The sequence below is a fragment of the Pseudomonas sp. W2Jun17 genome (genome assembly GCF_023127795.1).
Lineage (GTDB): Bacteria > Pseudomonadota > Gammaproteobacteria > Pseudomonadales > Pseudomonadaceae > Aquipseudomonas > Aquipseudomonas synxantha_A.
On the sequence record NZ_SPKO01000011.1, the window covers coordinates 181,199 to 238,424 of the forward strand.

Annotated in this window: 51 protein-coding genes, 1 other RNA gene and 1 riboswitch (2 of these 53 cut by a window edge); of the genes, 31 read left to right on the forward strand and 21 right to left on the reverse strand. The window is 60.8% G+C overall.

Annotation, left to right across the window (positions count from 1 at the left end; all coding sequences use genetic code 11):
* Together mqo and E4O98_RS09815 are read right to left on the reverse strand one after the other, a co-directional pair.
* Positions 1–1,129, reverse strand: the 5' portion of a protein-coding gene (mqo, locus tag E4O98_RS09810) for a malate dehydrogenase (quinone) (protein ID WP_005784875.1). It extends 380 nt beyond the left edge of the window; the window shows 1,129 of its 1,509 coding nt (coding positions 1–1,129); the start codon lies at positions 1,127–1,129; the stop codon falls past the left edge of the window.
* 726 nt (positions 1,130–1,855) lie between these two features.
* Positions 1,856–2,089, reverse strand: coding sequence for a hypothetical protein (locus E4O98_RS09815; RefSeq protein ID WP_032877761.1), 234 nt, complete (start codon positions 2,087–2,089; stop codon positions 1,856–1,858).
* A 182-nt stretch (positions 2,090–2,271) separates the two neighbouring features.
* Here E4O98_RS09815 and E4O98_RS09820 point away from each other — a divergent pair, with 182 nt between their 5' ends.
* Positions 2,272–2,856, forward strand: a complete 585-nt coding sequence (locus tag E4O98_RS09820) for a YajG family lipoprotein (RefSeq protein ID WP_032877759.1) — start codon at positions 2,272–2,274, stop codon at positions 2,854–2,856.
* A gap of 59 nt (positions 2,857–2,915) precedes the next feature.
* Here the strand turns inward: E4O98_RS09820 and E4O98_RS09825 are convergent, their stop codons facing one another.
* Complete coding sequence (locus E4O98_RS09825; RefSeq protein WP_005784881.1) at positions 2,916–3,125, reverse strand: hypothetical protein; 210 nt, start codon at positions 3,123–3,125, stop codon at positions 2,916–2,918.
* A gap of 182 nt (positions 3,126–3,307) precedes the next feature.
* On the opposite strand from E4O98_RS09825, the gene E4O98_RS09830 reads away from it, so the two are divergent.
* Complete coding sequence (locus tag E4O98_RS09830; RefSeq protein WP_032877757.1) at positions 3,308–3,556, forward strand: hypothetical protein; 249 nt, start codon at positions 3,308–3,310, stop codon at positions 3,554–3,556.
* Positions 3,557–3,722: 166 nt separating this feature from the next.
* On the opposite strand, the gene E4O98_RS09835 is transcribed toward E4O98_RS09830, so the two are convergent.
* Complete coding sequence (locus tag E4O98_RS09835; protein ID WP_177464492.1) at positions 3,723–4,886, reverse strand: 1-acyl-sn-glycerol-3-phosphate acyltransferase; 1,164 nt, start codon at positions 4,884–4,886, stop codon at positions 3,723–3,725.
* Positions 4,887–5,018: 132 nt separating this feature from the next.
* On the opposite strand from E4O98_RS09835, the gene E4O98_RS09840 reads away from it, so the two are divergent.
* The 4 genes from E4O98_RS09840 to E4O98_RS09855 all read left to right on the forward strand — a co-directional run bounded on the left by E4O98_RS09840 (position 5,019) and on the right by E4O98_RS09855 (position 7,079).
* The gene (locus tag E4O98_RS09840) at positions 5,019–5,201 is read left to right on the forward strand and encodes a CPXCG motif-containing cysteine-rich protein (RefSeq protein ID WP_032877753.1); all 183 of its coding nucleotides are present in this window, start codon (positions 5,019–5,021) and stop codon (positions 5,199–5,201) included.
* A 31-nt stretch (positions 5,202–5,232) separates the two neighbouring features.
* Positions 5,233–5,493, forward strand: coding sequence for a DUF2007 domain-containing protein (locus tag E4O98_RS09845; RefSeq protein WP_032877751.1), 261 nt, complete (start codon positions 5,233–5,235; stop codon positions 5,491–5,493).
* Positions 5,494–5,530: 37 nt separating this feature from the next.
* The gene (locus E4O98_RS09850) at positions 5,531–6,151 is read left to right on the forward strand and encodes an SOS response-associated peptidase (protein WP_005784892.1); all 621 of its coding nucleotides are present in this window, start codon (positions 5,531–5,533) and stop codon (positions 6,149–6,151) included.
* 109 nt (positions 6,152–6,260) lie between these two features.
* Entirely contained in the window at positions 6,261–7,079 is an 819-nt protein-coding gene (locus tag E4O98_RS09855; RefSeq protein ID WP_248134856.1) for a M48 family metallopeptidase, read from the forward strand.
* Between the two features lie 66 nt (positions 7,080–7,145).
* On the opposite strand, the gene E4O98_RS09860 is transcribed toward E4O98_RS09855, so the two are convergent.
* The 3 genes from E4O98_RS09860 to E4O98_RS09870 form a co-directional block, all read right to left on the reverse strand.
* On the reverse strand, positions 7,146–7,730 hold the full coding sequence (locus E4O98_RS09860; RefSeq protein ID WP_248134858.1) for a TMEM165/GDT1 family protein: 585 nt from the start codon (positions 7,728–7,730) through the stop codon (positions 7,146–7,148).
* A gap of 88 nt (positions 7,731–7,818) precedes the next feature.
* Positions 7,819–7,938, reverse strand: a riboswitch (yybP-ykoY riboswitch).
* Positions 7,939–7,989: 51 nt separating this feature from the next.
* Positions 7,990–8,988, reverse strand: a complete 999-nt coding sequence (locus E4O98_RS09865; protein WP_248134860.1) for a class I SAM-dependent methyltransferase — start codon at positions 8,986–8,988, stop codon at positions 7,990–7,992.
* Positions 8,989–9,018: 30 nt separating this feature from the next.
* Positions 9,019–9,984 (reverse strand): 2-hydroxyacid dehydrogenase, encoded by a 966-nt coding sequence (locus E4O98_RS09870; protein ID WP_248134882.1) that lies wholly within the window; start codon positions 9,982–9,984, stop codon positions 9,019–9,021.
* Positions 9,985–10,068: 84 nt separating this feature from the next.
* Here E4O98_RS09870 and E4O98_RS09875 point away from each other — a divergent pair, with 84 nt between their 5' ends.
* From E4O98_RS09875 to E4O98_RS09895, 5 genes are all read left to right on the forward strand, one after another.
* Positions 10,069–10,701, forward strand: coding sequence for a LysE family transporter (locus E4O98_RS09875; protein ID WP_032877746.1), 633 nt, complete (start codon positions 10,069–10,071; stop codon positions 10,699–10,701).
* Positions 10,702–10,966: 265 nt separating this feature from the next.
* A complete protein-coding gene (locus tag E4O98_RS09880) occupies positions 10,967–12,649 on the forward strand; it encodes a fatty acid--CoA ligase (protein WP_005784903.1) in 1,683 nt (560 codons plus the stop codon).
* 332 nt (positions 12,650–12,981) lie between these two features.
* The gene (locus E4O98_RS09885; RefSeq protein ID WP_032877744.1) at positions 12,982–14,841 is read left to right on the forward strand and encodes a DUF1302 domain-containing protein; all 1,860 of its coding nucleotides are present in this window, start codon (positions 12,982–12,984) and stop codon (positions 14,839–14,841) included.
* 42 nt (positions 14,842–14,883) lie between these two features.
* The gene (locus tag E4O98_RS09890; protein WP_032877742.1) at positions 14,884–16,248 is read left to right on the forward strand and encodes a DUF1329 domain-containing protein; all 1,365 of its coding nucleotides are present in this window, start codon (positions 14,884–14,886) and stop codon (positions 16,246–16,248) included.
* Positions 16,249–16,498: 250 nt separating this feature from the next.
* Positions 16,499–19,231, forward strand: coding sequence for a LuxR C-terminal-related transcriptional regulator (locus E4O98_RS09895; protein WP_032877740.1), 2,733 nt, complete (start codon positions 16,499–16,501; stop codon positions 19,229–19,231).
* Between the two features lie 12 nt (positions 19,232–19,243).
* Here E4O98_RS09895 and E4O98_RS09900 read toward each other — a convergent pair whose 3' ends face one another.
* From E4O98_RS09900 to E4O98_RS09915, 4 genes are read right to left on the reverse strand one after another with little or no spacing between them, the layout of a single operon-like run.
* The gene (locus E4O98_RS09900; RefSeq protein ID WP_032877738.1) at positions 19,244–19,801 is read right to left on the reverse strand and encodes a PqiC family protein; all 558 of its coding nucleotides are present in this window, start codon (positions 19,799–19,801) and stop codon (positions 19,244–19,246) included.
* A 14-nt stretch (positions 19,802–19,815) separates the two neighbouring features.
* Positions 19,816–21,465 (reverse strand): MlaD family protein, encoded by a 1,650-nt coding sequence (locus E4O98_RS09905; protein ID WP_032877736.1) that lies wholly within the window; start codon positions 21,463–21,465, stop codon positions 19,816–19,818.
* A complete protein-coding gene (locus tag E4O98_RS09910; protein ID WP_248134862.1) occupies positions 21,446–22,090 on the reverse strand; it encodes a paraquat-inducible protein A in 645 nt (214 codons plus the stop codon). Before E4O98_RS09910 ends, E4O98_RS09905 begins: the two co-directional genes overlap by 20 nt.
* Entirely contained in the window at positions 22,087–22,677 is a 591-nt protein-coding gene (locus E4O98_RS09915; RefSeq protein WP_005784917.1) for a paraquat-inducible protein A, read from the reverse strand. Before E4O98_RS09915 ends, E4O98_RS09910 begins: the two co-directional genes overlap by 4 nt.
* Before the next feature lie 149 nt (positions 22,678–22,826).
* Between E4O98_RS09915 and E4O98_RS09920 the strand changes: the two genes are divergently transcribed.
* Positions 22,827–23,471: an MBL fold metallo-hydrolase gene (locus E4O98_RS09920; RefSeq protein WP_032877732.1), complete on the forward strand. Its 645-nt coding sequence runs from the start codon at positions 22,827–22,829 to the stop codon at positions 23,469–23,471.
* Between the two features lie 177 nt (positions 23,472–23,648).
* Positions 23,649–24,422, forward strand: coding sequence for an OmpA family lipoprotein (locus E4O98_RS09925; RefSeq protein WP_032877730.1), 774 nt, complete (start codon positions 23,649–23,651; stop codon positions 24,420–24,422).
* 69 nt (positions 24,423–24,491) lie between these two features.
* On the opposite strand, the gene E4O98_RS09930 is transcribed toward E4O98_RS09925, so the two are convergent.
* The 4 genes from E4O98_RS09930 to E4O98_RS09945 all read right to left on the reverse strand — a co-directional run bounded on the left by E4O98_RS09930 (position 24,492) and on the right by E4O98_RS09945 (position 27,939).
* Complete coding sequence (locus tag E4O98_RS09930) at positions 24,492–25,073, reverse strand: BON domain-containing protein (RefSeq protein WP_005784922.1); 582 nt, start codon at positions 25,071–25,073, stop codon at positions 24,492–24,494.
* Positions 25,070–25,663, reverse strand: coding sequence for a phosphoheptose isomerase (locus E4O98_RS09935; RefSeq protein ID WP_007904374.1), 594 nt, complete (start codon positions 25,661–25,663; stop codon positions 25,070–25,072). Before E4O98_RS09935 ends, E4O98_RS09930 begins: the two co-directional genes overlap by 4 nt.
* Positions 25,664–25,756: 93 nt before the next feature.
* A complete protein-coding gene (locus E4O98_RS09940; RefSeq protein WP_005784926.1) occupies positions 25,757–26,128 on the reverse strand; it encodes a YraN family protein in 372 nt (123 codons plus the stop codon).
* Positions 26,128–27,939, reverse strand: coding sequence for a penicillin-binding protein activator (locus E4O98_RS09945; RefSeq protein WP_148853469.1), 1,812 nt, complete (start codon positions 27,937–27,939; stop codon positions 26,128–26,130). Before E4O98_RS09945 ends, E4O98_RS09940 begins: the two co-directional genes overlap by 1 nt.
* A 176-nt stretch (positions 27,940–28,115) precedes the next feature.
* On the opposite strand from E4O98_RS09945, the gene rsmI reads away from it, so the two are divergent.
* From rsmI to lpxC, 18 genes are all read left to right on the forward strand, one after another.
* The gene (gene rsmI / locus E4O98_RS09950; RefSeq protein WP_164699512.1) at positions 28,116–29,021 is read left to right on the forward strand and encodes a 16S rRNA (cytidine(1402)-2'-O)-methyltransferase; all 906 of its coding nucleotides are present in this window, start codon (positions 28,116–28,118) and stop codon (positions 29,019–29,021) included.
* 95 nt (positions 29,022–29,116) lie between these two features.
* Positions 29,117–29,470, forward strand: an RNA gene (rnpB, locus tag E4O98_RS09955) — RNase P RNA component class A.
* A gap of 355 nt (positions 29,471–29,825) precedes the next feature.
* A complete protein-coding gene (mraZ, locus tag E4O98_RS09960) occupies positions 29,826–30,281 on the forward strand; it encodes a division/cell wall cluster transcriptional repressor MraZ (protein ID WP_003171868.1) in 456 nt (151 codons plus the stop codon).
* A 2-nt stretch (positions 30,282–30,283) separates the two neighbouring features.
* Positions 30,284–31,225: a 16S rRNA (cytosine(1402)-N(4))-methyltransferase RsmH gene (gene rsmH / locus E4O98_RS09965; RefSeq protein WP_087945273.1), complete on the forward strand. Its 942-nt coding sequence runs from the start codon at positions 30,284–30,286 to the stop codon at positions 31,223–31,225.
* Positions 31,222–31,515, forward strand: coding sequence for a cell division protein FtsL (gene ftsL / locus E4O98_RS09970; protein ID WP_003188663.1), 294 nt, complete (start codon positions 31,222–31,224; stop codon positions 31,513–31,515). Before rsmH ends, ftsL begins: the two co-directional genes overlap by 4 nt.
* Entirely contained in the window at positions 31,515–33,257 is a 1,743-nt protein-coding gene (locus tag E4O98_RS09975) for a penicillin-binding protein 2 (RefSeq protein WP_164699553.1), read from the forward strand. Before ftsL ends, E4O98_RS09975 begins: the two co-directional genes overlap by 1 nt.
* Positions 33,257–34,720, forward strand: coding sequence for a UDP-N-acetylmuramoyl-L-alanyl-D-glutamate--2,6-diaminopimelate ligase (locus E4O98_RS09980; RefSeq protein WP_005784935.1), 1,464 nt, complete (start codon positions 33,257–33,259; stop codon positions 34,718–34,720). The genes E4O98_RS09975 and E4O98_RS09980 overlap by 1 nt, the downstream gene beginning before the upstream one ends.
* Positions 34,713–36,083, forward strand: coding sequence for a UDP-N-acetylmuramoyl-tripeptide--D-alanyl-D-alanine ligase (murF, locus tag E4O98_RS09985; protein ID WP_248128059.1), 1,371 nt, complete (start codon positions 34,713–34,715; stop codon positions 36,081–36,083). The genes E4O98_RS09980 and murF overlap by 8 nt, the downstream gene beginning before the upstream one ends.
* The gene (gene mraY / locus E4O98_RS09990) at positions 36,083–37,165 is read left to right on the forward strand and encodes a phospho-N-acetylmuramoyl-pentapeptide-transferase (protein WP_005784939.1); all 1,083 of its coding nucleotides are present in this window, start codon (positions 36,083–36,085) and stop codon (positions 37,163–37,165) included. The genes murF and mraY overlap by 1 nt, the downstream gene beginning before the upstream one ends.
* 6 nt (positions 37,166–37,171) lie before the next feature.
* Complete coding sequence (gene murD / locus E4O98_RS09995) at positions 37,172–38,518, forward strand: UDP-N-acetylmuramoyl-L-alanine--D-glutamate ligase (protein ID WP_248134864.1); 1,347 nt, start codon at positions 37,172–37,174, stop codon at positions 38,516–38,518.
* Between the two features lie 8 nt (positions 38,519–38,526).
* Positions 38,527–39,738, forward strand: a complete 1,212-nt coding sequence (gene ftsW, locus E4O98_RS10000; protein WP_164365925.1) for a putative lipid II flippase FtsW — start codon at positions 38,527–38,529, stop codon at positions 39,736–39,738.
* Positions 39,728–40,798, forward strand: a complete 1,071-nt coding sequence (gene murG, locus E4O98_RS10005) for an undecaprenyldiphospho-muramoylpentapeptide beta-N-acetylglucosaminyltransferase (RefSeq protein WP_248134866.1) — start codon at positions 39,728–39,730, stop codon at positions 40,796–40,798. The genes ftsW and murG overlap by 11 nt, the downstream gene beginning before the upstream one ends.
* A complete protein-coding gene (murC, locus tag E4O98_RS10010) occupies positions 40,791–42,239 on the forward strand; it encodes a UDP-N-acetylmuramate--L-alanine ligase (protein WP_005784945.1) in 1,449 nt (482 codons plus the stop codon). The genes murG and murC overlap by 8 nt, the downstream gene beginning before the upstream one ends.
* Complete coding sequence (locus E4O98_RS10015) at positions 42,236–43,192, forward strand: D-alanine--D-alanine ligase (protein ID WP_032877721.1); 957 nt, start codon at positions 42,236–42,238, stop codon at positions 43,190–43,192. The genes murC and E4O98_RS10015 overlap by 4 nt, the downstream gene beginning before the upstream one ends.
* 3 nt (positions 43,193–43,195) lie before the next feature.
* Positions 43,196–44,065 (forward strand): cell division protein FtsQ/DivIB, encoded by an 870-nt coding sequence (locus E4O98_RS10020; protein WP_032803262.1) that lies wholly within the window; start codon positions 43,196–43,198, stop codon positions 44,063–44,065.
* 15 nt (positions 44,066–44,080) lie between these two features.
* On the forward strand, positions 44,081–45,343 hold the full coding sequence (gene ftsA, locus E4O98_RS10025; RefSeq protein ID WP_003188682.1) for a cell division protein FtsA: 1,263 nt from the start codon (positions 44,081–44,083) through the stop codon (positions 45,341–45,343).
* A gap of 75 nt (positions 45,344–45,418) precedes the next feature.
* Positions 45,419–46,624: a cell division protein FtsZ gene (gene ftsZ / locus E4O98_RS10030; protein WP_005784951.1), complete on the forward strand. Its 1,206-nt coding sequence runs from the start codon at positions 45,419–45,421 to the stop codon at positions 46,622–46,624.
* A gap of 112 nt (positions 46,625–46,736) precedes the next feature.
* Positions 46,737–47,648 (forward strand): UDP-3-O-acyl-N-acetylglucosamine deacetylase, encoded by a 912-nt coding sequence (gene lpxC / locus E4O98_RS10035; protein WP_003171886.1) that lies wholly within the window; start codon positions 46,737–46,739, stop codon positions 47,646–47,648.
* Positions 47,649–47,715: 67 nt separating this feature from the next.
* Here lpxC and E4O98_RS10040 read toward each other — a convergent pair whose 3' ends face one another.
* The 6 genes from E4O98_RS10040 to E4O98_RS10065 form a co-directional block, all read right to left on the reverse strand.
* Complete coding sequence (locus tag E4O98_RS10040; protein WP_032877720.1) at positions 47,716–49,200, reverse strand: diguanylate cyclase; 1,485 nt, start codon at positions 49,198–49,200, stop codon at positions 47,716–47,718.
* A 105-nt stretch (positions 49,201–49,305) separates the two neighbouring features.
* A complete protein-coding gene (locus E4O98_RS10045) occupies positions 49,306–50,628 on the reverse strand; it encodes an OprD family porin (RefSeq protein WP_248134868.1) in 1,323 nt (440 codons plus the stop codon).
* Between the two features lie 382 nt (positions 50,629–51,010).
* On the reverse strand, positions 51,011–52,375 hold the full coding sequence (locus E4O98_RS10050; RefSeq protein ID WP_148853472.1) for a heavy metal sensor histidine kinase: 1,365 nt from the start codon (positions 52,373–52,375) through the stop codon (positions 51,011–51,013).
* Entirely contained in the window at positions 52,365–53,042 is a 678-nt protein-coding gene (locus E4O98_RS10055) for a heavy metal response regulator transcription factor (protein WP_005784958.1), read from the reverse strand. The genes E4O98_RS10050 and E4O98_RS10055 overlap by 11 nt, the downstream gene beginning before the upstream one ends.
* Positions 53,043–53,049: 7 nt before the next feature.
* A complete protein-coding gene (locus tag E4O98_RS10060) occupies positions 53,050–56,145 on the reverse strand; it encodes a multidrug efflux RND transporter permease subunit (protein WP_248128061.1) in 3,096 nt (1,031 codons plus the stop codon).
* Positions 56,142–57,226: the 3' portion of an efflux RND transporter periplasmic adaptor subunit gene (locus tag E4O98_RS10065; RefSeq protein ID WP_103734613.1), read on the reverse strand. Its footprint extends 82 nt past the window's final position; the window shows 1,085 of its 1,167 coding nt (coding positions 83–1,167); its start codon lies beyond the right edge, outside the window; the stop codon is at positions 56,142–56,144. Before E4O98_RS10065 ends, E4O98_RS10060 begins: the two co-directional genes overlap by 4 nt.

The window sequence follows — 57,226 nt, forward strand, 5'->3', positions numbered from 1 at the left end:
GACGCAGGGATTCCAGGCGCTGCTCCATGGATTGGCGCACTTCGCTGACCAGGTACTTGGTCAGGTCCATGTTGTCGCGGGCCACGGCCAGCATCGGGCCAATATTGCCAGCGCGAATCGACATCGGCAGGTCAAGGAACGAGCCGTGCTTGAGGAACTTGGTGGTAAAGCCTGCGTATGGCCCGAACAACAGGGACTTCTTGCCATCCACCACGCGGGTGTCCAAGTGCGGCACGGACATGGGCGGTGAACCCACGGCAGCCTGGCTGTAGACCTTGGCCTGGTGCTGTTTGACCACTTCCGGGTTGTCGCAACGCAGCCACTGGCCACTGACCGGGAAACCGCCGAAGCCTTTGCTTTCTTCGATGCCCGAGGCTTGCAGCAGCGGCAGGGCCGCACCACCGGCGCCGAGGAACACGAACTTGGCGTCCACTTCGCGGCTGTTGCCGCTGTTGACGTCCTTGATGCTCACGGTCCAGCCGGCGCCGTTACGCTTGAGGCCGGTGACGCGCTTGCAGTATTTGACCTGGGCATCCGGCGAACTGGTCAGGTGGCTGAGCAACTGATTGGTCAGGGCGCCGAAGTTGACGTCGGTGCCGTTCATCACGCGGGTCGCGGCGATTTTTTCGTCAAGCGGGCGGCCCGGCATCATCAGCGGCATCCACTCGGCCATTTCGCTGCGGTCTTCGGTGTAGTGCATGTCCGAAAACGCGTGATGCTGGCTGAGGGTCTCAAAACGCTTCTTGAGGAAGGACACGCCTTTGTCGCCCTGCACGAAGCTCAGGTGCGGGACCGGGCTGATGAACGACTTGGACGAGCCGAAGGTGCCCTTCTTGGTCAGGTACGCCCAGAACTGTTTCGACACCTCGAACTGGGTGTTGATGTGCACGGCTTTCTTGATGTCGATGGAGCCATCGGCGGCCTGTGGCGTGTAGTTCAGCTCACACAGCCCGGCGTGGCCGGTACCGGCGTTGTTCCACGGGTTGGAACTCTCCGCGGCACCCGAATCCATCAGCTCAACGACTTCCAGCTTGAGGCCGGGGTCGAGCTCTTTGAGCAGTACGGCCAGGGTGGCACTCATGATGCCGGCCCCTACCAGAACTACGTCGACTGCTTCGTTATGCGCCATTTAACGCGTCTCCAAAATCTGCAGCACCAAATTGACGGCATGGCTGCCAGGAGTGACGGGGCGGTTCACGTGTTGCCCCAGGTTACCCATGGCCAGGATCGCCATGTCCGTTTCGCAATTCTTTGCAACTTCAGCACACGCTTCCTGCCGGGCTAATCTGCCTATGAACGCATTCATGGGCGCCTGTGGCAATTCGACTTATGGTCAAAGCGTGCGATTCGTGCAACCAATCCGTAGCGGACAGGCTCAAGCTCCGGTTTTTGAGAAAGGCTCGATCCTGTGTAATTGGGCTGCCCCAGACGCTGGTGGTGTTTGTACAAACGCCAAACTATTCATTTGCTCGCCACACTCTTGTGAAGTTGTGAAAACCCGTTTTTTCACGCTCTTTTGAAGACGTGAACCTCAAAAAAGGGCTGCCCCAGCCTGGCACCTGGCCCGTAAACCTCTGCCGACATGCGGCAAAACGGGCAAACAACACAAGTGGCCGAGCGCAATGGCAGCTCTGGCAGATCCGATAAAGGCGGGGTGGTTTGCAAAGGAAACAGCAAGCACGCCAGCTTCACTTGATCTGTGTGGGCGGCTCTCTGTGGGCGATTTTGGGGCTAATGCCTGGGCATTAACGATGCTGCGGGGCCCGATCAGGAGACGTCCTTATAATCGGGGGGAGATTGTAGCGAAGAACGCCAGGGAAATGGGCGTGTTTTATGACTTTTATTCGGGTCCCGGTCAGGAGGCCAACGCTTGCCGGTGTTGTGCGCGAAAAACCTGCGGCTTGACCCTGGCGCTGGCCGGCAGAGGGCGGTGCATCCAGCCCAGATGAGTCTCGGTCACTTCTACCCAACCTTCACCGACGGGCGGCAGGCTGCATTGCTTGAATGCCTGGCAATGGCCCTGGGCGTCGAGCAGGGCGAAGTGGCGGTGACGGGCGTGTGACATGAACAGTGTCTTGAGAAGGCGCATGGCTGTGTACCTGGTGTGTTACATGCTTGAAGATTGCCAGTGTGGCATGACACTGCGGTGACCAATTTATGCGAATTTGTAATTTGCCCGTGGCTTCAGCCACTGTTCAGGATTGCTGGTGAGTGGCGTGCGTGCACCGTTATACTGGCGACCTGTCTGCACCTAGTCCTGGAGAAATGAGTATGTTGCAACGCCTGTTGTTCGGTTTGATCACTGTGACCAGTTTGACCCTGGTTGGCTGCGCCAACAGCCCGCAACAACTCAGCCCGCAACCTAAAGTCACCGCGCCGTTGGCTGCGGTAGGTCATGGCCAGCCGGTGTCGGTACGTGTGGTCGACGGTCGTCCGTCGCCAACCCTGGGCTCGCGTGGCGGCCTGTATCCGGAGACTGCGCTGATTTCGGTGACCGGCCAGGATGTGCTGCCCAAGCTGCAGGCCCAGGCTGAAGCCGCTGTGCGCTTGCTGGGCTTTACACCGACCAACTCGCCAGGTGTGCCGCAACTGACCGTGACCCTGGCCGAGCTGAAGTACCAGTCGCCCAAAGAGGGGCTGTATGTGACCGAAGCCTCCATCGGTGCGACCTTCAAGTCTGACGTCAGCGCCGGTACCCGTCGCTACAGTGGCCGCTACGCCGCATCGCTGAATCAGCGCTTCGGCATGTCGCCCAACCAGGAAACCAACACCAAGCTGGTCAGCGATGTGCTCAGCGATGCCCTGACCCGCCTGTTCAAGGACCCAAGCATCAGCCAGTTGCTCAGTTCGCAATAAACCGTGCACAAAAAACCGGGCTCAGTGATGAGCCCGGTTTTTTTACGCCCGTGGTTTGGTCATGCCGCCGTATCGACATAGAAGTCCAGCACGCTCACGCCGGTGAGCAAATCCAGTTCCGGCAAGTCCGCATGTTGGTGGCCGCCGAGGGCGCAATACACCAGCCAGTGGCGATCCTGGACGTTGAACGCAAGGCTGCCGACCAGCGCCTCTTGCTCATCGTTTGGGGCGATCAGATACAGCCGATCCTGGTTTTGCGCGTGCAACATGACTAGCTCCTCAAGCGTCGAAGGGCAACAGAGTGGCTTGTTAAGGTGACGTTCAGGTGACGCTGTAAATTACTGGATACATTAGCCGTCAACGGAGAAGGAGCATTAAAGGCGCAGGAGGCGACTATCGTTCAGGTTGGTATCTGGGCTGATATCCGAATACTGATTCGCCGAGGTTTGCGATGGCGCTGCTCATCAATGCTGTTGCCCTGTTGGTTGCCTGCTCGGGCGCCTTGGTGCTGTTTATCACCCGCCTGCATGCGCAACGTGCGATGGCTGAACTCGCTATGCGTAGTGAAGAGCGTGCTATCGACCAGCCGATGCTTTTTCTGGATACGCACACCGAACGGGCGCATCGTCAGGCTTACCGTGTGGGGTTCGGCTGCCTTGGCTTGGCCCTGGCCGCCTCCTGGCTCAGCACCCATTTCTAATTCCACTGCAAAACCAAATGTGGGAGCGGGCTTGCCCGCGAAGGCGGTGTATCAGCCACTGAATCTTTAACTGAACCACCGCTATCGCAGGCGAGCCAGCTCCCACACTGGCCATGTACTGCCCGTAGAATCAGCGCCTGCCACATATCCCCTGTAGGGTCACATATTACAGGGGGATCCCGGCCTTGACTCGGTATTGATTGCGTACCGGCGTCGCATACTGCACCACCAGATAAGGCCGGTGTTCGGCCGGGCATTCGTTCAAGCGTCGCTCCCATTCTGCCTTGGCCTTGGCCAGCTCATCGGCGGGGAATACATCCGCCGCTTTAGGCACTTGCAACTGCGGATCGGCATCATCCCACTGTGCGTACGCCAGGTAATGCACCGGAAACAAGCGGTAGCCACCGAGGATCTGCCGGTCCATTTCCACTGCCAGCAGCTTGGTATCTTCGAAACGCTCGGTAATCGGCGGCGCAAAGTTCACATGTACGCGGCCCTTGTAGCCGGTGATACCCAGGGCGATGCTCACGTCGTCCTCGCCCGGTGCCTTGGTGTAGGTGCCGGTGGTGGCGCGGATATACAACTCGCGGGCCTTGGCGGCATCGCAAGGGTCGTACTCGTAGCTGATGGATACCGGCGTCAGGTTCAACGACTGGATGACCTCGGCAAACGGCTCGTCCTTGCGGCTGACGTGGAACATCTTGAGAATCGCCGATTCGGTACGGTCATCGCCATCCTTGGCCCGGCCTTCAGCCTGGGCGATCCAGATCGACTGGCAGTCGTTGCGGATCGAATGGTTGATATAGGCCGACAGCAGGTTGTAGGCCGCCATCTTCTCCTTTCGCCCGGTGATCGAACGGTGCACGATGAAGCTCTTGTTCAGGCGCATCAGGTCGCTGACAAACGGCTTTTGCAGCAGGTTGTCACCAATGGCGATGCGTGGCGTCGGCAGGCCGGCGTGATACACGGCATAGTTGACGAAGGCCGGGTCCATCACGATGTCGCGGTGGTTGGCCAGAAACAGGTAGGCGGTGCCGGATTTGAGCTGCTCGACGCCGGTGTAGGTTACGCCGTCGGTCGCCCGGTCAATCGTGTGGTCAACGTAGTATTCGACTTTGTCTTGCAGCGTCGCCACGGTGGTGACGCCGGCAAACTCACGGCGCAATTTGCGCGCGATCATCGGCTTGAGCAACCAGCCCAGGGCGCCGGCAAAGCGCGGGAAGCGAAAGTGGGTCAGGATGTCCAGAAAGGCCTTGTCACTGAACAGACGCGCCAGCACTGCCGGGACTTCGCTGTCGTTGTAAGGTCGGATGGTATCGAATTCGCCCATCATGCTCTCTTGTTAGAAACGGCTAGGGTAAGTAAAGGAAATAGCAGGGGCGGCGTGAGTAAACTGGCTCTGCCGGAAATAGCCCTGTAAATAGACCGGCGATTATACGCACAAGTCACCTTGGAGACTGCGATGCTGGAAACTGCGATGTACGATTGTCCTTATTGTGGCGAAGTGGTCGAGACAACAGTGGATTTGTCTGGCGGGGACCAGACCTATATAGAAGACTGCCAGGTGTGTTGCCGGCCGATCACGTTCAACCTGCAAGTGCATGGTGACGAGTGGATGCTCGAAACCCGCAGCGAAAATGAATGATGCGTAGCGAAAACGAATAACAGGTACGCCCATGCAGCGAATCTACGAGCCGGAAAACCTGATGGAAGGCGAGCTGTTGCAACAGATGCTGGCCAGTGAGGGCATCGAAGCGCACTTGATGGGCCGCCACTTGCTCGGTGGTACCGGCGAGTTGCCGATCTTCGGTTTGCTGGGGCTGGAGGTCGATAATGATCAGGCGGCGTACGCCCGCGAGCTGATCACGGCCTATATCGGCGCGCAACCCTTGCCCGGCGACGAACCCGACAGCTTCCCCGACGTATTGGTCTGTTAGGCTGTCGGTCGGTTTACCCCAAGAGTCGTGTTGCCCCATGTGTGGACGTTATGCCCTGTTTCGCTGGAACCCTGCCTTTGCTGCCTTGCCCGGCTTCCCCGCCGACCAGCAGGCCCAGTGGAACATTTCCCCCAATGATTCGGTGCTGATCCAGCGCCTGAGCGAAGGCCAGCTCACCCTGGCGCGTGCCCGTTGGGGGCTGACGCCGCCTTGGTTGACGGATCTTTCCCGTACTCCGGCCCATGCCCGCGCCGAAACGCTCGCCGAGCAACCGATGTTCCGCGAGGCATTCCGCCAGCGCCGCTGCCTGTTGCCAGCCAACGGTTTCTACGAATGGCGCGGTACCCAGCGCAAGCGCCCGTATTGGTTGACGCCGGGGGAGGGCTCCACCCTGTTTTTTGCTGCGATCTGGGAAGCGTATCCCGTGCAGGAGCAGGTGTGGCTGAGCACCGCCGTGGTCACCCAGGCAGCGCAAAGCCAACGTCGGCCGTTGATTCTTGATGCGGCGGGGCAAGCCGCCTGGCTCGACCCCGAGACGCCGCTGCACGTGTTGCAAGGGTTGCTGGCCGGTGAGCCCAGCGCTTTACGTGAGCGCGTGCTGGCCAATATGGTCAATGATCCCAAGCTCAATGGGCCGGAGTGCCTGACCCCGGCTTGAGCCTGCACTGTGGGATGTGTCCGAAATTCAGCGGTTAAATGTCTGATGTATCTGGCGCCAATACAAACGACCGCCTACGATACGCGCCATGTTTTCAGGGAGCGTGTTCATGAAGAAGTCATTGGCGGTAAGTGGTTTGGTTGCAGCGATGTTGCTGGCGGGTTGCCAGTCGGTCAATACGACCAGCGGCGGTGCTGTTGGGGTTGAGCGCAAGCAATACATGTTCAGCATGTTGTCGAGCCAGGAAGTCGACCAGATGTACGCCCAGTCTTACCAGCAGACCCTGGGTGAAGCCAGTGGCAAAGGCTTTCTGGACAAAACCAGCGCCAACGCCAAGCGTGTGCAGGCCATCGCCAAGCGCCTGATCGCCCAGGCGCCGACCTTTCGCGCAGATGCCGCCCAGTGGAACTGGGAAGTGAACCTGATCAAAAGCGACGAGATGAACGCCAACTGCGGGCCTGGCGGCAAGATCCTGGTGTACAGCGCGCTGATCGACAACCTCAAGCTCACCGATGACGAGTTGGCTGCGGTGATGGGCCATGAAATCGCCCACGCCCTGCGTGAGCACGGTCGTGAAGCGATGTCCAAGGCGTACGGTATTGAAATGGCCAAGCAGGGCGCTGGTGCAATATTCGGTCTCGGCCAGGACAGCCTGGCACTGGCCGATACCGTGGCCAACTATGGCATGACCTTGCCCAACAGCCGCAGCAACGAAAACGAAGCCGACCTGATCGGCCTGGAGCTTTCGGCGCGTGCCGGCTACAACCCGAACGCCGCGATCACCTTGTGGAACAAAATGGCCAAGGCTTCCGAAGGCGCGCCGCCGGAATTCATGAGTACTCACCCGGCTTCCGACAGCCGGATTGCTTCGTTGCAGGCAGCGATTCCGAAGGTAATGCCGCTGTACCAGCAGGCCAAGAAATCCTGAGGCTTGATGACGATCCAAATGTGGGAGGGGCGCACCGCCCCTCCCACAATAGATCGGGTTGCAGTCTTAGATCCAGCCGCTGCTTTGCATGGCTTTGTAGACCGCCACAATCGCCAGTACAAAGAACGCTGTGGCCGCCAATCGACGAATCAAGGTCAGCGGCAGTTTCTCCGCCGCGAAATTCCCCGCCAGAACCACCGGTACGTTGGCAATCAACATGCCCAGCGTGGTGCCGATAATCACCAGCCACAACTCCGGATACTGCGCTGCCAGCATCACCGTGGCGATCTGGGTCTTGTCACCGATTTCCGCAAGGAAGAACGCAATCAGCGTGGTCAGAAATGGCCCGAACTTGCGGGTGGTACTGGCTTCGTCATCATCGAGTTTGTCTGGCACCAGGGTCCAGAGTGCCGTGGCACAGAAGCTCGCCGCGAGGATCCAGTGCAGCACCGCATCCGAGAAGAAACTCCCGAACCAGGCGCCCACGGCACCGGCGGCCGCATGGTTGGCCAGGGTTGCGGCGACAATGCCGGCAATGATCGGCCAGGGTTTGCGAAAGCGGGCAGCAAGAATGAGCGCGAGTAACTGAGTCTTGTCGCCGATTTCGGCCAAGGCAACGACTGCGGTAGGAACGAGTAGTGAATCCAGCATCAGGTAGTTTCCAGGGGCGGGTCGACACGGCTATGACACGTACAGCCTTCCCGCCCCGGGTAAGGTGTGCGTGTCATAGGTCTTGTCAAACCCCGGTCCGTCTGTGCGGACTCCTGGGTCGCATACGCCATGATCTGCTGACCAAGTATGTTGACGTATGCCGGACGAGCGTGTGGCTCGTGGGAGACTACTCCCCTAGGACGCTGCGGATTCTGCCTAGGCAAAACCCATTCGGCAAGCCTTCTTTTTCAAACGGCCGTCAGGGGCGCTTGGCGCGGTAGATGCGAAAACCATTGCCTTCAGCCTTGATTGCGCAGATACCCAGATGCTCTTCGATCAGCGGCTGATACTTCAGGAAGCTGTTGGCAACCAAACGCAGTTCGCCACCTTTTGCCAGATGTTTGGCTGCTTTTCGCAGCAGGTTTTCAGTGGCGAAGTAATCGGTATGCACCCCGACATGGAACGGCGGGTTGCTCAAAATCGCGTTTAGCCCCATTGGCGCGGCATCGATTCCATCCCCGGTCAGTACCTCGGCTTCCAGGCCGTTCGCCGCCAACGTCAGCCGACTGCTGGCAGCTGCGAAGGCATCCACATCCAGCATTGTCACGGTGTTATGCGGGTAGCGACGCTTGACCGCAGCCCCCAGTACCCCGGCGCCGCAACCGAAATCGAGCAGATGCCCGCTGGGCAGCTTGTCCAGGTGCTCCAGCAGCAACTCGGTGCCGCGGTCCAGGCGGCCATGGCTGAACACTCCCGGCAAGCTCACCACCTTCAGCGGGCCTTCGGCCAGTGGTACATCGAAGACTTGTGCCAGGCTCTCCAGTTCGACCGCTTTCGGGGCGTTGGCGACGGTGACTTGCCATAGCTGGCAATGCCGCGCGTTATCCAGCTTGCGCGGCTTGCCGAAGGGGGTCATCTGCTTGGCAGCGCTTTCGATACCGCCTTTTTTCTCACCCACCAGAAACAGCTCGGCGCCAGGCAGGCGAGCGGCCACGGCGTTGAGCAGGTAGTCGGTGAGGTCCTTGGACTTGGGCAGGAAGATCACCGCGGCATCGAAGGCACGCTCGGGCACATTCACCCCGAACTGGCTGTGCTCGGGAAACCGTGCATCAAGCGCGGCCTGGTCGCCGGCGTGCCAGCACCAGCCATGGGCGTTGGGCAAGCGCCCAAGCAAATCGTCGGCAGGCAAACCTACCAGCAGCAGGTTGCCTTGAAAAAGTTCGGCCTGACGAAGCAGTACTTCACTGCGCGGATCCATGGTCTGCTCCTTGAAAAGGGGCGCAGTTTATCAACTGACGACGCGCAGCGGGGCACCGCTGAAAAAGCCTCGGGCGTTTTCCGTCAATTGGCCGACGATGCGTTGCCGCGCTTCGCGACTGCCCCAGGCATTGTGGGGCGTGACAATCAACCGAGGAATATCGCCGGCCAGCAGCGGGTTGCCATTGATCGGCGGCTCCACACTCAACACGTCGGTCGCCGCGCCGCCCAGATGACCACTGCGCAACGCGTCCGCCAAGGCCTGTTCGTTGATCAAGCCACCACGGGCGGTGTTGACGATAAACGCGCCGGGCTTGAGCAGCGCCAGTTCACGGGCGCCGATAAAGTCGCGGGTGTGTTCATTGAGCGGACAATGCAAGGTCAGCGCATCGACCTGGGCCAGCAGTTGATCCAGTGGCACGCGGTCGGAGCGGGCAGGGCGCCCGGGAATCGCGCCGAGTACCACGCGCATGCCGAAGGCTTCGGCCAGGCGCGCCACCGCGCTGCCCAGTTCGCCATGGCCAAGCAGGCCGAGGGTTTTGCCTTCCAGTTCGACAATTGGATGGTCCAGCAGACAGAACTGCCTGGCCTGCTGCCATTTGCCGGCGGCCACATCCTGTTGGTAGTCCTTCAAGCGCGTGGCGAGGTTGAGCAGCAGCATGATCGTGTGCTGGGCCACCGACGGCGTGCCGTAACCCTGGCAGTTGCTCACGGTGATGCCGTGGGCGCGGGCGGCTTCAAGGTCGATATTGTTGGTGCCGGTGGCTGAAACCAGGATCAGCTTGAGCTCGGGGCACGCCGCCAGGGTTTGCGCGGTGAGCGGTATTTTGTTGCTGATCGCGACTTGAGCGCCCTGCAAGCGTTCCAGCACATTCTGTGGCGTAGTCTGCTCAAACAGCTGCAACTGGCTGAAGCAGTCGCGCAAACCGCTGAGGTCGAGGTCGCCCAAGTCCAGCGAAGGGTGGTCGAGGAAGACGGCGCGGCGATTGTTCATGATCAACTGTACCTTTTGCGACGAGGTTCGAAGGCGTAATCTTCCGAGCCTATCAGATGAAATAATCAGTTACTTAATGGAGTGAGCATGTACGTCGCCGAGTTTTTGACCGTAGCCTTGATTCACTTGTTGGCGGTGGCCAGCCCCGGCCCGGATTTCGCCGTGGTGGTCCGTGAGAGCGTGACCCACGGTCGCCGCGCCGGCACCTGGACGGCCCTGGGCGTTGGCACGGCGATTTTTGTGCATGTGGGTTACTCGTTGCTGGGGATCGGTTTGATCGTGTCCCAGTCCATCGTGTTGTTCAATGCGCTCAAATGGGCCGCAGCGGCGTACCTGCTGTATATCGGCTTCAAGGCCCTGCGCGCCCAGCCGGCCAAGCCTGCTGCCGAAGGCGAGTTGCACCTCGAAGCGGGCGAGCGCACCCCACGCGGTGCATTTACCGCAGGCTTTGTGACCAACGGCCTGAACCCCAAGGCGACGCTGTTCTTCCTCTCGCTGTTCACCGTGGTGATCAACCCGCATACGCCACTTGCGGTACAAGCGGGTTATGGCGTGTACCTGGCGGTGGCGACGGCGGTGTGGTTCTGCCTGGTGGCCATGTTGTTCAGCCAGCAGCGTGTACGCGCCGGCTTTGCGCGCATGGGGCATTGGTTTGATCGGACCATGGGCGCGGTGTTGATCGCCATTGGGGTGAAGTTGGCGTTTACCAGCATGAAGTAATCAATTTTCTCAAGGGTACACAGCTCAAATGTGGGAGGGGGCTTGCTCCCGATAGCGGTGTGTCAGCCCTACATAAGCTGACTGACACCCCGCTATCGGGAGCAAGCCCCCTCCCACATTGGTCTTCCATAAGCTGCAGATACTGGCGCAAAGCTAGCATTTACTGAGTTCCGCAAATCATTCCTTTGGCTGATTTGGTTGAAACATAAGCCCTCTACAGTGCAGGTCTTCAAGTCAAGACCGTGCAGTCATTAAAGGGATTCGTATGTTGCAGACCCGTGTTATCCCGCCCGCCGAAGGTGCGTACCAATACCCGCTGCTGATCAAGCGCCTGTTGATGTCCGGGACTCGCTACGAGAAGACCCGGGAAATCATCTACCGCGACAAGCTGCGCTACACCTACCCGACGCTGATCGAGCGCGTTGCGCGCCTGGCCAATGTGCTGACCGAGGCCGGGGTCAAGGCCGGTGACACCGTGGCCGTAATGGACTGGGACAGCCACCGTTACCTGGAGTGCATGTTTGCTATCCCTATGATCGGCGCGGTGATCCACACCATCAATGTGCGCCTGTCACCGGAACAGATTCTCTACACCATGAACCACGCCGAAGACCGCTTCGTGCTGGTCAACAGTGAGTTCGTGGGGCTCTATCAGGCGATTGCCGGGCAGCTCACCACCGTCGACAAGACCCTGTTGATTACCGATGGTGACACCCACACCGCCGAACTACCCAACCTGGTCGGTGAGTACGAAACCCTGCTGGCCGCCGCCAGCCCCCAGTACGACTTCCAGGACTTCGACGAAAACTCCGTCGCCACCACCTTCTACACCACCGGCACCACCGGTAACCCCAAAGGGGTGTATTTCACCCATCGCCAATTGGTGCTGCACACCATTGGCGTGGCGACCATCATGGGCAGCGTCGACAGCGTGCGTCTGTTGGGCACCAACGATGTGTACATGCCGATTACACCGATGTTCCACGTACACGCCTGGGGCCTGCCCTATGTGGCGACCATGCTCGGCTTGAAGCAGGTCTACCCCGGGCGCTACGACCCCGAATACCTGGTGCAGCTGTGGCGCAAGGAGAAGGTCACGTTCTCCCATTGCGTGCCGACCATCCTGCAAATGGTGCTCAACGCCAAGGCTGCCCAGGGCGTGGATTTTGGTGGGTGGAAAATCGTCATTGGTGGCAGCGCGCTCAACCGCTCGCTGTACGAAGCCGCCAAGGCCCGCGGCATTCAATTGACCGCCGCGTATGGCATGTCCGAGACCGGGCCGCTGGTGTCGTGCGCACACCTCAATGAAGAGCTGATGGCCGGCAGCGAAGACGAACGCACCACCTATCGCATCAAGGCCGGTGTGCCTGGGCCGTTGGTGGAGGCTGCAATCATGGACACCGACGGCAACTTTCTTCCCGCCGACGGCGAAACCCAGGGCGAACTGGTGTTGCGCGCGCCCTGGCTGACCGAGGGTTATTACAACGAACCGCAAAAGGGCGCCGAGCTGTGGGCCGGCGGCTGGATGCACACCGGCGACGTTGCCACACTGGACGCGTTTGGTGTGATCGATATCCGTGATCGTATCAAGGATGTGATCAAGACCGGTGGGGAATGGATCTCGTCCCTGGCCCTCGAAGACCTGGTCAGCCGCCACCCGGCGGTACGCGAGGTAGCGGTGGTGGGCATCGCCGATCCGCAATGGGGCGAGCGCCCCTTTGCCTTGCTGGTGGTGCATGAGGGCCAAGTGATTGGGGCGCGGGAGCTCAAGGAGCACCTCAAGCCTTACGTTGAACTGGGGCATTTGAGTAAGTGGGCGATTCCGAGCCAGATCGCCGTTGTTACTGAAATTCCCAAGACCAGCGTAGGTAAGCTCGACAAAAAACGTATCCGTATCGACATCATCGAATGGCAGGCCAACAACAGCACCTTCCTGTCTACGCTTTGACGCCCCTCGCCGCGCCCTTTCGGGCGCGGCGCTGCTCTATCTCAAGCCTCTACTTGTGATTTGCCAAATTTCAGCCATCCTTCCCGCGTCGACCTTCGTCGGCGTGGCGAAAGGGTTGTGGCAGACAGGTTGGTGATGCAAATCACACTTTAGAGGGATCAAGCACTACCCCCCTCTGGCTATAGTCCCTTTCAGAGTTTTTCGCGGATGTTGCGCGTCGAGCCAGGGAGGCTCGGTTGCGGTTCGGCATTGGAATCGTTGTATCCCGGCCGTTACATCTGAAGAAAGGGCTCACTGCCATAACAATAAAATATGCACATGGAGTAGCGTCGATGACCCAAGTAAACCAGTTCTGGCGCCGGGCAAGACTGCCCCTGGCCGTCAGTCTCGCTTCTACGCTCGCCGGGCCTGCATTCGGCGTCAGTTTCAACATCGGTGAAATCGAAGGGAGCTTTGACTCCTCGCTTTCGGTGGGTGCGAGCTGGTCTACGGCCAAGCCCAATCGTGATCTGATCGGCGCCAACAATGGCGGCAAGGGCCTGTCCCAGACTTCCGATGACGGTCACCTGAACTTCAAGCGCGGCGAGACGTTCTCGAAGATCTTCAAGGGTATTCATGACCTGGAACTGAAGTACGGCGACACCGGCGTGTTTGTGCGCGGCAAGTACTGGTACGACTTTGAACTCAAGGACGAGAGCCGTCAGTTCAAGGACATCAGCGACAACAACCGCAAGGAAGGCGCCAAGTCTTCTGGAGGTCAGATTCTCGATGCGTTCGTCTACCACAACTACTCGATTGCCGATGCGCCGGGTTCCGTGCGTTTTGGTAAGCAGGTCGTGAGCTGGGGCGAAAGTACCTTCATCGGCGGCGGCATCAACTCCATCAACCCGATCGACGTGTCGGCGTTTCGTCGCCCGGGGGCCGAGATCAAGGAAGGCCTGATTCCGGTCAACATGTTCTACGTGTCCCAGACGCTCACCGACAACCTGTCGGCCGAAGCGTTCTATCAACTGGAATGGGACCAGACTGTCACTGATAACTGCGGCACTTTCTTCTCCCAGCCAGACGTGATCTCCGATGGTTGCAGCAATAACCTGCGGGTGTTGAACAAGCGCTCGACCATTCCCGCTGCGGCACTGCCGACCCTGGGTGCCCTGGGCGTGGACGTGAACAGCGAAGGCGTGCTGGTGCGCCGTGGGCCGGACCGTGATGCGCGTGACAGCGGCCAGTTCGGTGTGGCCATGCATTACAACTTCGAACCGCTGGACACCGAGTTCGGCGCCTACTTCATGAACTACCACAGCCGTGCGCCGATCTTTAGTGCGCAGGGTGCGCCGTCCGCGGCCTACACCCGTCCATTGGGCCCGCTGGGGGCACTGCGTCCACTGATCGTGGCGGGCAGTTCGAACTACTTCGTCGAGTACCCGGAGGATATTCGTCTCTACGGCTTGAGCTTCTCCACCACGCTGCCTACCGGCACCGCCTGGAGTGGTGAATTGAGCTATCGGCCGAATGCGCCGGTGCAGTTGAGTACCACCGACATTCTGTTTGCCGGTGTCACGCCGATCCCTGGCTTTGGCAATGCTTCGGTGCTCAAGGGCTCGCCGGGCCAAGACCTGCATGGCTACAACCGCAAGGAAGTCACCCAGTTCCAGACCACCTTTACACACTTCTTCGACCAGGTGATGGGCGCCAGTCGCCTGACCACGGTCGGTGAAATCGGTGTGACCCATGTGGGTGGCCTGGAAAGCAAGTCCCAGGCTCGCTATGGTCGCGATCCGGTGTTCGGCCCAGGCACGCTGCCGGGTGGGTTCTGCAACGCGCTGAACAACTCCACCGCCAACGGCGCCGGGCTGCCCAACGCTGCCGGCCTGAACACCAACTGCAACAACGACGGCTACACCACTGCAACGTCCTGGGGCTACCGTGCCCGTGCCATCTGGGAATACCCGGACGTGTTCGCTGGCGTGAACCTCAAGCCCAACGTGGCCTGGTCCCATGACGTCAAAGGTTACTCGCCAGGTCCCGGCGGCAACTTTGAAGAGGGTCGCAAGGCGGTCAGCCTTGGCCTGGATGCCGAATACCAGAACACCTACACCGCGAGCCTGGCGTACACCAACTTCTTTGGTGGCAAGTTCAGCACCGTGGATGATCGCGACTTTGTCGCCTTGAGCTTCGGCGCCAACTTCTAAGCACACTCTTTTCAAGTGGCATGTATTCAGGAAGACCAGAGTATGAAAATAACTAAAAGTCTGTTGCACGTCGGTGTGCTTGGGCTGTCGATCCTGGCGAGCAACGTCATGGCGGCAGTCTCGGCGGATGAAGCTGCCAAGCTCGGTACTACCCTGACCCCGATGGGCGCCGAGATGGCGGGCAACGCGGCCGGCACCATCCCCAAATGGTCACCCTTGCCAACCAACGCCGGCGCCGTGGATTCCCGTGGCTTCCTGGCCAACCCATATGCCAGCGAACAACCGCAATTCACCATCACCGCGCAGAACGTCGAGCAGTACAAAGACAAACTGGCTCCAGGGCAGTACGCGATGTTCAAGCGTTACCCGGACAGCTTCAAGATGCCGGTCTACCCGACTCATCGCGGTGCCACGGTGCCGGCTGACGTGTTCGCTGCCATCAAGAAAAACGCCACCACTACCAACCTGGTGTCCGGCGGCAACGGTCTGGAAAACTTCGAGACCGCCGTGCCGTTCCCGATTCCCAAAACCGGCGTTGAAGTCATCTGGAACCACATCACCCGTTATCGCGGCGGCAGCGTAACCCGTCTGGTCACCCAGGCCACGCCGCAAACCAACGGTTCCTACAGCCTGGTGTACTTCCGCGATCAGTTTGTGTTCCGCGACAAGATGAAGGACTTCGATCCGAAAAACCCGGGCAACATCCTGTTCTACTTCAAGCAGCAAGTCACCGCGCCAGCGCGTCTGGCCGGTGGTGTACTGCTGGTGCACGAAACCCTGGACCAGGTCAAGGAACCGCGTTCGGCGTGGGTCTACAACGCCGGCCAGCGCCGTGTGCGCCGGGCCCCGCAAGTGTCCTATGACGGGCCGGGTACTGCTGCCGATGGCCTGCGCACCTCCGACAACCTCGACATGTACAACGGTGCGCCGGATCGCTACGACTGGAAGCTGGAAGGCAAGAAAGAAATCTACATCGCCTCCAACAGCTACAAGATCGACGATCCGAAGCTCAAGTACGCCGACATCATCAAGGCCGGCCACATCAACCAGGACCTGGCGCGCTACGAGCTGCGCCGCGTCTGGCACGTGGTCGCCACCTTGAAGGAAGGCCAGCGCCACATCTACGCCAAGCGTGACTTCTTCATCGACGAAGACACCTGGCAAGCGGCGGTGATCGACCACTACGACGGCCGTGGCCAACTGTGGCGCGTTGCCGAAGCCCATGCCGAGAACTACTACGACAAGCAAGTGCCGTGGTACGCCCTGGAAACCCTGTACGACCTGCAGTCCGGCCGCTACCTCGCCCTGGGCATGAAGAACGAAGAGAAACAGGCTTATGACTTCGGCTTCACCGCCACCACCAGCGACTTCACCCCAGCGGCCCTGCGCCAGGACGGTGTTCGCTAACCCACACTAATGCACCCCTGTGGGAGGGGGCTTGCCCCGATGGCGGTCTGACAGTCGATTAAAATTCTGACTGATCCACTGCCATCGGGAGCAAGCCCCCTCCCACTTTTTGTGTGTGCTGTTTGTAGGGATATTTCTTGTCGCAGTTCTTTTTCAGCCAATTGTTGCAAAGATCTACAATCCCGACGCTTTTACCGCTAGTCTGCGGACATCTGCAATGCCGACAACAGCCTTCTACAAGAGCCCGGCGATGACTGATCTGTCCCGAATCCAAGGGCCTGCCAGTGTGGTGATGCCAACCCTGGAAGGCCGCTTCTACAGGCCCCCATTGCCTGACGGCTACGTGCTGCGCCCGCGCCTGTGCCAACGGTTGAACGCGGGCCTGGACGGGCGATTGTTGCTGGTCTGCGCACCGGCGGGGTTCGGCAAGAGTTCGTTGGCGGTGGAGTTCTGCCAGGGCCTGCCGGCCCACTGGCAAAGTCTGTGGCTGGGCCTGAGCCCACGGGACAATGACCCCGGCCGCTTCCTGGAGCGATTGCTCGACGGCTTGCAGCACTATTTTCCGCAGTTGGGCGCCCAATCCCTGGGTTTGCTGAAAATGCGTCAGCGTCATCAACCCTTTGCCTTTGAAGAATGGCTGGACGGCCTGCTCGATGAGCTGGCGGAGCATCTGTCCACGCGCTCGCCGCTATTGCTGGTGCTGGATGACTACCACCTGGCCCAGGGCCCGGTGCTGGATCGTTGCCTGCAATTTTTCCTCAATCATTTGCCCGACGGTCTGTTGGTACTGGTCACCAGCCGGCAGCGTCCGGACTGGCACCTGGCGCGCCTGCGTTTGTCGCGGCATCTGCTGGAGCTGCATGAACAAGACCTGCGCCTGACTCACGACGAATCCCTGGCCGTGCTGGATGGGCACAGCGGCGCGTTAGGCGGCGAAGCGTTGGAAAACCTGATCCGCCGCAGCGAGGGATGGGTCGCCGGCCTGCGCTTCTGGCTGTTGGCGGCGTCCGAAGCCGGTGGCAATGAGGGGGCCTTACCCCAAAGCCTTCACGGTGGCGAAGGGCTGATTCGTGATTACCTGCTTGAAGAAGTCATCGACTGCCTGCCTGCCGACGTGCAAGCGTTCCTGTACGACACTGCTCCCCAGGAGCGTTTTTGCAGCGAGTTGTGCGACGCGGTCCGCGAAGCCCATGACAGCGCCGAAATCCTGAATTATTTGCAGGCCCATCAGGTTTTCCTGGTGCCGCTGGATGAACAGGGCCACTGGTACCGCTATCACCATTTGTTTTCCGACCTGCTGCGTACCCGCCGCGAGAAGAGCACCACATTGCCGCCTGCCAGCTTGCACTTGCGCGCCTGCCGCTGGTTCAACGCCCAGGGTTTGATCGACGAGGCAGTAGAGCAGGCGCTGCGGGCCGGCCATCTGGACGTGGCGGCGAACCTGGTCCAGAACCTGTCCGAAGAGCAACTGTTGGCAGAGCAGAATGTTGGCATGTTGCTGCGCTGGAAGATGGACTTGCCCGACAGCCTGCTGATCAGCACGCCGCGCTTGATCGTGCTCTACAGCTGGGCATTGGGGCTGGCGTGCCAATTGGACGCGGCCCAGGAGCTTTCCAGCTACCTCAGTCGCTTCCTGCCGGCACCCTCGGCGACCGCGCAAAGGTCCATGTTGGCCCAATGGCTGGCGTTGAGCGGGATCATCGCCCGTGGGCGCGGGGATCGCGAATTGACCCTGCGCTATTGCAACGAGGCACTGGAGAGCCTGCCGCAAAAGCGCTACGGCCAGCGCCTGATGTGCCTGTCGACCCTGTCCAACCTGGCAATTGTCGATGCCGACCTGTGGCGCGCCCGCGGTTTGAACCGCGAATCCCTGGAGCTGGCGCAGCGCGTCGGTAATCCGTTGTTTGAAGCCTTGGCCCATTACGACCGGGCGCGGGTGTTGCAGTCACGCGGCGAAATCCTGCGCTCCCTGGACGAAGTGCGCCAGGGCCTGGAACGCTTGCACGGCCTGGCGCCCCAGCGCCTGTATGCGGTGCGTGCGCGGTTGTCGCTCTACGAAGGTTACCTGCTGCTGGCGCGTTACCAGCCCGAAGCCGGCCTTGTGCGTTTGCGCGCCGGCCTGGCCGAAGCCCGTGCCTGCCGGGATATCAGCGTGCTGATCGGGCATTGCGTGATCGCCAACTTTGAAGGGCGGCGCGGCCAGTTTTCCAATGCCTTTGCCGAGCTGGCCGAGGCCGAGCGCTTGATGCACATCTGGGACGTACCGCCGATCTATTACCTGGCGATGATTACGTTGATCAAATGCGAGCTATGGCTGGCCCAGGGTCGTACCGAGCTGGCGGACGCCTGGCTGACCAGGCTGGGGCAGACCTACAACGGCGAGCACGCCGCTGCCGCGCCGGAGTTCCACCCACACCTGCCACAACATATCGAACTGCAACAAGCCGCGCTCGATGCCATACGCCATCAGCCCGACACCGCGTTGCAATGTCTGGAAGCATTGGCGCAACAGTCCCAGAACAGTGGGCGACAGATGATTGCCTTGATGGCGCTGACCCAGCAGGTGCAGCTTCTGTTGGCGGGCGGCCAGGAGGCCAAGGCCGGACAGGTATTGGCCCGTGCACTTGAAGCCGGCTCGGGCGGCGCGTTGCAGCCGTTCCAGCGGTTGCTGGAGGGCTACCCGGACTGGATGCGTGAGCAGTTGGGCAAAGATCCCCATGGTCTGCTGAACCAGAGCTTGCTGGCGCTGCTGCCCCAAGTCAGCGTGGTCCAGGCCCCAGCTCATCAAGAAACCCTGAGTACGCGAGAGCTGGCGGTGCTGCGACTGATTGCCCAAGGCTGTTCAAACCAGGAAATCAGCAACCAGCTGTTTATTTCCTTGCACACCGTCAAGACCCACGCCAGCCATATCAACAGCAAGCTCGGCGTGGAGCGCCGAACCCAGGCAGTGGCGCGAGCCAAGGCCATGGGCTTGCTGGTCTGAGCCCAGCGCAGTTTATGGCGCGGCAGGGCAGCCTTTGAGTGACGTGCCGATGGTTTGATTGATCAGTGCCGCGAACCGCTTGAGGTTGTTCTGATGCGCCACCACCAGATCGTCGATGCCTGGCCCCGCGGGTGACTGCAAGGTGCTGCGACAAGTCAGGGCTGGGCGGTCGCCATTGATCTGGCGCAGGCGCCAGCGCACGTCGAGCAGCGCGTACTGCCCGGGGACCGAGTCAAAGCGTTGCACTTCAAGGCGCAGGGCCACAGCGTGGCGTGGATCGCTATTGGCCAATTGATCCACCAACGCGCTCCTGAGTTCGTCAGCGAGGCTGGCGGCCCACCACTGGGTTTCAAGAATCGCCAACCCACTGTCACCCTGGCGCACCACTATCTGCGCGCGGTCGACCTGGGGCGGCACGCTGAGGCTTTCAATCCGTACACCACCGGCATCTGCGCGTGAGCTGTTGCTCGCATGTGCCGGGGTCAGGGTGTGGAAGGCGATGGGGTCACTGCGACAGGCCGCGAGCAACAGCATCGTGGTCAGCAGTGTGATCTTCAACGGCGACGTCATGGCGGCTCCAATGGTCATTTGCGGGGTGGCCCTTGCAGGTCGTTCGGCGCGGCGTTATCAGGACGACCGCGAATCAGCGACTCCGGATGCCGGCCCAGGTAATCGGACAGCTCGCGCAAGGAGCGCGACATGCGTGCCAGTTCATCCAGGGTCTGGGTCAGTTGTTCACGCTGGGGTGAGTCTTCTGCCAGGGTTGAGCTGGCCGATTGCAGGGTCTTGCTCACGTCGGCCAGTGTCGTCTGCACACCCGGCAGTGTCTTGGCGTTGAATTGCGCCAGGCCCTTGCGCAGTTCGACCAGGCTGGCGTCGAGGTTGCCGGCAATCCGCTCGACCGGCAGTTGGCTGAGCTTGTTGACGATACCTTCGAACTTCTCCTGCAGTTGTTCCAGGTTGCCCGGGATGGTGGGAATGCCCACGGGGCGCTGGTTCGGATCGAACGCCACTTTCTCGGCCTTGGGGTAGAAGTCCAGGGCGATGTACAACTGGCCGGTCAGCAGGTTACCGCTGCGGGCCTGGGCGCGCAGGCCGTTTTCAATGAAGCTGCCGATCAGGCGCACGCCGGCCGCCTCATCGTCAGGGTTGTTGTTCATGGCCTTGAGCAGCTTGGTATGGGCCGCGCCGAGCAGTTGCGGGTAGATCACGATGCCGACATTGACCGGGAAGCTGCGTTTCTTCGCATCGAAATCCAGATTGATCGACACCACCTTGCCGAACTCGACGCCGAGGAACTCCACCGGTGCGTCGACTTTCAGCCCACGCAGGGCCTGATCAAAGCGCAGGACCATGTATTGCCCCTTGCCATTGGGCGGGGCGAGGGCGCTTTGCTGGTCTTCGAACAATTCAAAGCCGCGATTTTCCTCGGCCGGCTTGTCGTTGGGGTTGTAGGGTGGGGCCTGGAAGGAGATCCCGCCCATCAGCATGGACGACACCGATTCGGTCTTCAGCGCAAAGCCATTGGCACCGACGCTCAGATCGACACCGCTGGCATTCCAGAACCGCGTGTTCTCGGTGACATACCCATCATTGGGCGCGTGTATGAAGACTTCGACGTTCACGCCCTTGCCTTCGCTGTCCAACTCATAAGCCACCACCTGGCCTACCGGGATTTTGCGGTAATAGACCGGCGAGCCGATGTCCAGGGAGCCCAGCGTCTGCGTGTGCAGGGTGAAACGCTTGCCAGGCTCGCCATAGGTGATGGGGGGCGGGTTTTCCAGGCCGGTGAAATGTTTGGCGCGGGTTTCGGACTGGCCGATATCCGCGCCGATGTAGTCGCCGGACAGCAGCGTGTCGATACCGGATACGCCGCCTGCGCCGATACGTGGGCGCACCACCCAGAATTTAGAGTCTTCGCGGGTGAAGCTTTCGGCCTGTTTGGACAGCTCGATGGTGGCGTTGACACTTTTCTGGTCACCACTCAAGGCCACGGCGGTCACTTGGCCGATCACCACGTTGCGGTATTTGACCTCGGTCTTGTTGGCGACCAGCCCGCTGCCGGTCTTGAAGTTGAGGACGATGGTCGGCCCTTGTTGCATGACGCTGTGAATCACCAGCGAGATCCCCACCAGCACGGCGACAATCGGCACGATCCAGACCAGCGAGACACTGAAGCGACGCGTCTTGATCGCGGGTTGCCCCGCAGGGGTGTCAGCCTTGGATGCGCTCATCCGAGGTCTCCTCGTTATGTGGGTTTTCCCAGATTAGCCGGGGATCAAAACTCATGGCCGCGAGCATGGTAAATACCACCACCAAGCCAAAAAACAGAATGCCCAGGCGGGGTTCGATCGTGCCCAGGGCTTGAAACTTAACCAGCGCGGCCACCAGTGCGACCACGATGACGTCCAGCATCGACCAATAGCCGATCAGCTCGATAAACCGAAACAGCTTTGAGCGTTCCTTGCGCGCCCACTGGCTGTTGCGCTGCACGGTGATCAGCAGCAACCCCAGTGACAAGAACTTGATGCCCGGCACGGCAATGCTGGCGATGAAAATGATCAGGGCAATGTCCCAGGCGCCATGCTGCCAGAACTCCAGCACGCCGCTCATGATGGTGCTGTCTGCGCCGGAGCCGAGCATGGTGGTGTTCATCACCGGCAGCAAATTGGCCGGTATGTAAAAGGCGAGGGCGGTGAGCATGTAGGCCCAGGTGCGTGTCAGCGATTGAGTTTTGCGCCGGTGCAAGGGCGCGCCGCAGCGCTCGCATTCAGTGTGCTCCAGGCGCATGTCGCAGGCCTGGCCGCAGGTATGGCACAGGCACAGGTTGAGCTCGCGGGCGGTGGGCGGTGAATTCATACGGTGTCCCACAGGTCGCGGACATCGCGCCCGGCAATGCGGATCAGCAACAGGCTGAGGGCGGCCAAGGCAAACAGGCCGGTACCGGGGATTACATCCAGCATACCCGCCAGCTTGAACACGGCAACCATGGCGCCCAGCAGGCAGACTTCCAGCATGCTCCAGGGCCTGAGCGCTTCCAGCCAGCGCATGCACAGTTTGAACGCCGGCGAACGCTGGCCGGCCAAGGCAAAACTCAAAACCCAGATCAGCAAGACCAGCTGAAACACCGGCGCGATGATGATGGAGATCGCCGCCACCAACGCAATGAACGTGATCGGCCCCAGGCTCAGCGCCACCACCGAATCCCACAGCGTCGCACTGTTTTTCAAGCCCTGCAGGCTGATGCTCATCACCGGATAAAAGTTGGCAAAGGTCCACAGCACTGCTGCGGTCACCGTCAGCGCGAGGCGTTGTTGCACCGACAGGCCGTTATAGCGCTGCAGCACACCCGAGCACCGCACACACAGGGCTTTTTGATGTTTGGCGAGCGTGACCTTTTCGTACACGCAGTCGCAGTGCTCGCAGATGATCTGTTGATTCGCCATGGGTGTTGCTCCAAATGCGACGGACTGCAGCGGGGGATGGCGCTTGTGTAGCTTAGCAGTGGATACACCGCCGAATCGATCCCTTCCAGAGTGGGGGCAACCTCCACCATACTGCACTTGGAACGCGCCAGAGAGCTTGCAGGACACTCATGACTACCGAAAAACCACCACTGATTCGCGAAACCTTCCCCGTCGGCCCGTTGCAGTGCAACTGCACCATCATTGGCGACCCGATCACTAAAAAAGCCATCGTAGTCGACCCCGGCGGCAATCACGAATTGATCCTGTCGCGTCTTGATGCGTTGGGTCTGAAGGTGGTGAGCATTATCCACACTCATGCTCACCTGGATCACTTCCTGGCCTCTGGCCAATTGAAAGAAAAAACCGGAGCCACGCTGCACCTGCACAAAGATGATCAATTTCTATGGGATAACCTGGAAATGCAATGCCAGATGTTTCGCGTGCCCTATGTGCCAGTGCCGTCGCCGGATCGCTGGCTGGAACACGATGAAGAATTGGCCTGTGGATGCGGTGTTGCCTTGCACACCCCTGGGCATACGCCGGGTTCGATGAGCTTCTGGTTTGCCGATGCCAAGCTGCTGATTGCCGGTGACACCTTGTTCCGGCGCGGCGTTGGGCGCACGGATTTGTGGGGCGGCGACCAGGCGACGATCGTGCGGTCGATCAAGCAGCGCTTATACACGCTGGATGAGCGCGCGACAGTGGTGACAGGGCATGGGCCGGATACGTTGCTGGGCGATGAGATGCGAGAGAATCCTTTCGTGCGTGCGTGATGGGTTGTCGGCTCTGATACAAGTCGGTACAGACACGCAGGCACAGGCTCGAGCCAAAGACAGCTATGCTTTGAGCACGCCCCACGGAATTTTTGCCGCTTGTCGCGTTCCAAACTCGGCACAGGTCCATTGCCAATGTCCTCTGCATCACAGAATGCAAAAGTAGGAGCTCCCTTCATGTTTACTCCGCGTCGTCTGCTTGTTGTCGCTACCGCCGTAGCCCTGTTGTCTGGCTGTGCCTCACCTAATCCTTATGACGGCAGCCAGGGACAGGCCGGCAATGGTTCTGAAAGCGGTATGAGCAAGACCGCCAAGTACGGCGGCCTCGGCGCGCTGGCCGGTGCATTGGCCGGTGCGGCCATCGACCATAACAACCGTGGCAAGGGCGCGCTGATTGGCGCCGTCGTTGCGGGTGCCGGTGCTGCCGGCTATGGCTACTACGCCGACCAGCAAGAGAAAAAACTGCGTGAAAGCATGGCCAACACTGGTGTGGAAGTGCAGCGCCAGGGTGACCAGATCAAGCTGATCATGCCGGGCAACATCACCTTCGCCACCAACTCGGCCGCGATCGCCAGCAGCTTCTACCAGCCGCTCAATAACCTGGCCAACTCCCTCAAGCAATTCAACCAGAACACCATCCAGATCGTAGGCTACACCGACAGCACCGGTAGTCGCCAACTGAACATGGACCTGTCCCAGCGTCGTGCGCAGAGCGTGGCCGACTACCTGACTTCCCAGGGTGTGAGCGCTGCCAACCTGAGTGCTCGCGGTGCCGGCCCGGATAACCCGATTGCCAGCAACGCCGATGTGAATGGCCGTGCCCAGAACCGTCGTGTCGAAGTCAACCTCGGCCCGATCCCAGGCCAGCAATACGGCCAGCCTGGTCAGCAACAACAGGCGCCACAGCAAAACAATCAGTTCCAGGGCAACCCGTACCAGCAGTACCAGTAAACACTGGCCACTAAAAAGGGCGCCGTGCAGTCAATGCACGGCGCCCTTTTTTGTGGCTGTGTGTCTACATCAGTCGATGTATTCGAACACCTTCACGATCTTCTGTACGCCCGACACGCCCTGCACCAGGTTGGCGGCACGGGTCGCTTCGGCCTGGGTCAGCAGGCCCATCATGTAGACGATGCCATTATCGGTAACGATCTTGATGCGCGAGCCCGGCACCGCGCTGTCGGTGAGCATCTGCGCCTTGATCTTGGTGGTCAGCAGCGCATCGTTGCTGATGGCCAGCAGGGTGATCGGGTCCATGACCTGCAATTCGTTGTGGACCTTCTTGACTCGTTGCACGCCCGCAGCGGCTTGTTCAGCCTGGGCCTTGAGGTCGGCGCGCGGGGTTTGCCCTGCCAGCAGGACGACGCCGTTGAAGCTGGTCACCACGATGCGCGAGGCGCCGTTGCCCAGGTCTGTGGCGGCCTTGGCGACATTGACCTTGACCTTGGTTTCGATCAGCGAATCATCGATGGTGCTGCCGAAAGTACGTGTGCCACGGTCGTCCTGGATGGGGGTGTCCCGTGTAGCGGTGATTGCCGAGCTGCAGCCGCTGATGGCGAGGCACAGCGTAATGGCCAAAAGGCTGAGGCGGTTAACGGTCATTCTTCACTCCCGAACAGTTGGCTGTCGATCAGATCGCACAGGCAGTGGATCGCCAGCAGGTGGACTTCCTGAATGCGTGCAGTGACATTGGCCGGGACGCGAATCTCCACGTCCTCAGGCAGCAGCAGCGAAGCCATGCCGCCACCATCGCGACCGGTCAAGGCTACGACAATCATTTCACGATCATGTGCGGCCTGGATCGCTTGAATAATATTCGCCGAGTTGCCGCTGGTGGAAATCGCCAGCAACACATCGCCGGGCTGGCCGAGGGCGCGGATCTGCTTGGAGAAGATTTCGTTGTAGCTGTAGTCGTTGGCAATCGAAGTGATTGTCGACGAGTCGGTAGTCAAGGCAATGGCCGGCAGGCTCGGGCGCTCGCGCTCGAAGCGGTTGAGCAGCTCTGAAGAGAAATGCTGGGCATCGCCAGCCGAACCACCGTTGCCGCACGAAAGCATTTTGCCTTCGTTGAGCAAGGCGTTGACCATGACCTGACTGGCTTGCTCGATGTGCGGTGCAAGTACGTCCATCGCCTGTTGCTTGGTGTCGATGCTGGCCTGGAAAAGCTGGCGAATTCGGGATTGCATGTCCATCTGTGTGACCTTAAGTAGCGCGGCTGTTTGGCACAGGTAATGTGCAGCCCGCAATGCAAAGAGCAAAAGTGTGTGGTGAAGGTGCCGGGTGCGTCAGCTGTCGAAGGCATCTTTGAGCCAGTTCAGATCAGCAGGACCCGACGGTGTGCTTTCTATGGCGACCACATCGAAACGGCAGGGGCTGTCAGCCCAGCGATGCTCTTTTAGCAGAAAAAACTGCGCGGCGAGTATCAGTTTCTGACGCTTGCGCCCGTCGATACTGGCGAGCGCGCCACCCCATTGTGCGTGTTTTCTGTAGCGGACTTCGACGAATACTACTGTATCGCCGTCAAGCATGACCAGATCAAGCTCGCCGCGTTTACATAACCAGTTCTGCGCCAGAAGGCGCAGACCCTGTTGTTGCAGATATTTCAGCGCTTGAAGTTCGGCATCCTTGCCGCTTTGTGCGCTGGACCGCTCAGGCATCAGCGTGGGGTATCGGGCAGGCGCTGAATGGCGCCGCCGACGAACTTCGCCCATGGCATCTGGCGGTCAACGCGCTGGTTGGCGCTGATGCCCAGGTTGCCCGAGAGACCGTCGACACGGGTGTCCGGCAATGCCTTGAGTTGGCCAAGGCGCGGTGCCAGGCGGTAGGCGTCGACGCCCATCGCGTACAGGCGGCCCAGGCTGCCATTGGCTTGCGGCCATTGCGCGGCGACCTGGTTGCGCAGCGGGTCGGTGGTGTCAAGCAGCCAAGGGGTTTCGCAGAACATCACGTTGGTCATGTCCAGATACTGGTTGCGGTCGCCGCTGGCACTGAAGACATGGGACGTGGCGTAGACCGGCACATCGCCGGCGTACTGGAAGTTCAGGGTCGGCTTGATCTGCTGGGCCAGTTGCGGGGTGACCGCCAGGAAGATGAACTCGATGTCCTGGCGACGCGAAGGCTGGGCGGCAACGTCGGTGCCGACCGTGCTTTGCAGGCTCTTGGCGCGACCTTCACTTTTACGCAACTGGAACAGGTCGGCGATCTGCTGGGCCAGTGCCACTGGCTGATCGACATACTCGACGCCCATCACAGTGCCGCCATTGGCTTCCCAATCCTGGCGGAAGGCTCTGTAGACACGCTCGCCCCATTCGCCACGCGGCACCATGGCTGCAGCGCGATGCAGGCCATCGGCACGGGCGCGGCGCGACACTTCACGGGCTTCGTCTTCAGCGGCCAGGCCGAACTGGAACAGTTGCGCCGGGCCTTGGTCGGTCTCGCTGTAATTGAGTGCCAGGGTGGTGATCGGCAATTGCGGGCGTGCACTGAGTTGTTTCACCAGTGGTTTTTCCAGCGGGCCGACCACCAATTGCACGCCGGCGGCCTGGGCCTTGGCGTAGAAGTCATCGAGGGAGCTCAGGCGCGAGCTGTCGTAGAACTCGATGACCGGCGCCTTCTGCCCGGCCTGTTCGGCCTGGTAGTGAGCCGCCATGAAACCCTCTCGCAATGCCTTGCCGACCGAAGCCAATGGGCCTTCCTGCGGGAGCAGCACGGCGATCTTGTTCAGGGGCTGGCTGGCCAGTTCCTTGAGCCTGGTCAGCGGCGTGGGCAGTTGCACCGCTGCCGGGTGGCCCGGGTTCTGTGCGCGCCAGGTATCGATAGCAGCCTGTTGTTGCTCCAGGGTGCCGGCGCCCTTGACCGCCTGGGCCAGGGTCACCCAGCCATCGAGTGTCGGGTTGCCGGTGGCTTGCAACTGTTCGGCCGGCAGCGCGGCAATCAGCACCCAGATGGCTTCGTGGTTGCTTGCAGCGGCATCGCCGGTCAGCAGCGGCGCCATGGCGACCCGCTCGCGAGCGGCGGCCAGGGTCTGGCCGTCGGCTTCGTAAGCGCGGGCGTGCACGGTACCGGTGCGGATCTGCTGGTCTACCGGCAGCTCCTTCAGGCTTTGCAGGCTGGGATGGTTCAGCGCCGCCAATGCCGCCTTGGGCTGGTTGCGAGTCATCGCCAGTTCGGCGGCCAGGGTGCTGGCAAATATCTGCGCGGCGGGTTTGAGGACGTCCAGGGGCACCTGCGCAAGGATCTGCGACGAGCGGCCGGCATTGTTCTGCTGATAGGCCAGGTCTGCCGCACTCAGGCGCAGCATGGCGGCCTTTTCTGGCGTGTTGGCGTTCGTTGCCTGTTCGAGCAGTTGCTCGATACTGGCATCCGGAGTCCGTGGCAGGTCGCCAAGGCTGGACGAGGGCGAGCTGGCACACGCGGCCAGCAAGGCAGCGAGGCAGAGGGCGGAGAGCAGCCGCAGGCAAGCGATCATGTAAGTGTTCCTGATACCGATCAAATTAGCGTGGAAGTGTACCCAAGCACTGGCCCAGGCGCGATGTTAGTGGCGTGAAACCGTGGATTTAGGTCGTGTAAATGTTGCGATTGGCAAAGGCTGGCTGAAACGGCATCCACCGTGATGGCATATTTTCAAGGCGTCTACGCGCTACAATGTGGCTTTTGCCAACCATCGAGGTGTGCGTTTTGACTGCTCCAGGTCCATTGAATTCCACTGCTGGCTCGCTTTTTGTGGTGGCGACGCCGATTGGCAACCTGGACGACATCAGTGCCCGGGCGCTGAAGGTGTTGCGCGAGGTTAAATTGATCGCGGCGGAAGACACGCGACACTCCCAACGGTTGATGCAGCATTTTGGAATCAGCACGCCACTGGCGGCGTGCCATGAGCACAATGAGCGTGAAGAAGGCAGCCGTTTCATCACCCGCTTGCTGGCCGGTGATGACGTGGCATTGATCTCCGATGCGGGTACGCCGTTGATTTCCGATCCGGGATACCACCTGGTCCGCCAGGCACGCGCCGCTGGTATCAATGTAGTGCCTGTTCCGGGAGCGTGCGCGCTGATTGCCGCATTATCTGCGGCAGGCTTGCCGTCGGATCGGTTTATTTTTGAAGGTTTCCTGCCGGCCAAGGCAGTCGGCCGTCGCGCACGCCTTCAGGCCCTGAAGGAAGAGCCGCGCACCCTGATCTTCTACGAAGCTCCGCACCGCATCCTTGAATGCCTGCAGGATATGGAACTGGTGTTCGGCGGCGAGCGGCTGGCATTGCTGGCGCGGGAGTTGACCAAGACCTTCGAAACCCTCAAAGGGCTGCCGCTGGAGGCGTTGCGGGCGTTTGTCGAGGGCGACAGCAATCAGCAGCGAGGCGAATGTGTGGTGCTGGTGGCGGGCTGGAGTGCGCCGGAGAATGAAGACGCCGTGGGCAGCGAAGCCATGCGCATCCTCGACTTGTTGCTCAAGGAGATGCCGCTCAAGCGTGCCGCTGCCCTTGCCGCAGAAATTACCGGGGTGCGTAAAAACGTGTTGTATCAAGTGGCGCTCGATAAACAGAAGGCTGAATAGTTCCGGGGTCGAATCTGTATTTCGTCTGAACATGATGGCACTGCCGCACTTTAATACTTGTCCTCAGACCTTCGTGCCGTTAACCTGCGCGGCGGAGAGTCGATTGGACAGTCGCTGCCCTCTATGAAAATTAGGGGGGGGAGGAAAGTCCGGGCTCCATAGGGCGAAGTGCCAGGTAATGCCTGGGAGGCGTGAGCCTACGGAAAGTGCCACAGAAAATAACCGCCTAAGCGCTTCGGTGCCGGTAAGGGTGAAAAGGTGCGGTAAGAGCGCACCGCACGACTGGCAACAGTTCGTGGCTAGGTAAACCCCACTTGGAGCAAGACCAAATAGGGTCCCAAGGCGTGGCCCGCGCTGGGACCGGGTAGGTTGCTAAAGATGTCCAGTGATGGCCATCGTAGACGAATGACTGTTCAAGACAGAACCCGGCTTACAGATCGACTCTCCACCTTTTTTCCTTGCGTTCGAATCTCGTGCGCAAACCCGGTAGTAACGCAAGAATCCCTCCCTGCCAAATCATTGGCAGATGCGTCTTCGTAATACCAAAAAAATCTTACTCTTAATAAATTACTTTAACTTTAAGTCGTAGCTCCATGAGCTATTTGCCGTTGTTGAGTCAAAAACATCGTCAAACTCTCGTTTCTCCTCCTCTTACCCTCCTAAATCTCCGTTCTGTAAGGCTTTTCCTTGAATCCGCGCCTTGACGGTGTGGTAGGCGCATTCCTATAGTGTGCGCAAGTGGCGGAAAGTGGCACAAAGTGGGTTTTTTGAACGTAAAACGCTAAAATTTGGAGAAACGCATCTGTGTTTCGCGGAGCTAACGCTATCAGTCTCGATGCAAAAGGCCGTCTCGCCATGCCGAGCCGGTATCGTGACGAGCTCATTTCGCGAAGTTCAGGGCAGTTAATCATCACGATTGACGCCGTTGACCCTTGTTTGTGTGTTTACCCCCTCGATGAGTGGGAGTTGATTGAAACCAAGTTGCGCGCGCTGCCTTCATTGCGTGAAGAAAACCGCCGCCTCCAGCGTTTGCTGATCGGCAATGCCGTTGACCTTGAACTCGATGGCAGCGGTCGTTTCCTGGTGCCGCCGCGTCTGCGCGAGTACGCCAAGCTCGACAAGCGCGCAATGCTGGTAGGCCAACTGAACAAGTTCCAATTGTGGGACGAAGATGCCTGGGATGCTGTGTCTGCAGCTGACCTGGCTGCTATTCAACAACCGGGCGCCATGCCTGATGAACTGCGTGATTTGATCCTGTGACTATTGATAGCGGCTTTAACCACATCACCGTACTGCTTGACGAAGCCGTTGAGGCTCTCGCCGTACGTGCGGATGGCTGCTATTTGGATGGCACCTTCGGCAGGGGCGGGCACAGCCGTTTGATACTCAGCCAGCTCGGGCCCGACGGTAAGCTCCTCGGGTTCGACAAGGACCCTCAAGCGATTGCCACCGGGCAAGCGCTAGCGGCCGAAGACGGCCGCTTTGTCGTTGTGCAGCGCAGCTTTGCCGAGCTGGGTGCCGAAGTCGCCGAGCGCGGCATGGCAGGCAAGGTGGCCGGGGTTTTGCTCGACCTGGGCGTGTCTTCGCCGCAGCTCGACGACCCTGAGCGCGGCTTCAGCTTCATGAACGACGGCCCCCTGGATATGCGCATGGACCCCACCCGTGGGGTCAGCGCTGCCCAGTTCATCGCCACCGCACCGGTGGAAGAAATCGCCCGCGTATTCAAGGAATACGGCGAAGAACGCTTCGCCGGCCGGATGGCGCGTGCCGTGGTCGAGCGTCGGGAAATCCAGCCTTTCGAGCGTACCGCCGACCTGGCCGAAGTGTTGAAGGTCGCCAACCCTGCGTGGGAAAAGGGCAAGAACCCGGCAACTCGCGCGTTCCAGGGCCTGCGCATTCACGTCAACAACGAATTGGGCGATCTGGAAGCCGGCCTCGAAGCCGCTCTGGATGCTCTGGAAGTGGGCGGCCGCCTGGTGGTGATCAGTTTCCACTCCCTGGAAGACCGCATCGTCAAACTGTTCATGCGTCGTCTGGTCAAGGGCGAGTCCGACAACCTGCCGCGCAACCTGCCGGTACGTTTCGAAGCCTTTGTGCCGAAAATCAAAATCCATGGCAAAGCGCAGTTCGCTTCCGAAGCTGAACTCAAGGCCAACCCACGTTCCCGTAGCGCCGTCATGCGCGTCGCGGAGAAGCTGCGGTGAGCAAGCTTTTCGCCAAACCCCTGCCGGGCGGCAGCTTCTTTATGTTGCTGCTGTTTGTCGGCGTGCTGGTGTCCGCGATTGCGGTGTCCTACAGCGCCCATTGGAACCGTCAGTTGCTCAATACCCTGTATGGGGAGTTGAGCGTGCGTGACAAGGCGCAGGCGGAGTGGGGCCGGTTGATCCTCGAACAAAGTACCTGGACAGCCCACAGCCGTATCGAAGTGCTGGCCACCGAGCAGTTGAAGATGCACATCCCGGGCGCGGCCGAAGTTCGCATGGTGGCGCCATGATGAAGCTCGAAGGCGCACTCTACCCGTGGCGTTTCCGCCTGATGCTCGGCTTGCTGGCATTGATGGTGGGTGCCATCGTCTGGCGCATCTTCGACCTGCAGGTGGTCGACCGCGACTTCCTGATCGGCCAGGGTGACGCCCGCAGCCTGCGGCATATTCCAATTCCTGCGCACCGCGGCCTGATCACCGACCGTAATGGCGAGCCCCTGGCCGTCAGTACCCCGGTGACGACGCTGTGGGCCAACGCTAAAGAGCTGCAAGTTGCCAAGGACAAGTGGCCCGAGCTGGCCGCCGCCCTTGGCCAGGACCGCAAGGCCCTGACCGATCGCCTCGAAGCCCAGGCCAACAAGGAATTCATCTATCTGGTTCGCGGGCTCACCCCCGAGCAAGGCCAGCAGGTGCTCGACCTTAAAATCCCCGGTGTCTACGGCATCGAGGAGTTTCGTCGTTTCTACCCGGCCGGTGAAACCACCGCGCACATGGTCGGCTTTACCGATATCGATGATCATGGTCGCGAAGGCGTTGAGCTGGCCTACGACGAATGGCTGGCCGGAGTTCCGGGCAAGCGGCAGGTCATCAAGGATCGGCGCGGCAGGCTGATCAAGGATGTCCAGGTCACCAAAAACGCCAAGGCCGGCAAGCCTCTGGCGTTGTCGATCGACCTGCGCCTGCAATACCTGGCCAACCGCGAACTGCGTAACGCGATCATCGAGAACGGCGCCAAGGCCGGTAGCCTGGTGATCATGGACGTGAAGACCGGCGAGATCCTCGCCATGGTCAACCAGCCGACCTACAACCCCAACAACCGTCGCAACCTGCAGCCGGCGATGATGCGTAACCGCGCAATGATCGACGTGTTCGAGCCCGGTTCGACCATGAAAGCCATCTCCATGAGCGCTGCCCTGGAAACCGGGCGCTGGAAACCTACCGACAAGGTCGAGGTTTACCCAGGCACCTTGCAACTTGGCAAATACACCATTCGTGACGTATCCCGCAGCGAAGGTCCGGTACTGGATCTGACAGGCATCCTGATCAATTCCAGTAACGTGGGCATGAGTAAGGTTGCCTTCGACATTGGCGGCGAAACGATCTATCACCTGGCGCAAAAAATCGGTCTGGGGCAACCCACCGGCCTCGATTTCCCGGGTGAGCGCGTGGGCAACCTGCCGAACTACCGCGAGTGGAGAAAGGCCGAGACTGCCACGCTGTCCTACGGCTACGGTCTGTCGGTCACTGCGATCCAGCTGGCCCACGCGTTTTCGGTGTTGGCCAATAACGGCCGCATGGTGCCGCTGAGCCTGATCCATGTGGACGAACCGCCGAAAGCCAACCAGGTCATTCCGGAAAAAGTCGCCAAGACCATCCAGGGCATGCTGCAACAAGTGATCGAAGCTCCACGCGGTGTATTCCGGGCTCAGGTGCCGGCTTATCACGTGGCAGGCAAGTCCGGTACTGCGCGTAAGACGTCCGTGGGCACCAAAGGCTACGCCGAAAATTCCTACCGCTCGCTGTTCGCTGGCTTCGGCCCGATGAGCGACCCGCGCTACGCCATCGTCGTGGTCATCGACGAACCGAGTAAAGCCGGCTACTTCGGTGGCCTGGTCTCGGCGCCGGTGTTCAGCAAAGTGATGTCCGGCACCCTGCGCCTGATGAACATCACGCCGGACAATCTGCCGCCGACCCAACAAGCCAACGCCGGACCACCGGCCGCCGCTGTCAAAGCCAATGGAGGGCGCGGCTGATGTCTCTGAGCCTCAACAAGATTTTTGCCCATGCCGGCCGCGATCTGCTGATTCGCGAATTGAGCCTGGACAGCCGCAACGTACGCGCCGGTGACCTGTTCCTGGCGGTGCCTGGCGGCAAGTTCGATGGTCGTGCGCATATCGCAGACGCCCTGCAGCGCGGCGCGGCGGCTGTGGCCTATGAAGTGGAAGGCGCCACTGTGCTGCCGATCACCGACGTGCCGTTGATTCCAGTCAAGGGCCTGGCTGCGCAGCTCTCTGACATCGCCGGGCGTTTTTACGGCGACCCGAGCCGCCAACTCAACCTGATCGGCGTGACCGGCACCAATGGCAAGACCAGCGTGACCCAGTTGGTCGCCCAGGCTCTTGACCTGTTGGGCCAGCACTGCGGCATCGTCGGCACCCTGGGCACTGGCTTTTATGGTGCGCTGCAAAGCGGCCTGCACACCACGCCGAACCCGATTGCCGTGCAAGCGACCCTGGCCGACCTGAAAAAGGCCGGCGCCAAGGCGGTTGCCATGGAAGTTTCCTCACATGGTCTGGATCAGGGGCGAGTGGCTGCCCTGGCCTTTGACGTTGCGGTGATGACCAACCTGTCCCGTGATCACCTCGACTACCACGGCACCATGGAGGCGTACGCCGCCGCCAAGGCCAAGCTGTTTGCCTGGAATGACCTGAAGTGCCGGGTGATCAACCTGGACGACGCATTTGGCCGTCAACTGGCTGGCGAAGAAAGCGAAGCACGCCTGATCAGCTATAGCCTGAAAGATTCCAGTGCCTACCTGTATTGCCGCGAAGCCCAGTTCAATGACGAGGGCGTACGCGCCACGTTGGTCACGCCCCAGGGCGAACACCACTTGCGCAGTACCTTGCTCGGCCGCTTCAACCTGAGCAACGTACTCGCTGCCATCGGCGCGCTGCTGGGTCTGGATTACGCCCTGGATGAAATCCTGCGCGTACTGCCCAAGCTTGAGGGCCCGGCTGGCCGTATGCAGCGCCTGGGTGGCGGCAAACAGCCGCTGGTGGTGGTCGATTACGCCCATACCCCGGATGCCCTGGAAAAAGTTCTCGAAGCCCTGCGCCCACATGCCAAGGGCAAATTGCTCTGCCTGTTCGGCTGCGGCGGTGATCGCGATCGCGGCAAGCGTCCGTTGATGGCTGAGATTGTCGAGCGTTTGGCCGACGGCGTACTCGTCACCGACGACAACCCGCGCAGTGAAGACCCAAGCCAGATTTTCGATGACATCCGTGTCGGCTTCAAAGATGCCTCCAAGGCCACCTTCGTTGCTGGTCGTGGTGCCGCCATTGCCCAACTGATTGCCAGCGCCAGCGCTGACGATGTGGTGGTGCTGGCGGGCAAGGGGCACGAGGACTACCAGGAAATCAACGGCGAGCGCCATGCCTTCTCCGATCTGGTCGAGGCTGATCACGCCTTGACTGCCTGGGAGGTCGCCCATGCTTAAAGTCATGCAGTTCAGCCAACTCACCCAGGCCCTGTCGGCCCGCGTAGTGTCGAGCGATTGCACCTTCAACGGCGTGAGTATCGACAGCCGCAACATTCAGCCTGGGCAGTTGTTTGTCGCCTTGGCAGGCCCGCGCTTCGATGGTCACGACTACCTGAACGAAGTCGCCGCCAAAGGTGCCGTCGGTGCCTTGGTACAGCGTGAAGTGCCCGACTCCACCTTGCCGCAATTGCTGGTGCCCGATACTCGCTTGGCCTTGGGTCAATTGGGGGCGCTCAACCGCGCTGCTTTTGACAAGCCGGTGGCGGCCATTACCGGCTCCAGCGGCAAGACCACGGTCAAGGAACTGCTTGCCGGTGTCCTGCGTACGCGCGGGCCGGTGCTTGCGACCCGGGGCAACCTCAACAATGATTTCGGCGCACCGCTGACCCTGCTCGAACTGGCCCCGGAGCACACGGCAGCCGTGATCGAGCTGGGGGCTTCGCGTATCGGCGAAATCGCCTACACCGTGGCGCTGACCAAGCCTCACGTGGCGATCATCAACAATGCCGGTACCGCCCATGTCGGCGAGTTCGGCGGCCCGGAAAAAATCGTCGAAGCCAAGGGTGAAATTCTTGAAGGGCTCGACGCCTCAGGCACCGCCGTGCTGAACCTGGACGACAAGGCTTTCGAGACCTGGCGTGTACGCGCCGCCGGTCGCAAGGTGCTGACGTTTGCGGTGCTCAATGCCGCGGCCGACTTCCATGCTTCAAATATCACCGTCGACGCCCGCGGTTGCCCGTCCTTCACCTTGCATACCCCGCAAGGCAGCGAACACGTGCAGCTGAACCTGCTGGGCAACCATAACGTTGCCAACGCCCTGGCCGCCGCCGCCGCCGCCCATGCCCTGGGCGTGTCGCTGTTCGGTATCGCTACGGGCCTGGGCGCGGTGCAGCCGGTCAAGGGCCGCACTGTGGCGCAATTGGCTGCCAACGGCATGCGCGTGATTGATGACACCTACAACGCCAATCAGTCCTCGGTCTGCGCCGCCATAGATCTGCTCAAGGGTTTCGATGGCCGCAAAGTACTGGTGCTGGGCGATATCGCCGAGCTGGGCGACTGGGCCGAGCAGTCCCATCGGGAAGTAGGTGCCTACGCCAGCGGCAAGGTCGACGCGCTCTACGCGGTCGGCCCGAACATGACTCACGCCGTGAGCGCCTTCGGTCCCGGTGCGCGGCATTTTGCGACGCAAGCTGAATTGATCCAGGCGCTGACGGCGACTGAACACGACAAACACACAACCATTTTGATCAAGGGATCGCGCAGCGCGGTGATGGAAAACGTCGTCGCAGCCTTGTGTGGCTCAAGTACGGAGAAACATTAATGCTGCTGCTGCTGGCTGAGTATCTGCAACAGTTCCACAAAGGCTTCGCGGTCTTTCAGTACCTGACCCTGCGCGGGATCCTGGGTGTGCTGACCGCGCTGTCTTTGTCACTGTTTCTGGGGCCGTGGATGATCCGCACCCTGCAGAACCTGCAAATTGGTCAATCGGTTCGCAACGACGGCCCGCAGTCGCACCTGTCCAAGTCCGGCACGCCGACCATGGGCGGTGCGCTGATCCTGTCGTCCATCGGCGTCAGCACCTTGCTCTGGGCCGACCTGCATAACCGCTACGTGTGGGTGGTGCTGCTGGTGACCCTGCTGTTCGGTGCCATCGGCTGGGTGGATGACTACCGCAAAGTGATCGAGAAAAACTCCAAGGGGCTGCCAAGCCGCTGGAAGTATTTCTGGCAGTCGGTGTTCGGCCTTGCTGCGGCAGTCTTCCTGTACACCACTGCGCCAAGCGCCGTGGAAACCACCTTGATCATCCCGATGCTCAAGGATGTGAGCATTCCACTGGGTGTCGGCTTCGTGGTGCTGACCTATTTCGTGATCGTCGGCTCCAGCAACGCGGTGAACCTGACCGACGGCCTTGATGGCCTGGCGATCATGCCGACGGTGATGGTTGGCGGTGCACTCGGCATCTTCTGCTACCTGTCGGGTAACGTGAAATTCGCAGAATACCTGCTGATCCCTTACGTACCGGGCGCCGGTGAGCTGATCGTGTTCTGCGGCGCGCTGATCGGTGCCGGCCTGGGGTTCCTGTGGTTCAACACCTACCCGGCACAAGTCTTCATGGGTGACGTCGGCGCGCTGGCGCTGGGCGCTGCCCTGGGCACCATTGCGGTGATCGTTCGCCAGGAAATCGTGCTGTTCATCATGGGCGGTGTGTTCGTGATGGAAACCCTGTCGGTGGTCATCCAGGTGGCTTCCTTCAAATTGACCGGGCGTCGTGTGTTCCGCATGGCGCCGATCCACCACCACTTTGAACTCAAGGGCTGGCCCGAGCCACGTGTGATCGTCCGTTTCTGGATCATCACCGTGATTCTGGTACTGGTCGGCCTTGCCACCCTGAAACTGAGGTAGAAACGAGTGTCCCTGATCGCTTCAGACCACTTCCGCATCGTTGTCGGCCTCGGCAAGAGCGGCATGTCCCTGGTTCGCTTCCTGGCGAACCGGGGCACGTCGTTTGCCGTGGCCGACACGCGGGAAAATCCACCGGAGCTGGTCACGCTGCGCCGTGACTACCCGCACGTGGAAGTGCGTTGTGGCGAGTTGGATGTCGAGTTTCTGTGCCGTGCCGATGAGCTCTACGTGAGCCCCGGCCTGGCCCTGGCTACACCCGCCCTGCAAGCTGCTGCAGCGCGTGGCGTCAAGCTGTCCGGTGATATCGATCTGTTTGCGCGTAACGCCAAGGCGCCGATCGTGGCCATCAGCGGTTCCAATGCGAAGAGCACCGTGACCACCCTGGTCGGCGAAATGGCGGCTGCGGCCGGCAAGCGCGTGGCCGTGGGCGGCAATCTTGGTGTGCCGGCGTTGGACCTGCTCAGTGACGACGTCGAGTTGTACGTGATGGAGTTGTCGAGCTTCCAGCTGGAAACCACCCACGATCTCGGCGCTGAAGTGGCCACCGTGCTGAATGTCAGCGAAGACCATATGGACCGCTACAGCGGCCTGCCGGCTTATCACCTGGCCAAGCACCGGATCTTCCGAGGCGCCAAGCAATTTGTAGTCAATCGCCAGGATGCCCTGAGCCGTCCGCTGATGGGCGAGGGCATGCCTTGCTGGACTTTCGGCCTGGGCAAACCCGATTTCAAAGGCTTCGGCATTCGCGAAGAGAACGGCGAGAAGTACCTGGCCTTCGAATTCCAGAACCTGATGCCGGTACGCGAGCTTAAGATCCGTGGCGCACATAACCAGTCCAATGCCCTGGCTGCACTGGCGCTCGGTCATGCGGTTGGCCTGCCATTCGACGCGATGCTCGCCAGTCTGCGTACGTTCGCTGGCCTTGAGCATCGCTGCCAGTGGGTACGCGACCTCAATGGCGTGAGCTACTACAACGACTCCAAGGCCACCAACGTCGGTGCCGCCCTGGCTGCCATCGAGGGCCTGGGTGCCGATATCGACGGCAAGCTGGTGCTGATCGCTGGTGGTGATGGCAAGGGCGCCGACTTCAAGGACCTTGCAAATCCGGTCGCCGCCCATTGCCGCGCCGTGGTGCTGATGGGTCGCGATTCGGACCTGATCGCCGCCGCCCTCGGCGACGCGGTGCCGCAAGTACGCGCGACCTCGCTGGATGACGCCATTGCCCACTGCAAAGCCCTGGCCCAGCCGGGTGACGCGGTGCTGCTGTCGCCGGCCTGTGCCAGTTTCGACATGTTCAAGAATTACGAAGAGCGCGGTCAGCTGTTCGCCCGCGCCGTGGAGGCCTTGGCATGAGCCTCAACCTGAAAAACATCATCAAGCCGTACCCGTCGCCGATCATTACCGGGCGCGGCATCGACCTCGATTTCCCGATGCTCGCCGGGTGCCTCGCGCTGCTCGGCCTGGGCCTGGTGATGATTACTTCGGCATCCTCCGAAGTGGCTGCCGTGCAGTCGGGCAATACCCTTTACATGATGATCCGTCACCTGGTGTACCTGGTGATCGGTCTCGGCGCGTGCATCGTCACCATGATGATTCCTATCGCCACCTGGCAGCGTCTGGGCTGGCTGATGCTGATCGGCGCGTTCGGCTTGCTGGTGATGGTGATCGTGCCCGGCATCGGCCGCGAGGTGAACGGTTCGATGCGCTGGATCGGCTTCGGCGCGTTCAACGTGCAGCCCTCGGAGATCGCCAAAGTGTTCGTGGTGATCTACCTGGCCGGTTACCTGGTACGCCGTCAGAAAGAAGTGCGCGAAAGCTGGATGGGCTTCTTCAAACCCTTCATCGTGCTGCTGCCCATGGCCGGGCTGTTGCTGATGGAGCCCGACTTCGGTGCCACCGTGGTCATGATGGGTGCTGCGGCGGCCATGCTGTTCCTCGGCGGCGTCGGCCTGTTCCGCTTCACCTTGATGGTGGTGCTGGCAGTCGCGGCGGTGACCATTCTGGTACAGGCGCAACCTTACCGGATGGCGCGTCTGATTACCTTTACCGACCCCTGGTCCGATCAGTTCGGTTCCGGCTACCAGTTGACCCAGGCGCTGATTGCCTTCGGTCGCGGCGAGTGGCTGGGCGTGGGCCTGGGCAACAGCGTGCAGAAGCAGTTCTACCTGCCCGAAGCCCACACCGACTTCGTGTTCTCGGTACTGGCCGAAGAGCTGGGTGTCGTGGGTTCGCTGTGCACTGTCGGCCTGTTCGTATTCGTCTGTGTACGCGCCATGTACATCGGTCTGTGGGCCGAGAAGGCCAAGCAGTTCTTTGCCGCCTACGTTGCCTACGGGCTGGCGTTCCTGTGGATTGGCCAATTCCTGATCAACATCGGCGTGAACGTCGGCCTGTTGCCGACCAAGGGCCTGACCTTGCCGTTCCTCAGCTACGGTGGCAGTTCGTTGGTGATCTGCTGCGCCTGTCTTGGCTTGTTGCTGCGTATCGAGTGGGAGAGTCGAACCCACTTGGGCAGCGAAGAGATGGAGTTCAGCGAAAGCGACTTCGCCGAGGAGCCGACCCATGGGCGCTAACGTGTTGATCATGGCCGGCGGCACCGGGGGGCATGTGTTCCCGGCCCTGGCTTGCGCCCGTGAATTCCAGAACCGCGGCTATACCGTGCACTGGTTGGGTACGCCCCGTGGCATTGAAAACGAGTTGGTGCCCAATGCCGGTTTGCCCCTGCATTTGATCAACGTCACCGGCCTGCGTGGCAAGAGCAAGTTGTCCCTGCTCAAGGCGCCGTTCGTGTTGCTCAAGGCGGTCATGCAGGCACACAGGATCATCCGCGAACTGAAGCCGGTGTGCGTGCTCGGTTTCGGTGGTTATGTGACCGGCCCTGGTGGCGTTGCGGCGAAGCTCGCTGGCGTACCGGTGATCGTGCACGAACAGAACGCCGTCGCCGGGACTGCCAACCGTCTGCTGGTGCCGTTGGCATCGCGGGTGTGTGAAGCCTTCCCGAAAACCTTCGCTGCCTCGGACAAGCTTCGTACCACCGGTAACCCAGTGCGTACCGAACTGTTCATGGCCATTGCGCGTGACGCTCTGGCCGGGCGCAAGGCGCACCTGCTGATCCTGGGCGGAAGCCTGGGCGCCGAGCCACTGAACAAATTGCTGCCTGAAGCCGTTGCGCAACTTCCTGAGACTCTGCGCCCGGAGATCTTCCACCAGGCCGGCAAGAACCATGATGAAGTCACCGCCACGCGTTATCGTGAGGCCGGTGTGGAGGCCAATGTACAGCCCTTCATCAAAGACATGGCCCAAGCCTATGGCTGGGCCGACCTGGTGGTCTGCCGCGCTGGTGCGCTGACCGTCAGTGAACTGGCCGCTGCCGGTCTGCCGTCGTTGCTGGTGCCTTTGCCCCATGCGATCGACGATCACCAGACCCGCAACGCCGAATATTTGGCCGGGGAGGGCGCTGCCTTCCTGCTGCCGCAAAGAACGACTGGCGCCGCCGATTTGGCCGCACGCCTGACCGAGGTTTTGATGCAACCGGAACGACTCAACAGCATGGCGAGCACCGCAAGCCGCCTGGCCAAACCTGAAGCAACCCGCACCGTGGTCGATATCTGCCTGGAGGTGGCCCATGGTTGAGAATCAGAAAGCCATGCCGCAACCCGAGATGCGCCGCATCCGTCGCATTCACTTCGTCGGTATCGGTGGTGTGGGCATGTGCGGCATCGCCGAAGTACTGCTGAACCTGGGCTACCAGGTGTCCGGCTCGGACTTGAAAGAGTCGCCGGTCACCGAGCGTCTGAAGTCCTTCGGTGCGCAGATCTTTATCGGCCACCGTGCCGAGAACGCCGCCGAGGCCGACGTGCTGGTGGTGTCCAGTGCCGTGAACACGTCCAACCCGGAAGTGGCCACCGCCCTTGAACGCCGTATCCCGGTGGTGCCGCGTGCCGAGATGCTCGCCGAACTGATGCGCTATCGCCACGGCATCGCCGTCGCCGGTACCCATGGCAAGACCACCACCACCAGCCTGATCGCTTCGGTGTTCGCCGCCGGTGGCCTGGACCCGACGTTCGTCATCGGTGGCCGCCTGAATGCAGCCGGCACCAATGCCCAACTCGGCACCAGCCGCTATCTGATCGCCGAAGCCGATGAGAGCGATGCGAGCTTCCTGCACCTGCAACCGCTGGTCGCCGTCGTCACCAACATCGACGAAGACCACATGGCGACCTACGACGGTGACTTCAATAAACTGAAGAAAACCTTCGTCGACTTCCTGCACAACCTGCCGTTCTACGGTCTGGCGGTGGTGTGCCTGGACGATCCGGTGGTGCGTGAAATCCTGCCGCAGGTCAAGCGTCCGACCGTGACCTACGGCTTCAGCGAAGACGCCGATGTGCGCGCAATCAATGTACGCCAGGAAGGCATGCAAACCTTCTTCACCGTGCTGCGTCCCGACCGCGAACCGCTGGATGTCTCGGTGAACATGCCGGGCAACCACAACGTGCTGAACTCCCTGGCGACCATCTGCATCGCCACCGATGAGGGCGTCAGCGATGAAGCCATCGTCGAAGGGCTGTCGCGCTTTGCCGGTGTCGGCCGTCGCTTCCAGGTCTACGGCCAGTTGCCGGTTGAAGGCGGTGACGTGATGCTGGTGGACGACTACGGTCACCACCCGACCGAAGTTGCCGCTGTGATCAAGGCCGTGCGCGGCGGCTGGCCGGAGCGCCGCCTGGTGATGGTTTACCAGCCGCACCGCTACAGCCGTACCCGCGACCTGTACGACGATTTCGTCAATGTGCTGGCCGATGCCAACGTGCTGCTGCTGATGGAGGTTTACCCGGCCGGTGAAGAACCGATCCCGGGCGCTGACAGCCGCAAGCTGTGCAACAGCATCCGCCAGCGTGGCCAACTGGACCCGATCTACATCGAGCGTGGCGTCGACCTGGCCCCTATCGTCAAGCCGTTGCTGCGCGCCGGCGACATCCTGCTGTGCCAGGGTGCCGGTGATATCGGTGGCCTTGCGCCCAAGTTGCTGGCGAGCCCGCTGTTTGCAGCCGTGGCAAAGGGGGCGTCGAAATGATCACTGACTACGGCTCCCTGTTTTCCACTGTCGCGCCTGCCGATTTCGGTCGCGTCGCTGTGCTGTTCGGCGGCAAGAGCGCTGAGCGCGAAGTGTCGCTCAAGTCCGGCAATGCCGTGCTCCAGGCGCTGCAAAGTGCCGGTGTGAACGCCTTTGGCATCGACGTCGGCGATGACTTCCTCGCCCGTCTGCAAGCCGAGAAGATCGACCGCGCCTTCATCATCCTCCATGGTCGTGGCGGTGAAGACGGCAGCATGCAAGGCCTGCTCGAATGTGCCGGCATCCCCTACACCGGTAGCGGTATCCTCGCTTCCGCGCTGGCGATGGACAAATTGCGCACCAAGCAGGTGTGGCACAGCCTGGGTATTCCGACCCCGCGTCACGCCGTGCTGTGCAGCGAAGACGATTGTATTTCTGCGGCCAAGGAACTGGGCCTGCCTTTGATCGTCAAACCAGCCCATGAAGGCTCCAGTATCGGCATGGCTAAAGTGAACTCGGCCGCCGAATTGATCGACGCATGGAAAGCGGCAAGTACCTACGATTCGCAAGTGTTGGTGGAACAGTGGATTTCCGGTCCCGAGTACACCATCGCCACCCTGCGTGGACAGGTATTGCCGCCCATCGCTTTGGGCACGCCCCACACCTTTTATGACTACGACGCCAAGTACCTGGCTTCCGATACCCAGTACCGGATCCCATGTGGCCTCGAAGCAACCAAGGAACAGCAATTGATGGACCTCACGGCGAAAGCCTGTGAGGCGTTGGGTATCGCCGGTTGGGCGCGGGCAGACGTGATGCAGGATGACCAAGGGAATTTCTGGTTCCTTGAAGTCAACACCGCACCGGGGATGACCGACCACAGCCTGGTGCCGATGGCCGCTCGCGCAGCCGGCCTGGATTTTCAGCAGTTGGTGCTGGCGATCCTGGCGGCAAGTATCGAGTCACGAGGCTAAGACATGAAAGGCGCATCGCTTCGTCATCAGCCCCCACAAGCACCGAGCCGCAAGCCGGTGCCACGGGGTGCCAGCCGCATGGTGGCCAAAGAGCCGATGTCGGCGCGCCTGCCCAAAGCCAACTTTGGTTTTATCAAGGCGCTGTTCTGGCCGGTATTGCTGGTGGTGCTGGGGTTCGGTACCTACGAAGGCGCGCAACGCCTGCTGCCGTATGCCGACCGGCCGATCACCAAGATCAGCGTGCAGGGCGACTTGAGCTACATCAGCCAGCAGGCGGTACAGCAGCGCATCGGCCCGTACCTGGCCGCGAGCTTCTTTACCATCGACCTGGCCGGTATGCGCTCGGAGCTGGAACAGATGCCGTGGATCGCACACGCCGAAGTGCGCCGCGTATGGCCCGACCAGGTCACGATCCGCCTGGAAGAACAACTGCCCGTGGCCCGTTGGGGTGATGAAGCGCTGTTGAACAACCAGGGCCAGGCGTTCACCCCGCGTGAGCTGGCCAACTATGAGCACCTGCCGCAGCTGTTCGGGCCGCAGCGGGCGCAGCAGCAAGTGATGCAGCAGTACCAGGCCTTGAGCCAGATGCTGCGGCCACTGGGCTTCTCCATTGCACGCCTGGAACTGCGTGAACGGGGCAGCTGGTTTTTGACAACCGGGGCAGGCAGTTCCGGCCCGGGCATCGAGTTGTTGCTGGGACGCGACCGCTTGGTGGAAAAGATGCGCCGCTTTATTGCCATCTATGAAAAAACCTTGAAAGAACAGATTACGAACATTGCGAGCGTCGACCTGCGTTACGCCAACGGCCTGGCCGTCGGCTGGCGTGCACCGGCCGCGCCCACGGCAGCACAACCCGCTGTCGCGAAGAATTAAGAAGAGGCAGGACCCATGGCAAACGTGCAAAGCGGCAAAATGATCGTCGGTCTCGATATCGGCACCTCCAAGGTGGTGGCGCTGGTGGGCGAGGTTGGGGAAGACGGCGCGATCGAAATCGTCGGTATTGGCACGCATCCGTCCCGGGGCCTGAAGAAGGGCGTGGTGGTGAACATCGAGTCCACCGTGCAATCGATCCAGCGCGCCATCGAAGAAGCGCAGCTGATGGCCGGTTGCCGGATTCACTCGGCGTTCGTCGGCGTGGCCGGCAACCATATCCGCAGCCTGAATTCCCATGGCATCGTGGCGATCCGCGACCGTGAAGTCAGCTCGGCCGACCTTGAGCGCGTCCTCGACGCCGCCCAGGCCGTGGCGATCCCGGCTGACCAGCGCGTGCTGCACACCCTGCCGCAGGACTACGTGATCGATAACCAGGAAGGCGTGCGCGAGCCCCTGGGCATGTCGGGCGTACGTCTGGAAGCCAAGGTCCACGTGGTGACCTGCGCCGTCAACGCCGCACAGAACATTGAAAAATGCGTGCGCCGTTGCGGCCTGGAAATCGACGACATCATTCTCGAGCAGTTGGCTTCGGCCTACTCGGTACTCACCGACGACGAAAAAGAGCTGGGCGTGTGCCTGGTGGACATCGGCGGCGGCACCACCGACATCGCGATCTTCACCGAGGGTGCGATCCGTCACACCGCGGTGATCCCGATTGCCGGCGACCAGGTCACCAACGACATCGCCATGGCGTTGCGTACACCGACCCAGTACGCCGAAGAAATCAAGATCCGCTACGCCTGCGCCCTGGCCAAACTGGCCGGTGCCGGCGAGACCATCAAGGTGCCAAGCGTGGGCGACCGTCCACCGCGCGAACTGTCGCGCCAGGCTCTGGCCGAAGTGGTCGAGCCGCGCTACGACGAACTGTTCACCCTGATCCAGGCCGAACTGCGTCGCAGCGGCTACGAAGATTTGATCCCGGCCGGCATCGTGCTGACCGGTGGCACCTCGAAAATGGAAGGCGCGGTCGAACTGGCCGAAGAGATCTTCCACATGCCTGTGCGCCTGGGCGTGCCCCATGGCGTGAAAGGCCTGGGCGACGTCGTGCGCAACCCGATTTATTCCACCGGTGTGGGCTTGCTGTTGTACGGGCTGCAAAAGCAGACCGATGGCATTTCGTTGTCGGGCCCGAGCATCCGCGACAGCTACCGCAGTGACGACGAAGCCAAAGCGCCGTTGTTCGAGCGGTTGCAGGCTTGGGTCAAAGGCAATTTCTAAAGATTTACCGCGACACCGCAGCACCCGCAGTAAGCAGTAGGCGAAAAAACTAGAGAAAACGAAAGGAGAGGGAACATGTTTGAACTCGTAGACAACATCCCCGCTAGCCCGGTTATCAAAGTAATCGGTGTCGGCGGTGGCGGCGGCAACGCTGTCAACCACATGGTCAAGAGCAACATTGAAGGCGTTGAATTCATCTGCGCCAACACTGATGCCCAGGCGCTGAAAAGCATCGGCGCGCGGACCATCCTGCAATTGGGCACAGCGGTGACCAAGGGCCTCGGCGCTGGCGCCAATCCGGAAGTCGGCCGTCAAGCCGCTCTGGAAGACCGCGAGCGTATTGCCGAAGTGCTGCAAGGCACCAACATGGTGTTCATCACCACCGGCATGGGCGGCGGTACCGGTACCGGTGCTGCTCCGATCATTGCCGAAGTGGCCAAGGAAATGGGGATTCTGACCGTCGCTGTCGTGACGCGTCCGTTCCCGTTCGAAGGCCGCAAGCGCATGCAGATCGCCGACGAAGGTATCCGTCTGCTGTCTGAAAGCGTCGACTCGTTGATCACCATCCCCAACGAGAAACTGCTGACCATCCTGGGCAAGGACGCAAGCCTGCTGTCTGCGTTCGCCAAGGCTGACGATGTACTGGCCGGTGCCGTTCGCGGTATCTCCGACATCATCAAGCGTCCGGGCATGATCAACGTCGACTTTGCCGACGTTCGTACCGTCATGAGCGAAATGGGCATGGCGATGATGGGCACTGGCTGCGCCAGCGGTCCTAACCGTGCACGCGAAGCGACCGAAGCGGCCATCCGCAACCCGTTGCTCGAAGACGTGAACCTGCAAGGTGCACGCGGCATCCTGGTGAACATCACCGCAGGTCCCGACCTGTCCCTGGGTGAGTACTCCGACGTGGGTAGCATCATCGAAGCCTTCGCGTCCGAGCACGCCATGGTCAAGGTGGGTACCGTTATCGATCCGGACATGCGTGATGAACTGCATGTAACCGTGGTTGCGACCGGCCTGGGTGCGAAAATCGAGAAGCCTGTAAAGGTCATCGACAACACCCTGCACAACAGCCAGGTCAGCCAGGCTAATCAGGCAGCGGCCGCTGCAGCACCTGCTCGCCAGGAACTGCCGTCGGTGAACTACCGTGATCTGGACCGTCCGACCGTGATGCGCAACCAGGCCCAGGCCGGTGCTGCTGCATCCCGTAGCCTGAATCCGCAAGATGATCTGGACTACCTGGACATCCCGGCATTCCTGCGTCGTCAGGCCGATTAATGGAATGTATCAGGGCTATGAAGGTGATTGGTGTTCAGCAAAGGTCTGGTCTGTTATTATCGCCAGCCTTTGTTGATACCAGTTCGCAATTTGCGCTGAAGCGGTCCAAGCCATGATTAAACAACGCACCCTGAAGAATATTATCCGTGCCACAGGTGTAGGTCTGCACTCCGGGGAGAAGGTATACCTGACCCTCAAGCCCGCACCTGTCGACACCGGCATCGTGTTTGTTCGTGCCGACCTGGACCCTGTGGTGCAGATTCCTGCTCGCGCGGAAAACGTTGGCGAAACCACGATGTCGACCACTCTGGTCAACGGTGACGTCAAAGTGGACACGGTGGAGCACTTGCTCTCGGCCATGGCTGGCCTGGGCATCGATAACGCCTACGTCGAGCTCTCCGCGTCCGAAGTCCCGATCATGGATGGCAGCGCTGGACCCTTCGTATTCTTGATTCAATCTGCCGGCCTGGAAGAACAGGACGCAGCCAAGAAGTTCATTCGCATTCTGCGGGAAGTGACAGTAGAAGACGGCGACAAGCGCGCCACCTTCGTCCCGTTCGAAGGCTTTAAAGTGAGCTTTGAGATCGATTTCGATCACCCGGTATTCCGTGACCGCACCCAAAGTGCAAGCGTGGATTTTTCCAGCACTTCGTTCGTAAAAGAAGTCAGCCGCGCCCGTACCTTTGGTTTCATGAGTGACATCGAGTACCTGCGCAAGCACAACCTCGCACTCGGCGGCAGCGTTGAAAACGCCATTGTGGTCGACGCGGATGGTGTACTGAACGAAGACGGCCTTCGCTACGAAGACGAATTCGTGAAGCACAAGATCCTCGATGCAATCGGTGACCTCTACCTGCTGGGCAATAGCCTGATAGGCGAGTTCAAAGGCTTCAAGTCGGGCCACGCCCTTAACAACCAGCTGCTGCGCAAGTTGATTGAGCAGACAGACGCTTGGGAAGTCGTGACCTTCGAAGATGCCAGCACCGCACCGATCTCTTACATGCGTCCCGTTGCGGCGGTGTAAGTAACAACTCTCTTTCTTTAGTTTTTAAAGGCTGCCTGCGGGTGGCCTTTTTTTATGGCGCGCCGTTTTATATGGGATGGGTTGCCGCATCCACAATGCGGTTACGCCCACTGTGCTTGGCCTCATACAACGCTTGGTCAGCCTTGAGCAGCAAGTCCTCAAGGGTGATACGGCTGTGCTTGTGCCAGGTACTCATGCCGATGCTCACCGTGATCGGCTGATCATCCCCGGCCACCTGCGGCAAATGCTGAACGCTCTGGCGGATACGCTCGGCGATCACCCAGGCGCCCTTGGCGTCGGTATGGGGCAGCACCGCGGCGAACTCTTCACCGCCATAACGCGCGGCCAGGTCGGCCGGGCGACGGATAGTGCTGTTGATTACCTGCGCGACTGCCCGCAACGCATCATCCCCACCCTGATGGCCGTGGCGGTCGTTGAAGGCCTTGAAGTGGTCCACGTCGATCATCAGCACAGTCAGCGGCTCGGTTGAGCGCTGCGCACGGTCCCATTCCATACGCAAACGCTCGTCCAGAGTACGACGGTTGGCCAGGCCGGTGAGGGCGTCGGTGGCTGCCAGTTCTGACAGCACTTGCTCAGCACGATGGCGACGGCGCAATTCCATGCACAGCGCCCAGGTCAGCCACAACAGACCCACGCATAACACCCCCGTCGCAAGGCTGACCAGCCACGCTGCGCGCCGCCAGGGCGCGAACACTTCATCACTGGAAAGGGCCACCGCAACGATCAATGGCAAATTGCCCACATTGGAGAAACTGTAAAGGCGTGCCTGATGGTCGACACTGGAGATGCTTTGGAAACTGCCGTCCCGTTCACGCAGCATACGTGCGACGTTGGGGCGTTGGCTCAGGTCCTTATTGATGATATCCGCTTCCAGCAAAGGCTCTTGCGCCAGCAGGATGCCTTGGTGGTTGAGCAGGTTGATCGTGCTGTTGCTGCCGATATTCAGGCTGGTGAACAGCTGGTGGAAGTACGACAGGCGCATGGACGCGACGGCGACTCCCAGGAAGCGCCCGTCCGGTGACGAAACGCGGCGGCTGAACGCGATGCGCCATTGGTCATCGCACACACAGCGGGCCATGAACGGACGGCTGATGTACAACCCCACGTCCGGATTCTGGCGGTGAACCTGAAAATAGTCCCGATCAGCGAAGTTGCCGGGCTTGATCGTGAGCAGTGACGAGTCGGCAATCACCTCGCCGGTGGGATCCAGCAACAGGACATCGCCCTTGTATGGCGCGGCGGCGGAGCGGTCGAACAGCACCAACTGACGGATACTCGCGGATACATCCTGCAGGTCAGTACGTTCGGTAGCGGTGATCAAACCCTTGAGGCCCACATCGTAGAGTTCGACATTGCGCAACACGTCGGCGTCGATCAATTGGGTGATGGTATTGGCGGTGCGCTTGGCCGTCTGCAAGGTATTGGCGTGTTCACGAATCAGCAGCGCCGTGACGACTCCCACGATCAGCAACACTGTCAGCGTGCTGCCCAGAATAAGCAGGCGCTCAGGGCGGGTAAGGCTTGGGCTCATCGGACGCACTTCTGCTTTGAGGATGCCAATAGCTTAGTAGCAACTCTGGAATAGGTCGCAGAACCCAAATGTGGGAGCAATCCCCCTCCCACATTTGGAACGTTGTCAGAAGATGTTGATGGGGTAATCCACAATCACACGGTACTCATCCACATCCCGATCCACTGCCGAGTAGCCATTGCTTCCTCGATTAGTCGCCCATTGCAGGCGCACGGCCAGGTCCTTGGCCTTGCCACCCTGCACCACATATTTCACGTCGATATCCCGTTCCCAATGCTTGGCGTCCTTGCCGTCGGCGCTGTACCAACTGCTGTAGCCACGACTGTTGGGGTCGACCTTGGTCAGGTCGGTCTTGCCGCTGATGTAGGACACGGCAGACGTCAGCCCCGGCACGCCGAGGCCGGCGAAGTCGTAGGCGTACTTGAGCTTCCAGGAGCGCTCGTTGGGGCCGTTGAAGTCCGAGTACTGCTGGGAGTTGTCCAGGTACACGCTGTCGCCCTGGGTGATGTAGTCGAACGGCGTGTTGCCGTTGACCCGCTGATAGGTGGCCGTGACGCTGTGGTTGCCCACGCCTACAGTGAAATGCAGGCTGTAGGTGTTGTTGTCGATATCACCCAGCAGCGATTGGCCGGTGTCCTGGGTGTGGTAGTAGTGCAGGCCCGGGGTCAGGCTGACCAGATCATTGAGGGCGTAGGTATATTCGAGGTCGTAGTAGTACTGGTGCCATACGTCCTTGAGTTCGGAGGCGTACAGGTTGCTGGTCAACCCGGCAATGCCGCTGAACGACACGCCGGCCCAGTCCAGGTGCTGGCTGTCGGCATTGGCCGGCAATCCACCGTAGCTGGTGCCGATGCGCCGATGGCCGCTCTGGTTGTAGAGCTTGGTAAAGCTGGCCTGGCCGCCTTCGATCATCCAGCCGTCAAAGCTGTGGTTGGTCAGGCTTACACCCCGGAACGTCTGCGGCAACATGCGCGTCATGCCGCCGGCGATCACCGGGTTGTTGAGGAACAGGTCGCCGGCTTTCAGTTCGGTATCGAAGGCACGCATTTTCAAGGTGCCGCCGGCGGTGGAAAACGAACCCGGTGCCTTGCCGTTGCCGCTGCCGTAGGGAAGGATGCTGGAGCCATCAGTGCCGCCGCCGCCGTCGAGCTTCAGGCCGAGCATGGCGTTGACGTCCAGGCCAAAGCCGACGGTGCCCTGGGTGTAGCCGGACTCGAAGGTGCCGATAAAGCCCTGGCCCCATTCCTTGCTGTCATCGATATGGATGTCACGACGGTCGCGGTTCATGTAGTAGTTGCGGGTGTTGACCGTGAGGTGTGAACCCTCGACGAAGCCTTCGTCGGGCGGGGCGTCCGCCGCGTGGGCAAGGGGGATGATCGTTGCTGCGATTGCGAGGAATAACGGGGTGAACGTCAGCGAGTTCTTCACCGGTGGAGCTCCTTTGGTCAATCATGAACGGCCAGTGTCGTGGGGTGTGCCCGGCCTTTTTTCACGGCAAAAAAAAGCCGCTGAAGTCAGCGGCTTTAAGACAGATTCCCAGTGTAGAGCCCTGGAAATAAGTCGAGGGAAATTCGGGTAAGCGGGTCAGCTGCCTTTGCCGTCGCGCTCATCGATGCGTCAAAGTAACGCAGGCGAGCGGTGCGATACAGAGTGTAACAAGATAATAACTATTGCCCAAATCGCAACAGTGTGGGCGATAGGATCTTCTGTGGGAGCTGGCTTGCCTGCGATGCAGACACCTCGGTATGCCAGGCGCACCGGGGTGATGCTATCGCAGGCAAGCCAGCTCCCACATTTTTGACCGAGTTGTTTAGACCGGAAGGGTGATACCAAAGGTATTGCCACCGCCTTCGCTGCGCACAAACACATCCCCGCCATGCATCAACGCAATCGCCTTGACGATCGCCAGCCCCAGCCCGTGATTGGCCCCGCTGTTGCTGCGTGATGCATCCACCCGGTAGAAACGTTCGAACAGGCGTGGCAAGTGTTCGCTGGCGATCGCCTCGCCCGGGTTGGTCACGCCAATCGCTACCTGTTGCCCCTGCACCTGGATGTGCACGTTGATAACCTGTCCGGGCGCGGTATGTTGCACGGCATTGCTCAGCAGGTTGATCAGCGCACGCCGCAGGTGGGCCTTTTCGATATGCACCCGGGCATCACCGTGCACCCGCACCCGCACCTGAGCGTCTTCGAGGATGAAGTCCAGGTAATCGAGGGTGGTGGCCACTTCATCGGCCAGGGAGCATTCGATCAGCTTGGTGGCTTTGCTGCCCTGGTCGGCGCTGGCGAGGAACAGCATGTCGTTGATGATCGAGCGCAGCCGTTCCAGCTCTTCCAGGTTCGATTGCAACACCTCGAAATAGTGCTCGGCCGAACGCCCGCGTGTCAGTGCGACTTGGGTCTGGCCGATCAGGTTGGTCAGCGGCGAGCGCAGTTCATGGGCCACGTCGGCGTTGAACGATTCCAGGCGCGAGTAGGCTTGTTCCACGCGGTCGAGAGTGGCATTGAACGAATTGACGAACAGGCTCAACTCCGGCGGCAGCGGTGACAATTGCAAGCGCCCCGAGAGTTTGGGCGGGGCGAGTTTGCGCGCTTCGTCGGAGAGCTTTTCCAGTGGCTTCAAGCCGATGCGCGCAACCCAGAAACCCAGCAGCGCGGCCATGACCACACCCACCATTGCCAGGCTGATCAACGCCACCAGCAAATGATGCTGGGTGGCGCGGAAGTTTTCGGTGTCGATGGCGATCATAAAGCGCAACGCCGGGCGCTGGTCCTTGGCCGCAAACTGGCTGACCAGCACCTTGAACGGATAAGCGTGGCCGGGCAGGCGCAGGTCGCGCTTGCCCGTCGGGCCCTGTGCAAAGGCGCGGATTTGCGCGTCCGGCTCGCCATATTCATAGCTCGGGTCGCTGCTGACCACCCAGAATCGAATGCGCTTGTCCTCTTCCCCCAGCAGCTTGAGCTTGGACTTTATCTTGACCCAATGCTCCGGCGTGCCGAAGCGGTTCACCGACGATTCCAGCACGCTGTAGCGCGCATCCAGTTCGGCGCCCGGCAACAACCCCAGGCCGCGATCCACCTGCTGGTACAGCGCGCCGCCGATCAACACGAAGATCAGCAGCGCCACCAGGGTAAACATGCCGCTCAGGCGCAGGGCGATGGAGTTAGCCGACACTGCGGTTCTCCAGCACATAGCCCATGCCACGAATGGTGTGCAGCAGCTTGTGTTCGAACGGCCCGTCGAGCTTGGCGCGCAGGCGCTTGATCGCCACTTCCACCACGTTGGCATCGCTGTCGAAATTGATGTCCCAGACCATCTCGGCAATCGCGGTCTTGGACAGGATTTCTCCCTGGCGACGCGCCAACACGCTGAGCAGCGAGAACTCCTTGGCGGTCAGGTCCAGGCGTACACCGTTGCGACTGGCCTTGCGGCTGATCAAGTCGATCCACAGGTCGGCGACGGTTACCTGCACCGGCTCATGGCCGCCGCTGCGGCGGGTCAGGGCTTGCAGGCGCGCCACCAGCTCAAGAAACGAAAACGGCTTGCCCAGGTAATCATCGGCGCCCTCACGCAGGCCGCGAATGCGGTCCTCCACGCGCTCGCGGGCGGTGAGCATGATCACCGGCGTCTGCTTGCGGGCGCGCAACGCCCGCAATACGCCAAAGCCGTCCAGGCCGGGGAGCATCACGTCGAGCACGATCACCGCGTACTCATTCTCCAGCGCCAGGTGCAGGCCCTCGACGCCTTCGCGTGCCACATCGACGGTGTAGCCTTGCTCTGTCAGGCCACGGTGCAGGTAGTCTGCGGTTTTCTCTTCATCTTCAATAATCAGGACGCGCATGACCGCCTCAGTGTGTGGTCGCCAGCGCCAGCGCTGGTTTGGGCCTGTGGAAAGTCCGTTCAAGGTACAAGTATATGACCGGAGTCGTGAACAGCGTCAGCGCCTGGCTCACCAGCAAGCCTCCCACCACCGCAATGCCCAGCGGTTGACGCAGTTCCGCCCCCGGGCCCGAGCCCAGCATCAAGGGCACCGCGCCGAGCAGGGCGGCGAGGGTGGTCATGATGATCGGTCGGAACCGCGTGACGCAGGCTTCATAAATTGCATCCTCCGGCGTCAGCCCGCGCATGCGCTGGGCCTCCAGTGCAAAGTCGATCATCAAAATGCCGTTTTTCTTGACGATGCCGATCAGCAACACCAGGCCGATCAAGGCCATGATCGAAAAGTCCTGGCCCAGCAGCCACAGCATGATCAGCGCCCCCAGGCCCGCCGAGGGCAAGGTAGAAATGATCGTCAGTGGGTGCACGAAACTCTCGTACAGCACACCCAGGATGATGTACACCGCCACCAGCGCTGCGAGGATCAGCCACGGTTGGCTGGCCAGCGAACTCTGGAACGCCTGGGCCGCGCCCTGGAAGTTGCCGATGAGGGTGCTCGGCATACCGATGTCGCTCTTGGCCTGGTCGAGCATGATCACCGCGTCGCCCAGGGCCACGCCGGGCGCCAGGTTGAACGACAGGTTGGCGGCGGGGAACATGCCGTCATGGCTGATGGACAATGGCCCCACGCTGGGCGGCTCGACCCTGGCCAGTGCCGACAGCGGCACCATTTCGTTGGTCAGCGGCGAGCGCAGGTAAAAGTAGTTGAGGCTTTCGGCCTTGCCGCGTTGCTGGCTGTCCAGTTCGAGTATCACCTGGTACTGGTTGATCTCGGTCTGAAACTCGTTGATCTGGCGCTGGCCGAAGGCGTCGTACAGCGCCTGGTCGACATCGGTGGCGGTCAGGCCGAAGCGGGCCGCGGCCTGGCGGTCGATGTTGATGTGGGTAATGCTGCCGCCCAGTTGCAGGTCGTTGGACAGGTCACGAAACGCCGGGTTGCTGCGCAGTTTCTCGGTGAGGCGTTGGGTCCAGGTGTTGAGCGTCGGGCCGTCGTTGCTCTTGAGCACGTATTGGTACTGGGCGCGGCTGGGGCCGGAGCTCAAGTTGATGTCCTGGCCGGCGCGCAGGTACAGCACGATACCGGGCACCTTCGCCAGTTGCGGGCGCAGGCGGTCGATGAACTGGCTGGCGGACACGTCGCGATCACCGCGATCTTTCAAGGCAATCCAGAAGCGCCCGTTGGCGATGGTCTGGTTGCTGCCGGTGACGCCCACCGAGTGGGAAAACGCCTGCACCGCCGGGTCGGCCTTGACGATGTCCGCCAGGGCCTTGTGCTTGGCGACCATGTCTTTGTAGGACACATCGGCCGCCGCCTCGCTGGTGCCAAGCACGAAACCGGTGTCCTGCACCGGGAAGAAACCCTTGGGGATAAACACATAACCGACCACGGCCAGGGCCAGGGTCACCACGAAGATCGCCGCCATGCTGCGTTGGTGCGCCAGTGCCCGGCGCAGATTGCGTGCGTAGCCGGCCAGCAGGCGCTCGCTGAAGGAGGGTTTGGCGTGGGCAGGATGGCTCGGTGCGCGCATGAACAAGGCGGCCAGGGTAGGCGCCAATGTCAGCGAAACCACCACCGAAATCAGGATGGTCGAAGTGGCCGTCAGCGCGAATTCCTTGAACAACCGCCCGACCACACCGCCCATGAACAGCAGCGGAATAAACGCCGCCACCAGCGAGAAGCTGATGGACACCACGGTAAAGCCGATTTCGCCGGCCCCCTTGATCGCCGCTTCGCGCTGGCCCAGGCCGGCCTCCAGGTGCCGATGGATGTTCTCCACCACCACAATCGCATCGTCCACCACGAAGCCCACGGCGATCACGATAGCGACCAGGGTCAGGTTGTTCAGGCTGAACCCCATCACGTACATCAGGGCAAAACTGGCCACCAGCGATACACCCAGCACGGCCGAAACAATCAGTGTCGCCGAGAGCTGGCGCAAAAACAGCGCCATCACCGCCACCACCAGCAGGATGGCGATCAGCAGGGTCATTTCCACTTCATGCAGGGAGGCGCGGATGGTCTTGGTGCGGTCGGTCAATACGCTGACCTGCACCGAGGCCGGCAACATGCCTTGCAGGCGCGGCAGTTCGGCCTGGATGCGGTCGACGGTTTCGACGATGTTGGCGCCGGGCTGACGCGAAATCACCAGGTTGACCCCTGGCGTATCGCCGGACCAGGCTTGCACGTAGGCGTTTTCCGAACCATTGATGACGTTGGCGATATCGCGCAGTTGAACCGGTGCGCCGTCTTTGTAGGAAACGATTAACTGGCCGTAGTCTTCGGGGTGAAACAGCTGGTCGTTGGTCGACAGAGTCGAGACGCTGTTCTCGCCATAGATCGCGCCCTTGGCCAAGTTGAGGCTCGACTGCTGAATGGCCAGGCGTATGTCGGCGAGGGTCAGCCCGATGGCCGCGAGTTTGTCGGGGGAGGCCTGCACGCGAATCGCCGGGCGTTGCTGGCCGGTAATGTTGATCTGGCCGACGCCGTCGATCTGGCTGATCTGGCGCGCCAGCAGGGTTTCCACATAATCACTCAGCTCGGTGCTGGGCATGCTGCCTGAACTGACGCTGAGGATCAGTACCGGGCTGTCCGCCGGGTTGACCTTTCTCCAGGTCGGCAAGTTCGGCATATCGCTGGGCAGCTTGCCGGAGGCGGTGTTGATCGCGGCCTGGACTTCCTGGGCGGCGGTGTCGATGCTTTTTTCCAGAGTGAACTGCAACGTCAAAAGGCTTGAGCCCAAGGCGCTGCTGGAGGTCATCTGGGTCACGCCGGGGATGGCACTGAATTGCACTTCCAGGGGCGTGGCCACTGATGAGGCCATGGTGTCCGGGCTGGCACCGGGCAGTTGCGCGGTGACCTGGATCGTCGGAAATTCCGCTTCCGGCAACGGGGCGATGGACAGGCGTGGGAAGGCGATGACCCCCAGCAGTACCAAGGCAAACGTCAACAACAGGGTGGCGACCGGGTGATCAACGCACCAGGCCGAGGGCGAACGGCTGCCGCTCATGGTTGCACCGTGGCGTCAGCGGTCTGGATCACCTGTGGTGGCTCCTTGAGTACTTCCACCTGGGCGCCGGCCTTGAGCCGCGACTGACCGTCGCTGACCAGCACGTCCCCAGCCTGCACGCCTTTGATGATGTTGATCTCGCTGTCCTGATAGGCAACCTGTACCGGCACCACTTCTGCTTTATCACCGTTCACCCGGTACACGAAGTGCGAGTCCAGCCCACGCTGTACTACGGTCGGTGGCACCACTAGAACATGCTTGTCGAGGGCCGTCTGGATCTTGATGGTCACCAGTTGCCCCGGCCACAGCTTTTGCGATGGGTTGTTGAACTCGGCCTTGGCCCGCAGGGTGCCGGTGGTGGAGCTGATCTGGTTGTCGATCAGGCTCAGGTGGCCTTCGCCGAGCAGGTGGCCGGTGTCGCCGTCGGTATCGGCGCCCAGGTAGGCGTCGACGCTGGCCGGGGTTGGCGCCGCGATCAGACCCTGCAGGGTCGGCAGCATCTGCTGCGGCAGGGAGAACTCAACGGCGATCGGGTCGAGCTGGGTGACGGAGAACAACCCCTGGGTGTCGCTCATGCGCAGGAAATTACCTTCATCCACACTGCGAATGCCCACGCGACCACTGACGGGGGAGCGAATCTGGGTGTAGGAAAGTTGTACCTGAGCAGCATCAATCGCAGCCTGATTGCCTTGCACGGTGGCCCTGAGCTGGTTCACCAATGCCTGCTGCTGGTCATAGGTCTGCTTTGATACGCCGTCGTCAATGCTCAGTGCCTTGTAGCGCTTGAGGTTGACCAGTGCCACTTGCAACTGCGCCTGGCTTTCACCAAGTTGCGCCTTGGCCTGGTCGAGGCTGGCGCGGATCGAGCGGTCATCGAGGGTCGCCAGCAGGTCACCGGCCTTCACCGACTGACCTTCTTTGACCAGCAATCGGGTGAGGATGCCGTCGATCTGCGGACGAATCACCACATTGTGCAACGACAGCACCGAGCCGATGCCGCTGACAAACCGCGGAACATCCTGTTGCGTCACGCTCACCACCCGCACGGGAATGGCGGTAGGCGCCGCCAGCCGTGCTTTGA

What these genes read in the sequence shown, in the direction of transcription:
- E4O98_RS09815 (WP_032877761.1), bottom strand. Translation starts at nt 2,089, where the DNA reads ATGCGCCTTCTCAAGACACTGTTCATGTCACACGCCCGTCACCGCCAC.
- E4O98_RS09820 (WP_032877759.1), top strand. Translation starts at nt 2,272, where the DNA reads ATGTTGCAACGCCTGTTGTTCGGTTTGATCACTGTGACCAGTTTGACC.
- E4O98_RS09825 (WP_005784881.1), bottom strand. Translation starts at nt 3,125, where the DNA reads ATGTTGCACGCGCAAAACCAGGATCGGCTGTATCTGATCGCCCCAAAC.
- E4O98_RS09830 (WP_032877757.1), top strand. Translation starts at nt 3,308, where the DNA reads ATGGCGCTGCTCATCAATGCTGTTGCCCTGTTGGTTGCCTGCTCGGGC.
- E4O98_RS09835 (WP_177464492.1), bottom strand. Translation starts at nt 4,886, where the DNA reads ATGGGCGAATTCGATACCATCCGACCTTACAACGACAGCGAAGTCCCG.
- E4O98_RS09840 (WP_032877753.1), top strand. Translation starts at nt 5,019, where the DNA reads ATGCTGGAAACTGCGATGTACGATTGTCCTTATTGTGGCGAAGTGGTC.
- E4O98_RS09845 (WP_032877751.1), top strand. Translation starts at nt 5,233, where the DNA reads ATGCAGCGAATCTACGAGCCGGAAAACCTGATGGAAGGCGAGCTGTTG.
- E4O98_RS09850 (WP_005784892.1), top strand. Translation starts at nt 5,531, where the DNA reads ATGTGTGGACGTTATGCCCTGTTTCGCTGGAACCCTGCCTTTGCTGCC.
- E4O98_RS09855 (WP_248134856.1), top strand. Translation starts at nt 6,261, where the DNA reads ATGAAGAAGTCATTGGCGGTAAGTGGTTTGGTTGCAGCGATGTTGCTG.
- E4O98_RS09860 (WP_248134858.1), bottom strand. Translation starts at nt 7,730, where the DNA reads ATGCTGGATTCACTACTCGTTCCTACCGCAGTCGTTGCCTTGGCCGAA.
- E4O98_RS09865 (WP_248134860.1), bottom strand. Translation starts at nt 8,988, where the DNA reads ATGGATCCGCGCAGTGAAGTACTGCTTCGTCAGGCCGAACTTTTTCAA.
- E4O98_RS09875 (WP_032877746.1), top strand. Translation starts at nt 10,069, where the DNA reads ATGTACGTCGCCGAGTTTTTGACCGTAGCCTTGATTCACTTGTTGGCG.
- E4O98_RS09880 (WP_005784903.1), top strand. Translation starts at nt 10,967, where the DNA reads ATGTTGCAGACCCGTGTTATCCCGCCCGCCGAAGGTGCGTACCAATAC.
- E4O98_RS09885 (WP_032877744.1), top strand. Translation starts at nt 12,982, where the DNA reads ATGACCCAAGTAAACCAGTTCTGGCGCCGGGCAAGACTGCCCCTGGCC.
- E4O98_RS09890 (WP_032877742.1), top strand. Translation starts at nt 14,884, where the DNA reads ATGAAAATAACTAAAAGTCTGTTGCACGTCGGTGTGCTTGGGCTGTCG.
- E4O98_RS09895 (WP_032877740.1), top strand. Translation starts at nt 16,499, where the DNA reads ATGACTGATCTGTCCCGAATCCAAGGGCCTGCCAGTGTGGTGATGCCA.
- E4O98_RS09900 (WP_032877738.1), bottom strand. Translation starts at nt 19,801, where the DNA reads ATGACGTCGCCGTTGAAGATCACACTGCTGACCACGATGCTGTTGCTC.
- E4O98_RS09905 (WP_032877736.1), bottom strand. Translation starts at nt 21,465, where the DNA reads ATGAGCGCATCCAAGGCTGACACCCCTGCGGGGCAACCCGCGATCAAG.
- E4O98_RS09910 (WP_248134862.1), bottom strand. Translation starts at nt 22,090, where the DNA reads ATGAATTCACCGCCCACCGCCCGCGAGCTCAACCTGTGCCTGTGCCAT.
- E4O98_RS09915 (WP_005784917.1), bottom strand. Translation starts at nt 22,677, where the DNA reads ATGGCGAATCAACAGATCATCTGCGAGCACTGCGACTGCGTGTACGAA.
- E4O98_RS09920 (WP_032877732.1), top strand. Translation starts at nt 22,827, where the DNA reads ATGACTACCGAAAAACCACCACTGATTCGCGAAACCTTCCCCGTCGGC.
- E4O98_RS09925 (WP_032877730.1), top strand. Translation starts at nt 23,649, where the DNA reads ATGTTTACTCCGCGTCGTCTGCTTGTTGTCGCTACCGCCGTAGCCCTG.
- E4O98_RS09930 (WP_005784922.1), bottom strand. Translation starts at nt 25,073, where the DNA reads ATGACCGTTAACCGCCTCAGCCTTTTGGCCATTACGCTGTGCCTCGCC.
- E4O98_RS09935 (WP_007904374.1), bottom strand. Translation starts at nt 25,663, where the DNA reads ATGGACATGCAATCCCGAATTCGCCAGCTTTTCCAGGCCAGCATCGAC.
- E4O98_RS09940 (WP_005784926.1), bottom strand. Translation starts at nt 26,128, where the DNA reads ATGCCTGAGCGGTCCAGCGCACAAAGCGGCAAGGATGCCGAACTTCAA.
- E4O98_RS09945 (WP_148853469.1), bottom strand. Translation starts at nt 27,939, where the DNA reads ATGATCGCTTGCCTGCGGCTGCTCTCCGCCCTCTGCCTCGCTGCCTTG.
- rsmI (WP_164699512.1), top strand. Translation starts at nt 28,116, where the DNA reads ATGTGGCTTTTGCCAACCATCGAGGTGTGCGTTTTGACTGCTCCAGGT.
- E4O98_RS09975 (WP_164699553.1), top strand. Translation starts at nt 31,515, where the DNA reads ATGAAGCTCGAAGGCGCACTCTACCCGTGGCGTTTCCGCCTGATGCTC.
- E4O98_RS09980 (WP_005784935.1), top strand. Translation starts at nt 33,257, where the DNA reads ATGTCTCTGAGCCTCAACAAGATTTTTGCCCATGCCGGCCGCGATCTG.
- murF (WP_248128059.1), top strand. Translation starts at nt 34,713, where the DNA reads ATGCTTAAAGTCATGCAGTTCAGCCAACTCACCCAGGCCCTGTCGGCC.
- mraY (WP_005784939.1), top strand. Translation starts at nt 36,083, where the DNA reads ATGCTGCTGCTGCTGGCTGAGTATCTGCAACAGTTCCACAAAGGCTTC.
- murG (WP_248134866.1), top strand. Translation starts at nt 39,728, where the DNA reads ATGGGCGCTAACGTGTTGATCATGGCCGGCGGCACCGGGGGGCATGTG.
- murC (WP_005784945.1), top strand. Translation starts at nt 40,791, where the DNA reads ATGGTTGAGAATCAGAAAGCCATGCCGCAACCCGAGATGCGCCGCATC.
- E4O98_RS10015 (WP_032877721.1), top strand. Translation starts at nt 42,236, where the DNA reads ATGATCACTGACTACGGCTCCCTGTTTTCCACTGTCGCGCCTGCCGAT.
- E4O98_RS10020 (WP_032803262.1), top strand. Translation starts at nt 43,196, where the DNA reads ATGAAAGGCGCATCGCTTCGTCATCAGCCCCCACAAGCACCGAGCCGC.
- ftsA (WP_003188682.1), top strand. Translation starts at nt 44,081, where the DNA reads ATGGCAAACGTGCAAAGCGGCAAAATGATCGTCGGTCTCGATATCGGC.
- ftsZ (WP_005784951.1), top strand. Translation starts at nt 45,419, where the DNA reads ATGTTTGAACTCGTAGACAACATCCCCGCTAGCCCGGTTATCAAAGTA.
- lpxC (WP_003171886.1), top strand. Translation starts at nt 46,737, where the DNA reads ATGATTAAACAACGCACCCTGAAGAATATTATCCGTGCCACAGGTGTA.
- E4O98_RS10040 (WP_032877720.1), bottom strand. Translation starts at nt 49,200, where the DNA reads ATGAGCCCAAGCCTTACCCGCCCTGAGCGCCTGCTTATTCTGGGCAGC.
- E4O98_RS10055 (WP_005784958.1), bottom strand. Translation starts at nt 53,042, where the DNA reads ATGCGCGTCCTGATTATTGAAGATGAAGAGAAAACCGCAGACTACCTG.
- E4O98_RS10060 (WP_248128061.1), bottom strand. Translation starts at nt 56,145, where the DNA reads ATGAGCGGCAGCCGTTCGCCCTCGGCCTGGTGCGTTGATCACCCGGTC.